46 protein-coding genes, 1 other RNA gene and 1 pseudogene (1 of these 48 cut by a window edge) are annotated in these 57,671 nt (G+C 44.5%); 21 read left to right on the top strand and 27 right to left on the bottom strand.

Going from position 1 to position 57,671, the window contains the following annotated elements; all coding sequences use genetic code 11:
* From gcvT to GTW09_RS13455, 9 genes and pseudogenes are all read right to left on the bottom strand, one after another.
* Nucleotides 1-943, bottom strand: partial view of a glycine cleavage system aminomethyltransferase GcvT gene (gene gcvT, locus GTW09_RS13495; protein WP_163112302.1) — the 5' portion only. It extends 137 nt beyond the left edge of the window; only the first 943 of its 1,080 coding nucleotides appear in the window; it begins with the start codon at nt 941-943; its stop codon lies beyond the left edge, outside the window.
* A gap of 263 nt (nt 944-1,206) precedes the next feature.
* A pseudogene (locus GTW09_RS13490) lies at nt 1,207-1,383 on the bottom strand (DUF4168 domain-containing protein); the annotation flags it as partial.
* Nucleotides 1,384-1,395: 12 nt separating this feature from the next.
* A complete protein-coding gene (locus tag GTW09_RS13485; RefSeq protein WP_163112300.1) occupies nt 1,396-1,665 on the bottom strand; it encodes a hypothetical protein in 270 nt (89 codons plus the stop codon).
* Between the two features lie 229 nt (nt 1,666-1,894).
* On the bottom strand, nt 1,895-3,256 hold the full coding sequence (locus tag GTW09_RS13480) for a sugar MFS transporter (protein WP_163112299.1): 1,362 nt from the start codon (nt 3,254-3,256) through the stop codon (nt 1,895-1,897).
* Between the two features lie 67 nt (nt 3,257-3,323).
* On the bottom strand, nt 3,324-4,487 hold the full coding sequence (nagA, locus tag GTW09_RS13475; protein ID WP_163112298.1) for an N-acetylglucosamine-6-phosphate deacetylase: 1,164 nt from the start codon (nt 4,485-4,487) through the stop codon (nt 3,324-3,326).
* Nucleotides 4,484-5,512 carry a glucosamine-6-phosphate deaminase NagB-II gene (gene nagB-II, locus GTW09_RS13470; RefSeq protein ID WP_163112297.1) on the bottom strand — a complete coding sequence of 343 codons (1,029 nt, stop codon included), beginning with the start codon at nt 5,510-5,512 and terminating at the stop codon, nt 4,484-4,486. Before nagB-II ends, nagA begins: the two co-directional genes overlap by 4 nt.
* Nucleotides 5,512-6,414, bottom strand: coding sequence for a glucosamine kinase nucleotide-binding domain-containing protein (locus GTW09_RS13465; protein WP_163112296.1), 903 nt, complete (start codon nt 6,412-6,414; stop codon nt 5,512-5,514). Before GTW09_RS13465 ends, nagB-II begins: the two co-directional genes overlap by 1 nt.
* A 100-nt stretch (nt 6,415-6,514) precedes the next feature.
* Entirely contained in the window at nt 6,515-9,199 is a 2,685-nt protein-coding gene (locus GTW09_RS13460; protein WP_338024961.1) for a family 20 glycosylhydrolase, read from the bottom strand.
* Nucleotides 9,200-9,411: 212 nt separating this feature from the next.
* Nucleotides 9,412-12,156: a TonB-dependent receptor gene (locus GTW09_RS13455; protein WP_163112295.1), complete on the bottom strand. Its 2,745-nt coding sequence runs from the start codon at nt 12,154-12,156 to the stop codon at nt 9,412-9,414.
* A gap of 217 nt (nt 12,157-12,373) precedes the next feature.
* Between GTW09_RS13455 and GTW09_RS13450 the strand changes: the two genes are divergently transcribed.
* The 3 genes from GTW09_RS13450 (at nt 12,374) to GTW09_RS13440 (ending at nt 15,872) form a co-directional block, all read left to right on the top strand.
* Complete coding sequence (locus GTW09_RS13450) at nt 12,374-13,402, top strand: LacI family DNA-binding transcriptional regulator (RefSeq protein ID WP_163112294.1); 1,029 nt, start codon at nt 12,374-12,376, stop codon at nt 13,400-13,402.
* On the top strand, nt 13,399-14,943 hold the full coding sequence (locus GTW09_RS13445) for a tryptophan halogenase family protein (RefSeq protein WP_163112293.1): 1,545 nt from the start codon (nt 13,399-13,401) through the stop codon (nt 14,941-14,943). The genes GTW09_RS13450 and GTW09_RS13445 overlap by 4 nt, the downstream gene beginning before the upstream one ends.
* Nucleotides 14,944-15,020: 77 nt before the next feature.
* On the top strand, nt 15,021-15,872 hold the full coding sequence (locus GTW09_RS13440) for a LysR family transcriptional regulator (RefSeq protein WP_163112292.1): 852 nt from the start codon (nt 15,021-15,023) through the stop codon (nt 15,870-15,872).
* Nucleotides 15,873-16,010: 138 nt separating this feature from the next.
* Here GTW09_RS13440 and GTW09_RS13435 read toward each other — a convergent pair whose 3' ends face one another.
* The 5 genes from GTW09_RS13435 to GTW09_RS13415 all read right to left on the bottom strand — a co-directional run bounded on the left by GTW09_RS13435 (nt 16,011) and on the right by GTW09_RS13415 (nt 21,963).
* On the bottom strand, nt 16,011-17,309 hold the full coding sequence (locus GTW09_RS13435; protein WP_163112291.1) for a M24 family metallopeptidase: 1,299 nt from the start codon (nt 17,307-17,309) through the stop codon (nt 16,011-16,013).
* Between the two features lie 70 nt (nt 17,310-17,379).
* Nucleotides 17,380-18,552, bottom strand: a complete 1,173-nt coding sequence (locus GTW09_RS13430; RefSeq protein ID WP_163112290.1) for an FAD-dependent monooxygenase — start codon at nt 18,550-18,552, stop codon at nt 17,380-17,382.
* Nucleotides 18,553-18,619: 67 nt separating this feature from the next.
* Nucleotides 18,620-19,900 (bottom strand): FAD-dependent oxidoreductase, encoded by a 1,281-nt coding sequence (locus tag GTW09_RS13425; protein WP_163112289.1) that lies wholly within the window; start codon nt 19,898-19,900, stop codon nt 18,620-18,622.
* 149 nt (nt 19,901-20,049) lie between these two features.
* Entirely contained in the window at nt 20,050-21,363 is a 1,314-nt protein-coding gene (pepP, locus tag GTW09_RS13420; protein WP_163112288.1) for a Xaa-Pro aminopeptidase, read from the bottom strand.
* Between the two features lie 33 nt (nt 21,364-21,396).
* A complete protein-coding gene (locus GTW09_RS13415) occupies nt 21,397-21,963 on the bottom strand; it encodes a UPF0149 family protein (RefSeq protein ID WP_163112287.1) in 567 nt (188 codons plus the stop codon).
* Between the two features lie 666 nt (nt 21,964-22,629).
* On the opposite strand from GTW09_RS13415, the gene ssrS reads away from it, so the two are divergent.
* The 7 genes from ssrS (at nt 22,630) to serA (ending at nt 29,375) form a co-directional block, all read left to right on the top strand.
* Nucleotides 22,630-22,812, top strand: a non-coding RNA gene (gene ssrS / locus GTW09_RS13410) — 6S RNA.
* A 21-nt stretch (nt 22,813-22,833) separates the two neighbouring features.
* Nucleotides 22,834-23,730, top strand: coding sequence for a ribokinase (locus GTW09_RS13405; RefSeq protein WP_163112286.1), 897 nt, complete (start codon nt 22,834-22,836; stop codon nt 23,728-23,730).
* Nucleotides 23,731-23,748: 18 nt separating this feature from the next.
* Nucleotides 23,749-24,690: a nucleoside hydrolase gene (locus GTW09_RS13400; RefSeq protein WP_163112285.1), complete on the top strand. Its 942-nt coding sequence runs from the start codon at nt 23,749-23,751 to the stop codon at nt 24,688-24,690.
* 100 nt (nt 24,691-24,790) lie between these two features.
* Nucleotides 24,791-26,410: an ATP-binding protein gene (locus GTW09_RS13395; protein WP_163112284.1), complete on the top strand. Its 1,620-nt coding sequence runs from the start codon at nt 24,791-24,793 to the stop codon at nt 26,408-26,410.
* Nucleotides 26,411-26,416: 6 nt separating this feature from the next.
* A complete protein-coding gene (locus GTW09_RS13390; protein WP_203565761.1) occupies nt 26,417-27,076 on the top strand; it encodes a 5-formyltetrahydrofolate cyclo-ligase in 660 nt (219 codons plus the stop codon).
* Between the two features lie 160 nt (nt 27,077-27,236).
* Nucleotides 27,237-27,893 (top strand): ribose-5-phosphate isomerase RpiA, encoded by a 657-nt coding sequence (gene rpiA, locus GTW09_RS13385; protein ID WP_071980344.1) that lies wholly within the window; start codon nt 27,237-27,239, stop codon nt 27,891-27,893.
* Between the two features lie 252 nt (nt 27,894-28,145).
* A complete protein-coding gene (serA, locus tag GTW09_RS13380) occupies nt 28,146-29,375 on the top strand; it encodes a phosphoglycerate dehydrogenase (RefSeq protein WP_071980345.1) in 1,230 nt (409 codons plus the stop codon).
* A gap of 92 nt (nt 29,376-29,467) precedes the next feature.
* Here serA and GTW09_RS13375 read toward each other — a convergent pair whose 3' ends face one another.
* From GTW09_RS13375 to GTW09_RS13355, 5 genes are all read right to left on the bottom strand, one after another.
* Nucleotides 29,468-30,211 carry a DUF481 domain-containing protein gene (locus GTW09_RS13375; RefSeq protein ID WP_163112283.1) on the bottom strand — a complete coding sequence of 248 codons (744 nt, stop codon included), beginning with the start codon at nt 30,209-30,211 and terminating at the stop codon, nt 29,468-29,470.
* Between the two features lie 224 nt (nt 30,212-30,435).
* The gene (locus GTW09_RS13370) at nt 30,436-31,251 is read right to left on the bottom strand and encodes a DUF481 domain-containing protein (protein WP_163112282.1); all 816 of its coding nucleotides are present in this window, start codon (nt 31,249-31,251) and stop codon (nt 30,436-30,438) included.
* Between the two features lie 108 nt (nt 31,252-31,359).
* Nucleotides 31,360-32,184, bottom strand: a complete 825-nt coding sequence (locus GTW09_RS13365; RefSeq protein ID WP_071980347.1) for an HDOD domain-containing protein — start codon at nt 32,182-32,184, stop codon at nt 31,360-31,362.
* Between the two features lie 48 nt (nt 32,185-32,232).
* Nucleotides 32,233-32,529, bottom strand: a complete 297-nt coding sequence (locus GTW09_RS13360; RefSeq protein WP_163112281.1) for a DUF1289 domain-containing protein — start codon at nt 32,527-32,529, stop codon at nt 32,233-32,235.
* A 393-nt stretch (nt 32,530-32,922) separates the two neighbouring features.
* Nucleotides 32,923-33,633, bottom strand: a complete 711-nt coding sequence (locus GTW09_RS13355) for an SIMPL domain-containing protein (RefSeq protein WP_163112280.1) — start codon at nt 33,631-33,633, stop codon at nt 32,923-32,925.
* Between the two features lie 188 nt (nt 33,634-33,821).
* Here GTW09_RS13355 and GTW09_RS13350 point away from each other — a divergent pair, with 188 nt between their 5' ends.
* Nucleotides 33,822-34,406 (top strand): hypothetical protein, encoded by a 585-nt coding sequence (locus GTW09_RS13350; protein ID WP_163112279.1) that lies wholly within the window; start codon nt 33,822-33,824, stop codon nt 34,404-34,406.
* Nucleotides 34,407-34,510: 104 nt separating this feature from the next.
* Here GTW09_RS13350 and GTW09_RS13345 read toward each other — a convergent pair whose 3' ends face one another.
* Together GTW09_RS13345 and GTW09_RS13340 are read right to left on the bottom strand one after the other, a co-directional pair.
* The gene (locus GTW09_RS13345; RefSeq protein ID WP_163112278.1) at nt 34,511-37,648 is read right to left on the bottom strand and encodes an efflux RND transporter permease subunit; all 3,138 of its coding nucleotides are present in this window, start codon (nt 37,646-37,648) and stop codon (nt 34,511-34,513) included.
* Nucleotides 37,648-38,904: an efflux RND transporter periplasmic adaptor subunit gene (locus GTW09_RS13340; RefSeq protein ID WP_163112277.1), complete on the bottom strand. Its 1,257-nt coding sequence runs from the start codon at nt 38,902-38,904 to the stop codon at nt 37,648-37,650. Before GTW09_RS13340 ends, GTW09_RS13345 begins: the two co-directional genes overlap by 1 nt.
* A 170-nt stretch (nt 38,905-39,074) precedes the next feature.
* Between GTW09_RS13340 and GTW09_RS13335 the strand changes: the two genes are divergently transcribed.
* Entirely contained in the window at nt 39,075-40,151 is a 1,077-nt protein-coding gene (locus GTW09_RS13335) for a LysR family transcriptional regulator (protein ID WP_163112276.1), read from the top strand.
* Nucleotides 40,152-40,337: 186 nt separating this feature from the next.
* Here the strand turns inward: GTW09_RS13335 and lpdA are convergent, their stop codons facing one another.
* The 6 genes from lpdA to ampD all read right to left on the bottom strand — a co-directional run bounded on the left by lpdA (nt 40,338) and on the right by ampD (nt 49,523).
* A complete protein-coding gene (gene lpdA, locus GTW09_RS13330) occupies nt 40,338-41,759 on the bottom strand; it encodes a dihydrolipoyl dehydrogenase (RefSeq protein WP_100972778.1) in 1,422 nt (473 codons plus the stop codon).
* 142 nt (nt 41,760-41,901) lie between these two features.
* Nucleotides 41,902-43,977 (bottom strand): pyruvate dehydrogenase complex dihydrolipoyllysine-residue acetyltransferase, encoded by a 2,076-nt coding sequence (gene aceF, locus GTW09_RS13325; protein WP_163112275.1) that lies wholly within the window; start codon nt 43,975-43,977, stop codon nt 41,902-41,904.
* Nucleotides 43,978-43,998: 21 nt separating this feature from the next.
* Nucleotides 43,999-46,674, bottom strand: a complete 2,676-nt coding sequence (aceE, locus tag GTW09_RS13320) for a pyruvate dehydrogenase (acetyl-transferring), homodimeric type (RefSeq protein ID WP_163112274.1) — start codon at nt 46,672-46,674, stop codon at nt 43,999-44,001.
* 188 nt (nt 46,675-46,862) lie between these two features.
* Nucleotides 46,863-47,609: a GntR family transcriptional regulator gene (locus GTW09_RS13315; protein ID WP_071980358.1), complete on the bottom strand. Its 747-nt coding sequence runs from the start codon at nt 47,607-47,609 to the stop codon at nt 46,863-46,865.
* Between the two features lie 365 nt (nt 47,610-47,974).
* Complete coding sequence (gene ampE / locus GTW09_RS13310; protein ID WP_163112273.1) at nt 47,975-48,874, bottom strand: beta-lactamase regulator AmpE; 900 nt, start codon at nt 48,872-48,874, stop codon at nt 47,975-47,977.
* Between the two features lie 109 nt (nt 48,875-48,983).
* Nucleotides 48,984-49,523, bottom strand: a complete 540-nt coding sequence (ampD, locus tag GTW09_RS13305) for a 1,6-anhydro-N-acetylmuramyl-L-alanine amidase AmpD (RefSeq protein WP_163112272.1) — start codon at nt 49,521-49,523, stop codon at nt 48,984-48,986.
* Between the two features lie 263 nt (nt 49,524-49,786).
* Between ampD and GTW09_RS13300 the strand changes: the two genes are divergently transcribed.
* The 9 genes from GTW09_RS13300 to GTW09_RS13260 all read left to right on the top strand — a co-directional run bounded on the left by GTW09_RS13300 (nt 49,787) and on the right by GTW09_RS13260 (nt 57,522).
* Nucleotides 49,787-50,305, top strand: a complete 519-nt coding sequence (locus GTW09_RS13300) for a retropepsin-like aspartic protease family protein (RefSeq protein WP_163112271.1) — start codon at nt 49,787-49,789, stop codon at nt 50,303-50,305.
* Nucleotides 50,306-50,338: 33 nt separating this feature from the next.
* Nucleotides 50,339-51,193, top strand: a complete 855-nt coding sequence (gene nadC / locus GTW09_RS13295) for a carboxylating nicotinate-nucleotide diphosphorylase (protein WP_338024962.1) — start codon at nt 50,339-50,341, stop codon at nt 51,191-51,193.
* Nucleotides 51,194-51,623: 430 nt separating this feature from the next.
* Nucleotides 51,624-52,049 carry a pilin gene (locus GTW09_RS13290; protein ID WP_275407125.1) on the top strand — a complete coding sequence of 142 codons (426 nt, stop codon included), beginning with the start codon at nt 51,624-51,626 and terminating at the stop codon, nt 52,047-52,049.
* 77 nt (nt 52,050-52,126) lie between these two features.
* Nucleotides 52,127-53,338, top strand: a complete 1,212-nt coding sequence (locus GTW09_RS13285; RefSeq protein ID WP_163112268.1) for a type II secretion system F family protein — start codon at nt 52,127-52,129, stop codon at nt 53,336-53,338.
* Nucleotides 53,339-53,501: 163 nt separating this feature from the next.
* Complete coding sequence (locus tag GTW09_RS13280) at nt 53,502-54,410, top strand: prepilin peptidase (RefSeq protein ID WP_163112267.1); 909 nt, start codon at nt 53,502-53,504, stop codon at nt 54,408-54,410.
* Complete coding sequence (gene coaE, locus GTW09_RS13275; protein WP_203565760.1) at nt 54,411-55,016, top strand: dephospho-CoA kinase; 606 nt, start codon at nt 54,411-54,413, stop codon at nt 55,014-55,016.
* A 358-nt stretch (nt 55,017-55,374) separates the two neighbouring features.
* Complete coding sequence (gene zapD, locus GTW09_RS13270; RefSeq protein WP_071980369.1) at nt 55,375-56,127, top strand: cell division protein ZapD; 753 nt, start codon at nt 55,375-55,377, stop codon at nt 56,125-56,127.
* A 249-nt stretch (nt 56,128-56,376) separates the two neighbouring features.
* Nucleotides 56,377-56,604: a DNA gyrase inhibitor YacG gene (gene yacG, locus GTW09_RS13265; protein ID WP_071980370.1), complete on the top strand. Its 228-nt coding sequence runs from the start codon at nt 56,377-56,379 to the stop codon at nt 56,602-56,604.
* A 21-nt stretch (nt 56,605-56,625) separates the two neighbouring features.
* On the top strand, nt 56,626-57,522 hold the full coding sequence (locus GTW09_RS13260) for an aspartoacylase (RefSeq protein WP_163112266.1): 897 nt from the start codon (nt 56,626-56,628) through the stop codon (nt 57,520-57,522).
* The last annotated feature ends 149 nt before the right edge of the window (nt 57,523-57,671 follow it).

Genomic DNA, 57,671 nt, shown 5'->3' with positions numbered 1-57,671 from the left:
TTGGAGAAAACGTGCCTGAAGTAATTACGCCTTCGCCGTTGTCTGTTTTTACTTTAAGACCATGACGCAATACGCCTTTTTCAGTCATTACTAAGCCAACCAGCTTGTCGGTGCCTGTTTCGCGCAGTGCCTCAAGGGCTTTTCTGCCAACGAAGTCTCTGTCTGCTGGCTCCCAAGTAATTGTCCAACCCATGTTAGCCGCCAGTGGCGATATAGTTTCATCCATATCTTGGCCGTAAAGGTTCATACCTGCTTCTAAGCGCAATGTATCTCGTGCGCCTAGACCGCACGGCTTAACGCCTGCGTCTAACAAGCTTTGCCAGAAGCTTGCTGCTTGCGCCGTTGGCACCATAATTTCGTAGCCCGCTTCACCGGTGTAGCCTGTTGTTGCAATGAAAAGGTCTTCAGCTTGTACGCCAAAGAACGGCTTCATACCGGCTACTGCTTCTTTTTGCGCCGCACTGAAAAGCGTTGCCGCTTTTTCTTTTGCATTGGGGCCTTGCACTGCAATCATCGCGAACTCAGAACGCTCGGTAATGGTTACGTCAAAACCTTCGGCTTTGCTCATTAGCCAGTTCATGTCTTTTTCACGAGTGGCTGAATTAACCACTAAGCGGTAATTAGTTTCGTCAAAGTGATACACGATAAGGTCATCAACAACCCCACCCTCTTCGTTCAACATACCGCTGTAAAGGGCTTTGCCTTTATCTTTTAGCTTAGCAACGTCGTTTGCCAATAGGTATTGAAGGTACGCTTTTGCCTGCGGGCCTGTAACATCAACAATGGTCATGTGAGATACATCAAACATACCGGCGTCTTGGCGCACAGCATGATGCTCTTCAATTTGAGAACCATAATTAATTGGCATATCCCAGCCAAAGAAGTCGACCATTTTGGCACCAGCTTCTAGGTGCTTCGCATGTAGGGCGGTGGTGTTAGACATTCCACTTTACTCTTGTTGAAAGATAGAAAACGACATTGAGTATAGTTAGGTAACAATCACGCAACAAATTGATAATTCTTATCACTACATTTAAAAAGTTAATGTAGTTACTAAGTAACATCAGAAAACGTTATGTTGAAAAGAGGGTTAGAGAGCTTGATGTTAAAGAATGGTTCATCGTTCACGCTTCATGATAGCAGCAGAATAAAAAACGCTGCATATTAACGCAGCGTTTTATTGAAAATACGTGAAAACGTTGCGACTTAGCTGTCGACGTTCTGAGCCTGCTTACGCGACTCTAGCTCTATGGTAAGCTTTTCAGAAATGCGGCCTCGTAACGATTCATTTTGATTAGCCGCAATGGAGATCTCACGATATTTCTGCATTGCTATGCCGCTGTCTGAAATGGCGGTTTGCATTTTTTCTCTCGCTTCTTGCTGAAGATCTTTGGCTTAAGCCTGATCGCCAGCAGCCTGAATTTCTGCCTGATACTTCTGGCCTATTAACTGAACCGTTAAATAGGCATCAACAAACTGGTCGACCTGCTTTTCAGAAATTTGCACCTGTTTTGTGGTGTTGGGTGTTTCTTGTGCACTGCTTGATTGTGAATTTGGGGATTGGGAATTTTGAGCTTGTGTATTTGTTTCCTGTGCTACAGCTGCACCTGTGCTTAGTCCTGCGGTTAAGGCGGCGGTGAGCAGTGTTGTCTTAATAAGCTTCATTAAAGCTCCTTGTCATTTCGTGAATGTCAACTGGCCAGGCGAGCTGTACTATTTAAATACCTGGTTAAACACCTGGTTTTAAATACAAACCACCTAACCAATTGTTGGCAACAGTGTCTTTGCCAGTTGAACTTCAACTAATTGCATTTATGACTAGTTGCACAAGCTCGGGCAATAGTGAGTTTCAAAAGTTCCAACTCCGTGGGCAAAGTTTTTGCTTCTTTTTGCCTTACCAACTTTGCTTTTTACTTCCCCAAATAGCGTAATAGCCAATAAAGCAGTAACAAGGCAACATTATAGCGTAGGCGTATTGCCCGCCAACCCACTCGCTCGCACCGCCATACACCATTGGCAATATTGCGCCACCGGCTATACCCATAATAAGTAGCGCAGAGCCTTGCGCGGTATATTTACCCAAATTATTAAGTGCCAACGGCCAAATGGCAGGCCACACTAGCGCATTAGCAAACCCAAGTAATGCGATAAGCGCAACGCTGTTTGGTAATGCTTGAATTCCAGCCCAGCCCCATAACACGTCTGCAATTGACGTACTCGTGTCTGAAGCAAACAAAATGGCGAATGTTAAAAGCACGCCGGTAACAGCAGAACCAAGCAGTGCAGCCTGCTGAGAAAATATTCGAGGAATGCACACTAAACCGATGGCATAACCAATAACCATCGCCACCATAGTGTAAGAGGTTAGCGTGGTGGCATTATCAACTCCAAGGGATGAACCGTATAAGCCGATAGTGTCGCCAGCAACCACCTCTACCCCTACGTAAAAAAACAGACTTATTGCGCCCAATACTAAATGAGGAAACTGTAAAATACGCTTGTCCGCTTGCGGTGTATTAAGGCTACTTTCTGCATTTATCGCCGAATCAGAGTTTTGCTCAGTAGTGCCTTCTCCGATAGCGGGTAAATTTATTTTTGTGAAGCCCAGCGCCAGCAATGCGAGAGCAATAGCCATACCTATGTATGGCTGTATAAGAGACACCGACATATCGCTAATTAACGCCGTGCGCTCTTGCTCTGCCATTGCAGATAGCATTTCCTGATTCACATCGGGTAAGCCATTTAGTACTAACGCGGTAAATATAATGGGCGCTAATACGCCGGCGGCTTTATTTAAAAGCCCCATAAAAGCAATGCGGGCAGCCGCGCTTTCTTCGCTACCCAGCCTCACTATGAAGGGGTTAGAGGCCGTTTGCAGTATGGTAAGGCCGCTGCCCACAACAAACTGTGCTAACAAAAACACGGGAAACCAAGCACTTAGGGCAGCGGGCACAAACAGAACACAACCAAGGGCAATAATACCTAGCCCTAAACTCATGCCTTTTTGATAACCTGTTTTTTCGAGTATTTTTGCCATTGGAAGCGCCATAACCACGTAGGCAATGTAAAAACAAAAGGCAATAAGCAGCGCTTGAATTTCAGTAAGCTCGCAAACCATCTGTAAAAATGGAATAAGCGCGCCGTTTAACCAAGTTATAAAACCAAAAATAAAGAACAGTAGCCCAATACTTATTATTGGGGTAAAGCGCGCAAGGCCACTTGGTGGTAATGCGCTTGTTTGGGCATGAAGGGTCATTGTTACGCTCTCTCTAAATATTTGTTTTTGTTTTTTCGTGATTTTAGTGATTACTTTTTATCAACACTTATTCGGCTTCATCTAGTCTCTTACCTTGCTGCCACACCTGCTTGAGGTGAAGCTGCTCATCGAGCACAACAAAATTAGCCGCGGCTCCCGGTATTAATTGGCCAATGTTATTCTGGGTGCAGGTGAAGCGAGAGGCCGTAGTGCTCGCCATTACACTTGCACTTTTAAGCGATACGCCTAAATCGTTAACACAGTGAATTAGCGCCGAATGCATATCTAAACAACTGCCTGCCAGTGTGCCATCTGGTGTGGTTAGCTTTTCGCCTGTAGGGGTTATTGTGCGTGTAATCTTAGTGTCGAAAAAAGATACGGTATCTTCAACTCCTCCAACATGAGCCATGGCATCGGTTACCAGCATAATGCCCTCTTCGCCTTTTATTTTGCAGGCAAGTTCAGCCGACTTTGTGTGGAGATGTTGGTGATCGACAATCAGACCGCAAATAGCATCAGATAAAAGTGCAGCGCCCACCATACCCGGCTCTCTAGAGGTTAATGGCGACATGGCATTAAATAAGTGGGTGAACCCAGTAGCACCAGCATAAAGGGCTTGCTGCACCACCTCATACGGCGCATTTGAATGGCCCAGCGCAACAATCACATTCTCTTTAACAAGGGCTTGTATAACCTCAGGCGACACATTTTCTGGCGCCACGGTAACAATGACTTGGCCAATGTCTTTTCGCGTATATACCGCCAACTCTTCATCTGAGATTGACCTGATATGCGCAGCTTTGTGCACTCCTTTTTTTGCTACCGACAAATGCGGCCCTTCAAAATGAACGCCCATAATAGAGGGGTGATTTAAGCGTATAGCCTGAGATATAGCATCGGCGGCGCTGCAAATGGTGGCAAGGTCATCGGTGATAAGTGTGGGAAACAAACTCGTAGTACCAAATTGAGCATGGGCATTGGCAATAGTATTTACACTCTCTAACGTGGGGGCGTGATTAAACATAACGCCCCCACCACCATTCACTTGGGTATCTACATAGCCTGGGATAACCGTTCCTTTAATATGCTCATCCGTGCTATTGGTAACATTTCGCTCTTTGTCGCTGCTATCGACGATGGCAGAAATATTGCCGTTTTCAATTGTTATGGCCTGCTGTGTTTTCCACTCGCCTTTCACCAAGACGGAATCAACGTGAATAGTTTTTTTCATTGTGTTTTCGTTACCTTGTTAAGTCCTGGTGGCGTGTCTGGATTGAGCCCCATATCTACGGCAATATGTTCAATATCCAAATAGAAACGCTGCATAATAAGCAAGGGTAGCAAACGAGGATGAAGGCCACTATCATTGTTCGCTCTGGCAGCATTGATCGCTGTGCCAGAATTTATTTCTGTGCATTGAGCGCCGCGGCTTATTACATCACCCATAATACCTCTGTGAAGCGATTCGCTTTCATCATTAACAAGCAGCGACACTATTTTTAATTGCTGCTCAACTAATGTAACTGGCCCGTGGATAAACTCGGCGCTACTAAATGCCTCGGCATGAATGCCCAACACTTCTTTCAATTTAAGCGCCACTTCCCTACCAATCGCATATCCGAAGCCGCGACCCAATATAATGCAGTTTCGCGTTGCTATTAAAAACTCAGTGGTTAGCTGCATTGGCGCGCTCACTACTGAGTCTAAGCTAGCAGGCAACAGTTGAAGCGATGCAAGTAATTTATCGTTTTTACCCCAATGGGCGCATAAATGTAGCAGCGCAGACAACGTTGCTAAATAGCTTTTAGTTGCAGCAACAGCTTTTTCTTCGCCAGCAGAAATTGGAATAACCGCATCGGCCAAATGGGCCAGCGGCGACGCTTCATCATTCACAATGGCAATTGTAAACGCCCCACCCTGTTTAGCAGATTCGGCTTGCCTTAAAATATCAGGACTTCTTCCCGACTGTGAAATAACAAAGGCTACCGCATTATTCAGTTTTAATTGCTTATTAAACACGCCAGCAATACTGAGAGCCGCGCTACACACGGGTATACCCAGCTCGGTTTCAAATAAATATTTACCGAAAACTCCTGCGTGATCAGATGATCCGCGCCCTATAATGTAGATAAGTTGAGGATTAATACTGCGAAGCTTATCGGCAATTCGCTTCACATTATCGTCATTGCTTGATAACTGATTCTCTATCACTAAAGGAGCTTCTCTGGCTTCTTTAGCCATAACTGAAAAATTCATTATTCACCTGTTAAATTTGAGGATTGAAAATCGAAAAATCGGGTCTTAGCGAAAAACAGAGCGCCTTGCTGAGGCGATGACTTGCTCGACACAGTACGTGCCCTTATCTCGCTAGGAAGATGTTGAGAATAGATGGTACTTAGCCCGCCAATCATGGCGAGGGAACAATCATTATTCGCCAGCAACACGTTTGCCACACTCTCAATGTACTTTGCACCCTCTTTGAATAGGCTCACCACACTGTCTATCGAGATGTAAAGTAGCGGCAATATTTGCTCTACCAGCGCGGCAAAATGGTGAGTGTTGAATGTGGCGCATACGCTGACAATATCGTTCGCATTTTGCGTATTTAGTGCCTCACAAATGGTTGCCGACAATTCGTCTTCTTTGCGTAAACCGTCTAAACAGAGCAAGGTATGCTGTACAGCCTTTAAGCCAAGCCAAGCACCGCTTGCCACATCACCAATAGGAAAACCATGGCCGCCAATGTCGGTAAACACACCGTTATTCCAACATGTTGCCGACGAGCCTGTTCCGGTGATAATTGCCGCGCCATCTTGCCCATTATGTGCGCCTAAACAGGCAGCATGTAAGTCGCTAAGCAAATGCATTTGACGAAAAGGGTGAGACCATTCGCCAAACTTTTCTGCCGCTTGTGCAATATTTGCACCGGCCAGGCCTGCGCCAACCACGCATTGCTCATGATGTATAGAAAGCTCAGATACAGCAATTGCTTTTTCGATAGCCTCAACTATTGAGCGCTTTGCCAACACGCTATCGCGCATGATATTGGCAGGCCCACTGATGCTCTCACCAATGAGTATGCCATCGCTGTCTTCTATACGAGCTCGGCACTTGGTACCGCCACCGTCTATTCCTACAAAAAATAAGTCAGATTTCATTCACATCTTCTCATGCGGGAGTATGTCCCTGATTTTTTAGACAGCGCTTTTTGCAATGACAGCGCTGTCATTTTTGATAATAAAAACAATGAGTTAAGGCTCACCCTTGTAACACCAAAGCTCGACTGAATGCTTGTGTGCCTGCTACTCTCGTGCGCACATGAACATTACTATTACCCTTGCTGTTGATAGAAAAAGGCTGGGTAAACTCTCGCCATGTTTGTCCGTCTAAACTGTACTCATTGATTAAGCCGGGTAGCTGTTTCATTACAAGCTGACTGTCTTTAATAGCTGCGGCAGGGGTTGGTACACGCACGTTTATCCCCTGTTTTACAAGCGCTGGTAAGTGCTGTGTATAAAGTGCGTCTCTAAAGTAGTGCCAAGCTTGCTGGCGCTGAGTATATTTTGCAGTAGCGTTATTGCTGTTAGAACTAGCACTTTGGACCAAACCGCTTGGCTGCCACTCATTTTTATGCCAAGCACGCTCAGCTAGTGCCAGCATTCGCGGAAAAACCATGTATTCGACTGCCGCCTGGTTAACCGTTACTTCGCTCCAAAGTTGGCCCTGAATACCTATTACCGTCGCGGTATTGTTTGTTTTCGATCCCTCAAAGTCGTTGCCCATTCTGTTTTGCCAAATATTACTGTGCCGCGGCAAATTCTCAGGCATAAAAGAAAAGATTTTTTCGCTAGATGTCGCCTTCGATCCCCAGTAATAGCCTGGTTCATGAGGATGACTCGCATAGGGAAAGTCGAAATACAGCACGTCTGGAAATGACAGCACTACCGGTATGTTCTCATTGGCAAAATGGGCTACGGTATCGTTTCCACCCGCCGCTAAAAGATGCCATACATTAGTATATGCTTGCTTGTTGTCTAGGGTAGAGGCAGCTTTTTCCATACCATCACTCCACCCACCTATGGCTAGCCCCGCTTTTGTAGCAAGTTGCTGCACTCGGGTAACAAATTCAGGCAAAATACTGTCGATATTTACCCCTTTAGCATGACATACCGGTGATTCAGTCCATGCTCCTGCGGTTTCATCCGCACCAATATGAAAGCGTGTCAAAGGTACGTTTGCTGCCGCATGCAACGCCTTAATCTCTTGCATAACCGTATCGATAAACGCGTACGTGCTGTCTAAACAGGGGTTTACCGTATTGTCGTTATAAAACTGCACGCTTTCGTAGCGGGTAGTGTCGCCTTTATCTACCAGCAAGTATTGCATCGCGGCCTCTTTATTGCCCTCTTTCATAAAGCGTTCGTATCGAGCGTTCATAGACACAATGGCTGCTCTCGCGTGACCTGGCATATCAAGAGATGGAATGATTTCTATGCCTCGCTGGTGTGCATAACGTACTAACTCTATGTAGTCCTCTTTAGAGAGGTAGCCGTTTCCGATGGCGTTTCTATGCGGACCACTGCCAAGCTGCGGAAGTAAGCATTGAGTTTCTGATAAATCGTGACAACGGTATGCGCCAGTATTCGTAAGCTCAGGCAATGACTCTATTTCAATACGCCAACCTTCATCGTCACTAAGGTGCAAATGCAGAGTATTTAACTTATAAGTGAACATTTGCGTGATTACGCTTTTTATAGCTTGTTTACCGGGGAAGTGTCGCGCTACGTCCATATGCATACCGCGAAAGTCATATCGCGGTGAGTCTTTAATAGAGGTAGCCGTAAACTCTTTGTCGCGTTGATTGTAAAGCTGCATAAGCGTGAGCAGGGCGTAATTTGCTGCAACGTGATTAACTGCGTTTATCTCAATGCCTGTTTCACTTACAACAAGCTCATAACTGCTATCGTTATGTTTTGCCTGTTCGGCTAAAGAAGGCTTCGCAGCCGAATTGGTAGAGGGTTTAGATGCAGCATCTAGCCTCACGCTCTGTTTTAAGGCAGCACGCTGCGTGGACTCATCACTAATGACCACCGATACCATCAGGCCGTCGGGTTGCTCTTCAAGACCAAAGAATGACATTTGTGCTCGAGCAGGGGCTAGTAGCTCGGCATCTTTTTCCGAAAACGTTACGCCTGTCGCCCTTATTGTGTTGCCCGTATTTTCTTGTACCAACACCTTGGGGATCACGCGGTATGACCTATTTAGCCTTTCTAGAGGCAAGGTGGCTGACGGCTCTTCCCGCTCCAGCTTCTCATACATATACTCGCTATCCATAAGCGGCACGTTGTCGATGTTGGCTCGCTTGTACTGATCTTCTTTTAACCAGTCACCCGTGTGCCGATTGACAAGTAACCCACTGCCAAGCTCTTTGACACGAGTGGTAGAGGCCACCACAACAGGAGATAACTCGCCCAATGTGAGATAGTAATTCGCCATCGCGTCTGAACGAGATGCATGCCAAAACGGGGCAGCAATATCAATGCTTACAGGCGTATTGGCCGGAACAGCTTCATTGAATGTTAACCGATGGAGGTCGCCATTTAGGTGTGTTATCGCAATATTGCTTTCAGAGGAAAAGCCCCGGATTGGCGCGATATGACTAAAATAAAGTGAGGTGGTTGCGGCAATACTTTGCTCTTTCGCAAGCAATTGGATGCGAGATGAAAAACAATCACCTTTTAAAATGAAGGTCTTACAAAATGTATCATCGAGATTGCTTAGCACGTTGTAATTTACATCAAGGTGCTGTCCCAACGCATTTAACGCAGCTTGCTCGGGTTTTAATGTAGGGGCAGGTTTTACTTCACCCATCTTCACCGCGGCATTGGCACTCAGTGCACAACCAGCCAATAGCGACAGCGATAAACCTAAGATACGTCTCACTCTATAATTCCTTGTTGTTTCTTTCGCTTTTTCAAGCCGTTCTTTGAACTTGCTTTCTCAAACAGTTTTTTAAGCCATTTGCCTAATCAACTGCCGGAGCAAAACTGTAGAGGCAAGGCAAATGCCCTGCCCCTCATTCTTTTAAAGTTCTAATTCACTAACGTTCTAATTCGCTAAGAGATAAAACGTTGAGATTTCAGAACTCTGAGGGATTAGAACCTCATGCTAGCGCCTACAAAGAAACGGCGTCCATTAGCACTTTGCGTTCCACCAAGTCGCTTACCATCACTTGAGCGAACATAGTAGTTCTCCCAAATTTCATTGGTTAAGTTAAGGGCTTCAGCTTTAAGCGTAATAGTTTCGGTAATATTCCAGCTAAGCTGCGCATCAAGCTGCGATTGCTCATCGCGGAACTGATCGCCTATTTCCGCTTGGGCAATAAAGTACTCCGAACGATAGTTGTAGTTTAGACGCGCGCTGTACAAGTCAGTTTCGTAGAACACCCCAACGTTGAAAGAGTCTTTGGACGTATTTGGAAAGCTAACTGTGCGAGAAGCTAGTGTTGCCCCTGTTATATTGCCGTCGGCATCAGTTACTGGCACCGCTTCGTCAACCTGTGCATCTGCTACGTCGGTATAGGTGTAGTTAGCGTAGCCACCAAACCCATTTTCAAACACGTGCTGCACTTGTACTTCAACACCGTCAATGCTGGTTGAACCGCCATTTTCAGGGGTTCTTAGCTGATTAATTTGCTGGCCATCAATTTCGCGAGACACGGTTTTAGTAAAGATAAAGTCGTTAATATCTTTCTTAAATACCGTGATTGCCGCAATAGACGATTCGCTAAAGTACCACTCGGCACCTACTTCAAACTGATTTGCGGTAAGCGGATCTAACTGCGGGTTACCGGCAGAGCCTGAACTGGTTTCGGGCGTTAAATTAACTGCAGGTGCTAATTGGAAAGGCGCAGGACGAGTTAGTACCCGTGATGCAGCCATTCTGACTAATACGTCTTCAGCTAAATCGTAAGACAAGTTAATGCTTGGCAGCCATTCATTATACCCACCGTCAAACGAAACCGCTTCACCAGAATTTAAGTCAAATCCATTCGAGGTTGAGTCGGTCTCTACATAGCGTAAACCCATGTTACCTCTAAAGCCTTCACCGCTAAACTTGGCCATGACATATAGCGCTGTAATGTCTTCTTCTACTTCAAAAGAAGACTCTGGCAAGAAGCGGTCTGTAGTGCGGCACAACGTTGTTTCATCGCCTGAACACTCGGCGACGTTATAAAATGCGTTGTACATGCTGTCTTTATCTGGGAAGAAATAGCTTGCTGCTACCGCATTGGTCTCGCTGTGAGACACGTTTAGCATATCGCCGCTCCAAAAATCAGATGCAGGCCCTAAGCTTCCCTCACCTACTGGCGCTAAATTAGCTAAGTCGGTTCTGTAACGCGACTGTGAAAAACTTCTATCGCGGCGTTTAACCCCAGTTTTCACTTCGGTAATAGCGCCCCAATCTACAGAGTGCTCGTAATCAAACTGCACATAGTTTTCAGTATCTTCTGTGCTGTTAAACTGGTCGAATATGCCGCCCAACCACATCTCGTCTGTTGGGTTAGCTAACCACGGACTTGCAGTAGTAAAGTCGATATAGGGCGAATCACCGCCTGGGTTATAAAAATCGAACGCGGCGCGAGGATCGTTAGCATCAGCCCAAAACTCGGTAAAGAAATCGCGGTTCTCGCCCTCACCCGTTGTGGTACCAATTTGGAAATGCAGCACACCATTGTCGGTAAGATAGTTACCTTCAATATCAATAATCTCCGTAGACATCTCTGAACCGTCGCGGAAAATATTGTCATACGCAATGAAGCGGGCCCAAGCTGGACGCTGCGGCAAACCAGTTACATTAAGCGATTCTACAACGCCGTCGCTCACAGTACCCGTATTGGTATCTGTACCCATATAGGCAATGCCGCGAAATGGAATACCGATAAGATTTGAGTTTACGTTGTCTGCTTTAAGCGTAGACGATAAATAGTGCACCGACATATCGAAGTTATCGGTTGGTGCCCATTGCGCGGTAACATCGAAACCAACCCGCTCACGATCTTGTTTAAATAAAGCAGAACCCATTCCCCAAGGGAGCGCTCCTTTTTCCTGCGCACCGCTTGGCGCTTCGATAAGCGGGTCGATACGTGGAATGCTAGGGCCAAACCAACCAAAGTCTTCGTTGGTCTCACGCTCTACGGTACGTTCTTGGTATGAGCCCGAAAACAAGATACCAAATGTTTCTTCTTCATTTTTCCAGCTGTATAAGCCAGATACGGAAGGGTCTAAAGCGTCGGCGATGTCGCCGTACTGGCCTTCAATAGACAATTGACCAGAGTTTGCCTCTAAGTCGAATGGCTTTCTGGTTTTTAGTATTACCGTACCGCCTAACGCGCCTTCGTCAATATCAGCTTGAGATGACTTGTATACTTCAAGTCCCGCAATCATTTCGGAGGCTAAAATTTCAAAGTTAAAGTTACGTGTGGCATCTGATAGTACAAACCATTGCCCAGTACCTACTGCTTGACCATTCACTAAGGTCAAGTTTTGATCTGGTTGCACACCACGAATGGTAACGCCTTGGCCTTCACCGAAATCTCTATCAATAGTTATACCAGGCACTCGTGCTAGCGTTTCAGCCACGTTTTTATCTGGAAACTTGCCAATATCCTCCGCTGTAATTGCGTCGACAATAGCATTGGAAAAACGCTTAGCGTTGATGTTTGCTTTTTGGCTGCCGCGAATTCCGGTAACTTCGATGACTTCCGTTTTATTGTTTTGCTCTTGTTCGTCTTGCTGCTGTTGTGCAAATGCAACCGGCATTGTCATACCGCTTAATGCGCCCATTGTAATGGCGAGGCGAATGCTTCTTGTGAGTTTGCTTTGTTGATTTCTATACATGGTCTTAACCTTCTCTCAGCCAAAATGACAACGCTGTCATTTATTATAATAATAAAATGACAGGCGCTGTTTTCTGCATATATTTAAAGATGACAACGCTGTCATTAGATGTTAAGTTACATGACTAGATGTGAACGCGCAAATAAAAATTTAACAAATACGCAATAAAAATTACTTATCTGTTGAAATTTAAAGCAATTTTTTCGTGAGGTGAAAATTGGCTGCAACTATCAAAAGTGTCGCTGAGTTGGCCGGTGTTTCAATTAAAACCGTGTCTCGTGTGGTAAACAAAGAAGGGACGGTTAAGCCCGATACACTTAAGCGAGTAGAACAGGCAATCGCAGAGCTAAAATACACGCCAAACAAGGCTGCGCGGGATCTTGCAAGCAACGTAACGTCGGTACTTGGTTACGTTTACGACAACCCCAATGCTTACTACATCATTGATATGCAGAAAGGTATTTTAGATGTCTGCCGCAAGAATAACTTCGAGCTTCTTATTCACCCCTGCGATGCAAGCTCTGAGAATATTGCACAAGAATTAGTGGATATGGTGGATTCAGCACAGCTTGCTGGTCTGGTACTTTCTCCGCCTTTATCCGAAATGCCCGATGTATTGCATCACCTCGATAATAAAAACATTAGCTACGTACGCATTTTGTCTGGCGACAGCGAATTTAGCTCTACCCTACCCTATGTGTTGGTAAACGATTTCAAGGCCGCCTTCCAAATTACCGAGCATTTAATTGCCCAAGGCCACAAACACATTGCATTTATCGCGGGTGAAGTGATTCACAAATCTACCACCGAGCGCTTAAATGGTTACAAAGCTGCGTTAGAAAAAGCCTCTATCCCCTTTGATGAATCGCTAGTTATAGAAGGTACCTATTCATTTGAAACCGGGGTAAAAAGTGCAGATGTATTGTTATCAATGCCTTCACGCCCCACCGCGGTATTTGCCTGTAACGATGAAATCGCAGCGGGTACGTTGTTTGGCGCGAGAATGAAAGGCGTAGATGTACCCAACGATTTAGCCATTGCTGGGTTTGAGGATAGCCCATTCTCACGACAAACTTTTCCGCCGCTAACAACCGCTTCCCAGCCCACTAATGAAATCGCGCAATCTGCGACCTCCTCGCTTATCCAATATTTAAGGGCAAAAAAGACCAAGACTAATTTCAATAATTTAACGCAAACCTTTACCCCTCAATTAGTGGTGAGATCCTCTACGGAGGTAACGCTATGAAGGCATTACCAAATAAAATTGTTATTGTTGGCGGAGGCAGCGCAGGCTGGATGACTGCATGCTATCTTGCAAGAGCTGCTGAGCTGACTGGCTCTTTCTCGCAACAAACGCTGCATGACCAACAAACGCGGCATTCTGCACAGGGTTGCAGTATTACATTGCTAGAGTCTTCATCAATTCCCACTGTAGGCGTGGGGGAAGGTTCCACCCCCTATTTACGACATTTTTTTGCCTATTTAGGCGTGGAAGAAAGCACTTGGATGGAAGCCTGTAACGCTACTTACAAAATGGGCATTAACTTTGAAGGGTGGAATAAAAGCGATGACTCTCCCCCATCTCGAACGCCCTCTTATTTCCATCCGTTTTTCTCAGCGCTTGATGTGCCTACTGCCGAGCATTATTTTACAGCCGTAAACCAACGGCGGCATGGTCAGCCAAGTAATATCTCTGAGTCACATTATTTTACCGCCGCCGAAATGGTAAGGCAGAACATCGCACCGAATACCATAGTAGATAGTGCTAATATTGACTACGCTTATCATTTTGACGCCGGCTTGTTAGGCGAGTTTTTAAAGCATTACGCCACCAGCAAAGGCGTTAATCATAAAGTGGGCAATGTGACAAAAGTGCCTACTTTCAATGACAATATTCAAGCAATCCAAACAGATTTACACGGCACGTTACACGCCGACTTATTTATCGACTGCTCTGGCTTTCGCGGCATTTTAGGTAAAAAAGCGCTGAATAGATCGGTTACATCCTATGCCGATACTCTTTTTAACGATGCCGCGGTAGCGATACCTACTAAACGCAGTGACATCATAAAATATCAAACACGTTCAGTAGCCCTAAGACATGGCTGGCAGTGGAATATTCCCCTTACTGCACGCACAGGCAACGGCTATGTGTATAGCTCTCGCTTTTGTTCATCCGTTCAAGCAGAGCAAGAGCTAAGAAGTGTGTTAGATGAAGGCACTAACCTTAAAAATACCCCTGCCCGTCATTTGAAGATGCAGGTAGGCAGGTTGAATACACATTGGGCGGGCAACTGTTTAAGTATCGGCCTGTCTCAAGGTTTTATAGAGCCGCTAGAAGCGACCGCTCTTATGCTAGTGCAATACGCACTGCATCATTTCATCGATTGTTGGCAGCAGCCAATACCAGATACCCGTAAACACGCTTTATACAATAACGAAATGAATCGTATGTTCGATGGCATTAGAGATTATATTGCTGCTCATTATTACCTTAATACCCGTAACGACACACCTTATTGGGTAGCGTGTAGAAACGAAATGAAGGTGCCAGATACTCTTGCTTACTTGTTAAAAGAGTGGGACAGAGGTGCAAACTTCGAAGACGCGCTAAACGAGGTAGATGCCAACTTAGTGTATTTACGCCCCTCTTGGTATTGTATTTTTGCCGGCATGAGGCGGTTTTCACCGCCAACGGGTGACAGGGTCGTGGAAACGCTGAACCCTCATCAAATGCTAAAAGACATACTGCGTAAAATGCAAAAGCCTAATACTGAGACGTGCTGATCTGTTAGTAGCGGTTTTCAATATTAACATTTATAAATATAATGTAGTTTGGTTAGGCAATTAGAAATACTTATATAATGAAACAGCTTTCGTTGGATAACTTGCGTACATTTGTGAGTGTTATAGAGCTTGGCGGCTATGCTAAAGCCGGCGACTTTCTTGGTCGCTCTCAACCGGCTATCAGCTTGCAAATTAAAAAGCTGGAGTCTCAACTCGACAGAAAGCTGTTTATTAAACTAGGCCAGCGGCATGTACCCAGTGCAGATGGAAACTGGTTGTATGCCAAAGCAAAAGAATTGCTTGAACTGAACGACAGTATATTTCGAAGTTTAACCCCGGCCCCACTGAGTGGCCGCCTTCGATTAGGCATTCCCAACGAGTTCGCCTCTACCCTGTTGCCAGGGTTAATTGGTGAATTTTCAAAGCGCTACCCCGATGTATCATTAGAAGTCACGTCCTCTCTCAGCCGCGACTTGCTGCATCCTAGCCAGCGCGATCACTTCGATCTTATTTTGGCTTTGGTGAACCCCGATGAAGACACCGAAGGCGACGTGGTGTTAGAAGATGATGTGGTGTGGGTGGGAGATAGTTCCCATCCGCTTGTAGGTAGCACTATTCCCCTTGTACTGGCCCCAGATGGCTGTATGTATAGAAGCCGAGTAATAGAGCAACTTAAACAGCAAACATTTGCATGGAAAATTACCTATACCAATGCTGATTTAGGCGGCATAACCGCAGCTATTCAACAAGGACTAGGCGTTACCGCATTGGCAAAATCGAGCTTACCTGCAAACCTAACGCTTCTTAATCACCCTCACCTACCTAAGCTGGGGAAAGTGAATATTTGCTTGTTTAACCAAGACACCCAGCACCCTGTTATTAGTAAAACCTTGGCGGAATTTTTCACTACTCGGCTTAAAAATAACTAGCGGATTAATTTGGTTTTTGAAGGTGGTCTTTGAAGGTAATCTCCAAAGGTAGTCTCTGAAGGTGTTGAATAAGCGCGCATAAGCAATGCGCGCCCCTTTGCAACATGAGTTAACTCAACGATGCTTATTTTAAAAGCACTAGGCAAGAGGCACTAAGCGACCTAGCGGTTCTTCTATCGATACAGGTGGCTCAGTAAAGTATCGTGGGCCTTTGTCTGTCATATACAAACAATCTTCCAAACGCACACCAAACTCACCGGGTATGTATAAGCCAGGCTCGTTAGAAAAACACATACCCTTTTTAAGCGGTGCTGTTTCGCCGCGCACAAAGTTCACGCTTTCGTGACCTTCCATGCCAATGCCATGCCCAGTGCGGTGACTTAGCCCAGGTAATGCGTAGTCTTTGTCGTAACCTTGAGTAACGTAGTAAGCTCGCACGGCATCATCAACCTTACCAGCAGGTGTGCCCACTTTGGCTGCGTTGAACGCTACATTTTGCCCTTCTCGCACGGTATTCCATACGTCTGTCACTTTTTGTGATGGCTTACCGAATACAAGCGTACGACTGATATCGCTTTGATATCCATGCACACTACAGCCGCTATCAAGTAATACCACTGAGCCTTGTTGAATAACTTGTTTTGCATTGGTTCCGTGAGGATAAGCGCTAGCGTCATTAAACAGAGCCAAGCACCATGTCTTGCTGCCACCCAGATTCTGCTGAGCTTGGTGCATAAGAGCTTTTACATCTGCTTGTGTCATGCCTTCTTTTAAATGGCTGAATACCACATTATAAGCCGCTAACGTTATTTCGTTTGCTTTGTGCATCAAGGTTAATTCAGCTGCGGTTTTATACATTCGGCAGCCACGAGTTATAGGCTCGGCAGGCACAATATCTATGTTGGGCATAGCGCTACCCACACCGTTCACTACAAAGTAGCGAACACTGCTTTCAACACCCAGCTTGCCGCTGGTAATGCCTCTTGATTTTAGGATATCAGCAACGACATCAAAAGGGCTTTCATGCTCTTGCCATACGCGAACGTCATCGCCCACTTTGAGAGACTCTAATACGCTTGGCTTTTCAAAAAATGGCGTAACAACGGCAACATCCCCTTTTTGAGGAATAATAAGCGCCGTTAGGCGTTCGCTACGCCACCACTGAATACCAGAGAAGTAATCCATTGCCGCGCCAGGCTCAATGAGAATGGCCGATACACCTTGTTCTTTCATCAAAGATTGCGCTTTTTCAATGCGCGCTTTTCTCTCTGAGTTTGTAATTGGCGCAACACCTTTTGTAAGAGGCTTGAGCGATGATAGCGGTTCTGCATCTTGTCTATCAGATTGAAGAATACTGTCTGAACTTGCAGCCAGAGAAAGTGCCGGCGAGAGTGCTAACCCCGCACCTGCAAATTTCAAAAAATGGCGTTTATCCATAACGTTCACCTGTCGTTTATTTTATTAATTATTGTTTTATTTATTATAGATTTTGGGTTATTTGTTACGGCTAAAGCCCCATAGCATGACTAACAAAGGCTTGCTTTATAACACTAACCTTATCTGTGGCCGCTAAGCCAATACCTCGAATCAGTTTTTTGATAGGGTCATTGCCATCAAACAACAGCTTAAACCCGTCCATAGCTGCAATCATTTTCATAGCCTCGGTTTTGCGACTACGTTCGTACGGGCGCAAGTTTTTATGAAGCCCTATATCGCTTCCTTCGCTAGACAATGTTTGCAATAACTCAGCAAGTTCTAGTGCATCTTGCATTCCCAAGTTTGCCCCCTGCCCCGCTAGAGGATGAATGGTATGGGCAGCATCTCCCACTAGGGCAATGCCGTCTTTCGCCCATTCTCTGGCGTATCTCATAGTTAATGGAAATGCAGAACGCTTGGTTTCAAGCTCTACGGTGCCAAGAATGCTGTTGCTTACCGCTGCAAGTGCGTGGCAAAACGCTGTGTCATCCATTGCCATAAGCTCGTTGGCTTTATCAGGGCTTTGCGACCACACAATAGAGCATATGTTGGGTTCAGACATGGGCAATAATGCAAGAGGACCTGTAGGAGTGAAAGCTTGCCTCGCCACACTTTCATGGGACATTTCAGTTTTTATATTGGCTACAATGGCCGTGTGCTCATAATCTTTAAATGTAATGGGAAACCCGGCTTGCTGACGAACAAATGAGTTAGCGCCATCCGCACCAATAAGAAGCCGGCAGCTTAAAACATCGCTATTATCAAACATCACCATATTTTGATTAGGGCCAGACAATACGCGCTCTATGCTTGTCTCAAATACTTGAACGTTATTTTGTTTTTCAACGGTGTGAGCAAGTGCATTTACTAAAGCTTGATTCTCAACAATAACCCCTAGCGTGTCACTGCCCATTTCGTGGCAATGAAAGTGAATATCACCGAAGCTGTCTTTGTCCCACACGTGCATAGCCACATAGGGGTTGGCGCGGTTAGGCTGTACATGAGGCCAAACGTTTAAGTTTTGCAATGCCGTAATATTTGCCTGATTGATGGCGCTTACACGGGATGTGGCTTTATCACCTGATGCAGTAGACAACGGATGCTTATCAATAACTCCAACGGAAAGCGAGCTATCTTTAAGCGCGGCTGCGAGAGTTAAACCAACAATACCTCCGCCAACAATACCAATATCAACGTGCTGCATAAATCTCTCTTTCTGTTAGCGTGATAAAATTTAACGTCATGGTTTTATTATGCCCCTGCTCTGTTTTTTACCGTGCACCTAAGCCATAGCCTGTAGTTTGTTTCACAAACTGCTTTTTAGCAAAAGGCACCATACTCAGGGCCATTAATGATACGTTTCTGCCAACTACTAGGGGAAAGTGCTGGTTTGAGAACGTGTGAACCAAGGTATCGGTTAAGGTAATGGTGGCCGCTCTGTCTTTTTTACGTTTCTTTGCATAAGTATTGAGCACGTTAAACTGTCCCGGATCGAACTCACCGTCTTTATCTATAGAGCTTTTATTTAACCGTTCGCTTTGCAAGGTGGAAATAAGCGTATAAATATCTCGAAGCCCTAAGTTAAAACCTTGTCCAGCAATAGGGTGAAGGCTTTGAGCCGCATTTCCCACTACCACTGTTCTATGAGATGTTACCTCATCAACTAACTTTAAAGAAAGCGGATAACTTGCCTTATCACTTACACGTATAATCTTACCTTGGCGAAACCCGAAAGCGTCTTGTAGCGCGTCGACAAACGCTTTATTAGTCCTAGAAAGTAGTGCTTCCGCTTTGTCAGCTTTCACTGTCCACACAACGGAAAAGCCACAGCCTGTCGACTTTTGATTATCTATATCACTGTCGAAGGGTAAAAATGCCAGTGGCCCAGACTCTGTAAAACGCTCATATGCTTTATTATTGTGAGGCTGCTGAGTGTGTACATTAAACACTATCGCCGTTTGCTCATAATCGTTTGCTGTGCGCGTAAGCCCTACTTGCTGTGCAAGAGCAGAGCGTCCGCCATCGGCCAGTACAACAAGCTTTGCGCGACGAGTTTCACCATTATCAAGCGCCACCTCAGTGTAATTTTGATGCTGAGTCACACTCTGCACCGTCGCCGGTGCAATATGTTCATAGTCATTACTTGATGAAGCAACAAGGCGTGTTAAAGCACTTAGCGATACAACCTGCCCAAAGGAGGGAATGCGGTAGTCTTCGGCCGCTAGGTTAACTAAACCTAAGTGGCCGCGATCACTTACTTCAATGGAGTCTATGGAAGGTGGGGGTTCACCGTGATAAATATCTGCAAGTTTTTCCAGTGGAACATTGAGCGCTTTTAGCTCATCAACGGTACGACGAGCTAGCGCAATAACCCGAGTGTCGGTGAAAGGGTTAAAATCGAGAGCGTTGGCCTTTGAGACTTCGGCGACGCTTTGGATAACGGGCGCCGCATCAATGAGTGCCACACTTAACCCTGCGCGTTCGGCTAAACCTTTGGCCAATACACTGCCAACAATGCCTCCCCCTACTACTGCAACATCGACACTCTTCACTATTACGCTTTCCCTTATCTTTCACGTTTGCATCGCGCTTTGCATTTACATAGCACTGCTCTTTTCACTGCGCTGCTCTTTAACACTGCGCTTTTCTTTTACATAACGCTGCGCTTCTGCATAGATTCGAAGCTGTTGTGTAGCTCTTTCTACGCTTTTGCCATCAACTCTTCTATTTCATCAATTTCTTTGGGCACATCGGCGGTAAGCACATCAACACCGGTGGCAGTAATAGCAACATCGTCTTCTATTCTTACGCCAATACCTTTAAAACGCGCTGGCGCGTCGGTGTCTTCGCCAATATAGATACCAGGCTCTACGGTGATAACCATTCCAGGCGCTAGCGGACGGTCTTGATCATTTTGTTTGTAATCGCCCACATCGTGAACATCTAACCCTAAAAAGTGCCCTAGCCCATGCATATAGTACTGTCGCCAGCTCTCGTTTTCTAAATGCTCGGCTACGCTACCTTTTAAAATACCCAGTTCCACCAAGCCTTCGGTAATAATTTCAACGCTATGCCTCATTGCCTCGGGCAAAGTAACACCTGGTGCCAGCATATCTAAAACGCTTTTTTGCGCTTTTAAGACCACATTGTAAATGGCTTTTTGTTCATCGCTAAAAACGCCGTTAACAGGAAATGTGCGCGTAATATCTGCAGCATAACCTTGGTACTCCGCGCCTGCATCGATAAGAATTAAGTCGCCATCGTTAATTTGCGCACTGTTTTCTGTGTAGTGCAATATGCAGGCATTGTGACCACTTCCAACAATCGTGCCGTAAGCAGGACTACGGGCACCTGCCATGGCAAACTCATGATGAAGTTCTGCTTCAAGTTGGTATTCATAACAATTTGGGTGAGCAAACTGCATAGCACGCTTATGCGCTCTGGCAGTTATTTCAGCAGCCGCTTTCATCACCGCTACTTCGCTCGCCGATTTATACACGCGCATTTCATGAAGTGTGGGCTGCACATCGTGAACCGCGCTAGGTGCAAGTGATGATTTTGGCGCCCCTTTCAAAGTTTTTAGTGCAGTGAACAATATTTTATCATGTTGTTCATTTGCGCCTATTGGCGCATACAAATGATCTTGTCCCTGCATAGCCTCAAGCAACGCTTCTTCTAACTCTTGCTCTTCGAACGCTTCGTCTAAACTGAATCGAGATAACGCCGCATCGGCACCAAGCCGCTTTCCTTGCCATATTTCGGCCTGCTTGTCTTTTGCTTGTACAACCATGGCACGGTAACGCTCACCATACCTAGGGTTGTTCGACATAATTAGCCACGCATTCGGCTCTTCAAAGCCGGTCAAATACCAAAAGTCGCTGTCTTGTCTAAAAAGGTACTCGGTGTCTCGGCTTCGTGTTACCAACGAGGCCGCAGGAATAATACACACGCTGTTTGGTTGGCATTGTGCTAATAGTCTGTCTTGGCGAGAAATGAACTCTTGCGCACTAATCATAAATTCGCGGCCCCTGTGATAATTATTATTTTTTTAGTGAAGTGAAGGCTTGTCTTTTTGGTCGTCTAGTAATGATTGGCCTAGCTCGCTAAAGCACAGAATTGCTGATATTTTCACATATTCTTCTACTTCAAAAAGCGCCTTTTCCGACTCTTCATCAGCTTCCATAGGTTCTTCCATTCGAGAGATATCTGAAAAGTCTTCAAGCGCTTCCTTAACATCGTCTGAACACTGCACCAAATCTTGTTGATGTAGCCCAAAACCCAACATAAAACCCTGCACCCAATTAATTAGTGCTGCGCCGCGATCGTTAATAGGCGCCTGATCCTCTGGCAGCAGTAAAGACAAAGCAAATTCAGGTTCAAGCAATTGCTGGCATGTTTGATTAAACAATGTAGTTAATGTAAATACGACCGATTCGGAAAAGTCATCGCCCTGATTAACAGTTTCGCTTAACGCTTCAAGCCATTTCTGGTCGGTAAGTGACATACCACCGCACAACATTCCACATAGAATTCCGTGTATTTCGGCGCCATCCACTATTACGCCGTGCTGTGATAATTTATTGGTAACGCTGTCGTAATCGAGCTGCTTTTCCACTGATAACTCTCTTTTATTTCGTGTTTGATTGTATTTTTGAGGTGTTGCACTCAGTACCGGACTAATAACCGGAGAAGGCACCGACAAGTAAGTTCAAGAGAAATGATGTCTTTACCTTACATAAATAACGCGCTCGCTAAGAGTGCAAGTATCGGTTGGCGCTTCTTCAATCATAGTGACCTTCATGATGTCATATTCAAACGAGCATAGTAGCAAAATCGCATTATAAAACCCACTTTTGCCATATTGATTACTCACTGCGCAAACAGAAGTTAAAAAGCAAGGAAACGTTGAACTTCACTGGTAACGACAACACATTTCTACTACCATCTTGTTGTGGACAAGGACTTCCCCTAGCAACGGGTAAAAGCAATCAAGCATTTTAAAAGACAGAATGCTTTAAAGTGATATCACTTTTACTGTAGATCCGTTCTTGTTGATAGCGCACTAGTTCTATTGATTGAGTTCTATTGATTGAGTTCTGTTTCTTGAGCTTGAAACTTATGCGTGTATACTTAGCAACCAATAGATGCTGACCATTTGGTCAAGAATTAACTATTCTAGAGGCAGCTATATTCAACAATGCAACGTTTTACATCGCATTAGAGTGATCCTCTTCACTGGGATACGCGTTTGGTATACCCTGTTGCGTTAATACAATAACAATGTTTCCTGGGATGTTTGCAAGTTCATTCATGTCCCTGGCCGATGCTTTAAACCTAGGAAGTTGAAACCGTGACTATTGTGCAAGCTCGGCTCGTATCGAGACGCCTACGGTCACAGTGATTCTTCCGCCCTGAACTTTTCGGTTCACGGGCGAAAATGGACACGCGGCATTCTGGGAGACGCCCTCTTTCGACGGAAGAAGAAATGGCAATAATAAATTTTGGCTCCATAAATATCGATCACGTTTATCAGGTAGACCACTTTGTTCAGCCTGGTGAAACCATAGCCTCCACTCACTATCAAACCTTGTTAGGTGGTAAAGGAGCGAACCAGTCTATCGCCCTTGCACAAGCAGGAGCAGATGTCAGACACGTTGGCAGTATTCACGAGAATGACGCATCGTTCAAACAAGCGCTAATTAAGAAAGGCGTCGATTGTCGCGGTGTTAAATGCTCTGAAACCCCTTCAGGCCACGCCATTATACAAGTAACCCCAAGCGGTGAGAATGCCATCGTACTTTTTGGCGGCGCTAATCAAACCATTACAGCCAAAACAGTAATGGCCGCGCTAGACGATACCAAACCGTCAGATTGGGTACTTACGCAAAACGAAACCAGCAGTATTGACGAAGTCTTACGTCAGGCAAAAGAGAATAACCTTAAGGTTGCCTTTAATCCCGCCCCGATGAGTGAGTCTGTGAAGGCTCTCTCTCACGATTGTATTGACTTGCTTATTGTGAATGAAACCGAAGCTGCGGCATTAACGGGTAAAGATGAGCTTGACGACATCGTTGCTGAATTCAAACAGCATTGGTCTCATTGTGAAGTCATTATTACGCTTGGAAAAGCCGGCGTAATGATGCTGCGCGGTGATGATGTTATTAATGTCAGCGCATTCAGCGTAGACGCCGTGGATACTACCGCCGCGGGTGACACCTTTATTGGTTACTTCTTATCAGCCTACAGCAATCATACCGACGCCAAGCAAGCGCTTAAGCGAGGGTGTGCTGCGTCTGCTATTGCCGTTACACGTGAAGGCGCAGCGCAAAGTATCCCTACGCAGAAAGAAGTCGACCGATTCTTGGCTAAACACGCCAACTAAAAATTCAGAGAGTATTTCATGGCACATAAAATAATTTTAGACACGGATCCGGGCATCGACGATGCAATGGCCATCTTTTTTGCATTTCAGTCACCCGACATCGAGCTGCTAGGTTTAACCACGGTTTACGGAAACGTTCCCGTAACAATGGCAGCGCAAAATGCGCTTACATTGTGTGAAGTAGCTGGAAAAGACGTTCCGGTAACAAAAGGCGTAGGTATGCCATGGGTTGGACCTGAATCTACCTATGCTCATTTTGTTCACGGTGAACACGGTTTTGGCCATATGAAACCAGAGCCTCCAAAAGGTGAACTAGACCCACGCAGCTCGGCTCAATTTATTGTAGATATGGCTCGCAAATACCCAGGCGAAATAACATTAGTAGCAATTGGTCCGTTGGGTAATTTAGCGCTAGCACTTCGTTTAGAACCAGAATTACCTAAATTGGTGAAAGGGGTGAGCATTATGGGCGGTGCAGCGTTTGTACCAGGTAATGTAACCCCGGTTGCCGAAGCCAACATATGGAACGACGCTCATGCTGCAGAAATTGTTTTCGCCGCAGACTGGGAATTGACGATGTTTGGCCTAGATGTCACCAACGACGTGCCTTTCGCACCAACGTTTGTCGACGTATTAGCAGAGAAAAACCCAACTTTGGGCGGCTTTGTGCAAGAAAGCGCACAATTCTACATGGACTTCTACTCGCAAAACCGCGAAGACAGAGTATGTTTCTTCCACGATGCGTTTCCAATTGCGCACTTGCGTCACCCTGAGCTATTTGAATTAACAGAAGGGCACGCAAGAGTTGGAACAGGACCGCTCGACAGAGGCCAAACAGTGGTGGCTCCAAAGGGTACAACACCAAGCCCGCTTTGGAATGAGGCAAATATTATAAAAGTTGCAACTAAAGTCGACCACGGCAAGCTTGAGAAATTGTTCATAGACACCTACGCTCTTTAAACGCTATGCTCACTAATAGCAACGCTTTAAAGTAAGATAGTATTGGGGAGCACTACGCTCCCCTATTAGTGTGTCATTCTGAGGTTAATACATAAGTTCTATGAAACGTGCCCCTATTCCAGAAAACGAAAAAGAACGGTTAGCTGAACTGCTCAGCTACGATGTATTAGATTCAGAAGCAGAACAGCTGTTTGATGATTTAACCACTCTGGCATCCCAAATCTGCGGAACACCAATCGCTTTAATCAGTTTGGTAGACCCAGACCGTCAATGGTTTAAATCCCGGGTTGGACTGGATGCGACAGAAACATCACGCGATATAGCGTTTTGTTCTCACGCAATTTTACAAAAAGAAATTTTTGAGGTTCCTGATGCCACGAAAGACGAGCGCTTTCGCGATAACCCGTTAGTAACAGGCTCTCCAGATATTCGGTTTTATGCCGGAACCCCGCTCACCACGCCTGCAGGCTACGCTATTGGTACATTATGCGCCATCGATAAAAAACCGAACAAGCTGACCGATGAGCAAAGAACCGCACTGAAAACTTTAGGGCAGTCTGTGGTAGCGCACTTAGAACTAAAGCGTAAAAACAGAGAGTTAGAGCGTACAAGTCAGTTTAAATCGGACTTTCTTTCTTATATCAGCCATGAAATTCGCACGCCCTTAAACGCAATTAACACTTTTAGTAATTTGCTTGAAAGTGAGGCTCGCAAACTCGAATTACCTACTCAGTTCACTTCATCGCTTTCACACATAAGCAAAAGCGGAGAGCGTTTACTTGAAATAGTAAACTCTGTGCTAGATATCAAACAGATAGAAGCAGGTAAAATGCGCGTTTTGCCAAGGGCTGTGAATACCAAAGACTTTTTCACTCATTTGTTTTCGGTTTCGCGGGTGCGCGCAGAGCAAAGTGATATCACCTTTAGCGCTACAATAGACTCTACTGTGCCAGTTTCAATTCAACTAGATGACACAAAGTTCGGGCAAATTGCGCTTAATATCTTGTCGAATGCGATTAAGTTTACTCAAAAAAATAACGCTGTGACTTGCTCGGTAAAGTACAAAAAAGGGGCGTTAATTTTTATCGTGACCGATGAAGGCATTGGAATAAGCGACGAAGATCAAGAGCGTCTTTTCACTCGCTTTGAACGCATGGACAATGCGCAGACCATTCCCGGTTCGGGGTTAGGGCTTAGCATTTCCAAACAACTTGTCGAGCTGATGAGTGGTACATTAAAACTAACCAGTAAATTGCACGAAGGCACTCGAGTTAGCATATCTATTCCATGTTCTCAAACAGAGTCAACGTCATCAATTAAAGCCTCTCCCCAAAGCGCAGCGGCCCAGCTTACGGTAAGTAAACCCGTAAACGTTCTTATTGTAGAAGACCATCAAATTAACCAAGCGGTTATTGTGGCTTTATTCGAAAAGTTAGGGCTTGGCTTTAGCGTTGTTGCTACTGCAGAAGAAGGCATAGAATTTACCTCGTCCAATAACGTAGATCTAATTTTAATGGACTTAAACTTACCCGGTATCCAAGGCGACCAAGCCTCTGCATTAATTAAGAAAGACCACCCCAACCTTCCCATTATCGCATTAACAGCTGATGTCATTACCGGGGCAAAAGAGCTTAAAGAAAGAGGTTTAGACGATGTGCTGACTAAACCAATTAATGCGGCGGCGTTGGTAAAAATATTAAACCATTATCTAGGCGACTAATAAGCTATGCCTAGCCCCGTTACATCGAGTCATCAGCAACTAGAGAACCCAATCAATTTGCGCAATGATTTACGTAAAAATTTGCGCCATCAATTACGCACTGTAAGAAACTCTATCTCTTTTGAGCAGCACGCTGAATCTGCCTTTCTAGTGAAAAAACAACTTAATTCATTAGCTTGTATATCAAATGCATCATCTATCGCCGCATACTTGGTAAACGATGGCGAACTAGACTTAAGTAAGTTTATACAACAGAAGTGGGAATCAAAACCATCTCCCACGTTTTCAATACCTGTTTTACACCCCGTTTGTAAAGGCCACCTGCTATTTCTGCAGTATGCTAAAAGTACACCCTTGGTAAAAAATAAGTACCAGATAGACGAGCCCGAATTAGCTTGCCAAAACGTTATTCCAACCCACGCGTTAGATATTATATTAATGCCTTTAGTGGGTTTTGATAACAAAGGCAACCGACTAGGTATGGGAGGGGGCTATTATGATCGAACGCTAGCCTTTACCCGCTCCAGCGATCAAAAACCACTGCTTATTGGCATTGCGCACGATGAGCAAGAGGTAGACACCCTGCCCTTCGCCTCTTGGGATATCCCGGTTGACGCTATAGTTACACCTACCAGAATACTGACTTTTTCTTCTCTTATAGCCTAGGGCGTGTTTTAGGTTTTCTCATAGCATGAGAAGCTCAAATTTACATGCCTCTGCTTCTTATCTTTGCTCATAAACCGACGCTTGTCTTTTTAGAGACTGTATTAGTGGGTAATAAACGATATATCGGTTACACTTTACTCAACCGAAAAGGAGACTAATTATGGATCAAAACGCAAAAAAACAGGCAGTAGCAAAAGCCGCCATTGAGTATGTTGAGCGAGACAGTATTGTTGGTGTTGGAACTGGCTCAACCGTTAACTTCTTTATTGAAGAACTAGGTAAAATCAAAAACGATATAGAGGGAGCTGTATCAAGCTCAGAGGCCTCTACCGCCAAGCTTGAGGCATTGGGTATTGAAGTTTTTGAACTCAACGATGTAAGTAATTTATCCGTTTACATAGACGGTGCGGATGAAGTTACTGAACACAAGCACATGATTAAAGGCGGCGGTGCAGCTCTTACTCGCGAGAAAATTGTCGCAGGCGTAGCGAAAACCTTCGTATGTATTGTGGACGACAGTAAGCGCGTTCCTGTTTTAGGAAACTTTCCTCTGCCAGTTGAAGTGATTCCTATGGCTCGCTCGTTTGTAGCAAGAGAGCTAGTAAAACTTGGTGGAGATCCTGAGTACCGTCAAGGTGTTGTTACCGACAACGGCAACGTTATTTTAGATGTTCACAACCTAGAAATTCTAAACCCAAGAGAATTAGAGCAAAAAATCAATAATATTCCTGGTGTTGTAACTAACGGTATTTTTGCTCTGCGTGGTGCGGATATCGTGTTGTCAGCAACAGAAGATGGCGTTAAAACCTTTAAGTAAAATACTACTTTTAACTGAACGCATTTTCTGTTAACTTCCATTTAGACGTCTAGATGGCTTTTAAATATAGTAATAGCCGCTTCAAGCGGCTTTTCGAAAGTAAAAGCAGCAGCAAGTTACAGCGGTAATCGACTTAAACAAACATATAGCGACTCAACAGGCCGCTAATACGTTTTAACCAGTCATTTTACTGATCTATGGGTCTTTATTGTATTTTCGAACCGAAACACAACAGCGAGAGATAGCGAGTTCATGAGTAAAGTTTCACTTGAGAAGGACAAAATCCGGATTTTATTGTTAGAGGGTGTTCACCAGAGCGCGCTAGAAACGTTAAAAAGCAACGGTTATACAAACATTGAGTATCTGAAGACATCGCTTCCTGAAGATGAACTGATTGAAAAAATAAAAGATGCTCACTTCGTTGGACTTCGTTCTCGTACTCAAATTACTGAGAAAGTGGTAGATGCCGCCAAAAAGCTCGTGGCTATAGGCTGTTTTTGTATTGGAACCAATCAAGTCGATTTGAGCGCTACTCAACGCCGCGGAATTCCCGTTTTTAACGCTCCTTTTTCAAATACTCGCTCAGTAGCAGAGCTAGTACTTGGCCAAATTATTCTGTTACTTCGTCAAGTGCCTAGCAAGAATGCAAAAGCACACCGCGGTGAATGGGAAAAAACAGCAGCAGGCTCTTACGAAGCGAGAGGCAAAACCTTAGGTATCATTGGTTATGGCCATATTGGTACACAGCTAAGTATACTTGCTGAGCATTTGGGTATGCGCGTTCAATTTTTTGATATTGAAGATAAGCTTGTATTGGGTAACTCGGCGCAAGTGAAGTCGCTAGAAAAGCTTTTGAACACCGCTGACGTCGTTACCCTTCATGTACCAGAGACTCCGCAAACTCAGAATATGATAGGCGAAAAGGAACTCTCTCAAATGAAGCCAGGCAGTATTCTTATCAACGCCTCACGAGGCACGGTAGTAGACATTGATGCCCTTGCCGGCGCGCTTAAAAGCGGTCATCTAAATGGGGCTGCTATCGACGTATTCCCCGTTGAGCCAAAATCTAATACCGAAGAGTTTCAGTCTCCTTTGCGAGAGTTTGATAACGTTATTCTTACCCCACACGTTGGAGGAAGTACGCAAGAAGCTCAAGAAAACATTGGTATTGAAGTGGCTGGAAAGTTAGCAAAATACAGCGATAACGGCTCTACGCTATCTGCGGTTAATTTCCCAGAGGTGTCGCTGCCCGAGCATACAGAACGTTCTCGCTTGCTTCATATTCATAAAAATCAGCCAGGTGTACTTACTCAAATTAACCGGGCGTTCGCTGAAAAAGGCATTAACATTGAAGCACAATACCTTCAAACCAATGCGGATATTGGGTATGTAGTGGTTGATGTGAAAGAAGACAGGGGCTACGAAGCACTGGCCGAACTACAGCAAATTGACGGGACTATTAAAACTCGTATTTTGCACTAAAACAAAAGTTTACAAGCACTTTAAACAAAAACGCTGCCTTGATGATTATCGTCTTGGCAGCGTTTTTTTACGTCTTTAGAAACTGAAAGTGTTTAGAAAAAATTGTACACCAAGCTTACCGCAGTTTCTGTATCTAGGTTATCTCGGTTTGCTGCTACGTCTGAGTTATGATCCATCTTGAAAGACAAACGCATTGAAAGGTTCCCCGTAATAACTGCAGTAAGCGCAGATTCGGCACGAGATTTGGTGTTCTCAGAACCTACTTCCGTACTTAGCGTTTGGGTAAACTTAGATGTATCTGAAATTAACCACGTGTATGCCGTTGAAGCACGAACAATCACACTGTCTTGCTCTTCACCTGCTTGTGTTTCTACAAACGAGTAACCAGGACCAATTGAATACTCTAACGTATGCTTTTCGTTTTGCAGTACTTTTTGGTTCCAACCTAGTGCTAATGTGGCCTGGTAGTTAAAGTTGCTCAAGCGGTCATCTTCGTAGGAAGCAAAGCCGAATAAACGATTATCAGGGTTGTCTAACTTATAGTTACCCTGAGCTGAAGCGAAAAACTTCTGCGCAGAAGTAAACTCAACGTCTTCGCCGTCTTCACCTTCTACGGTTTCTTCTTTATAAAGGCCTTCAATAAGATAATCATTACTCCACATTTCAAGCTCTTGGTGAGCCGTAATGCCAGCGTTAATTGAGGTGGTTTCAGTGTTACCGGTAGTTGAAATAAATCCTAACTCTCCTTCCATAGTGAAAGGCTTAGGCTTATCTTGCGCAAAAGCGCTTGGAGCAAAAGAGAGTGCAATTATCGATACCAGAACTTGCTTATTCATTGAATATTCCTATTTGATGTTTTTTCCATTTATTGTGCTGCGGTCACGGCTTGAAGAAGCAGCCCATCTAGATAAAGAGGATTTGCGAAGGATTTAAACCAGCGCGGGTTATATAATGCCGCGCAGTTTACCGTTAAAATATTGACAGTCAACGGGTGAAGGTCAAAATATCGACAAAAGACTAAGGCAAAAGACTGATGTGTGTTGGTCTTTACGTCTTAGGTTTAAAAAAATTGATAAACCAAGGCCACGGAAGTTTCGGTACTGAGCGGTGCAATATTTTCTGCCGTGTCAGTTTCGTGGTTGAGAATAAATGATAATTTCATAGCAAGAGAGCCAAAAACATTGGCCGAAAGTGAGGTTTCGCTGCGAGATTTGGTGTTTTCCTCACCGGCTTCAGTACTCACAAATTGACGGAGCTTTGCGCCTGAACTCCAGCGGTACTTATACTCTGCTGACGCTCTCACAATGACCCCATCATTTATCATAGTATTGTTATCGTCAGCTGCATCGATAAACGTGTACCCTGGACCAATACTATAGCGAAATTCACTGTCTTCGTTGCGCCAAAGACGTTCTGAATAACCTGCTGCAATAGACGCTCGGTGCTCGTAGCCCGTAAATCTATCGTCTTCGTAATCCCCGTACATAAAAACACGACGGCCATTAGCCACTAGCTTGTAGTCAAACTGCGCGCTGCTGAAAAAACGCTGGGCACTTATGTCTCGTTTGGCGCCAATAGGCGCACTCTCTTTATAAAGCAGTTCAGCAAAATACACACTGCTCCACTCTTGCGTTTCATGATCTGCGTTAATAGCCGCTTTAACACTCGCGGCAGAGGTATTGCCGGTGTTGACTAAGATCCCTAATTCACCATCAAGATTAAAATGAGGAATGTCATCGTCTGCATCAGCTACAGGCTCAGCGTGATAGAGAGTTTGGATGAGATCGTTAGCTTGTGCGAAGGTGGCTGCGCTTGAAAAGATACTCAAAAATAGAGCACATAGCACGTTGCCGAGCTTGTTGAAATTTGTAGGCATAATTCGGTTTACGTTGGGCTTTTATATTTATTATTCACGCCCTATCTTGGCGCTTGCTAGCATCCATTCTTTAACCGAGCCTTAAAATACCGCGTAAAACGCAGAGGCTCATTTGATTAGCGCGGCAACCTTCACTGTTTCTCGTTCAGCGTAGTCAGTGGCGTTACCCACCATTTCCATATCAACCGTTACCGTATTGGCTATTTCTGGCGTAAAAAGTTCAATATTTGCGTAGTTTTCTTGCTCAAGTTGACTAACCGCAATGCGATTAGCCAGTGCCAGTAAACCCACTTCACGGTCTGATGCTTGTCTTGATACATCGTTAACGTTGGTAATGGGATAGAACAAGCCAATAGGAAGGTTCCAATTTTCAAGTATGATACCGCTACAATGAGCAAACGTAAAACCGAAAAGCTGTTTTTGATGCTCGAAAGGCAATTGTGATTTATCGCTATTCATATACTCTTGATACAACTCTGGTGAGCGCTTTGCCACCACCAGTTCGCTCAAGTTTTGTAAAATACCCATAACAAAGAAACGCTCAGCCACTTTAACGCCTGCACTTAGGGCGATGTGCTTAGCTAACATGCCCGAGTAAACAGAGCCATGCCAATGCTTTTTCAAATCGATTAATTCTGAGTCAAAGCAAGTAAATGCTGTGCTTGCCGTTTCCGATACTACAAGGTTATAGAGAGCTTCTCCGCCTATAACATTAATTGCCTTAGGCACAGATTCTATTTGCGAGGGAAATCGAAACAGCGAGCTATTCGCTAAGCGCAATACCTTCGCCGTTAAAGAAGTATCTATACTTATTAGGTTGCCAATATCCTCAGCTGTCGATCGTGGGTTGTCGAGTAATTCACGTAACCTAACGCACACATTTGGAAGTGCAAAGGATTTAGTGGCAAATTTTACGTACTTCTGTATCGACATTAACACATTCTCAATTGATAGTAGTGATAGACATTTTGTAGACAGGGACTATTTTTCATTGCTGGTTTCGCTTTCAAATAAACCAATTTGGCTATTTGCATCGAGTGTTTTCTCTGCCTGTTGTTGTTTTCGTGCTCTAGCAATTATCGCGCGCTTGCGACGTGCACAGGCTGCCAATATTTGACGTTTGGTCGTATCATTAACTTGAAGCCAGTAAAGACGCTCGTCTCTACTGCGTAAGCATCCTTTACAAAAACCACGAGGCCCAGATTCACACACACCTATGCATGGGCTGGGGATCTCAAAGAACTCTAACTGTTCAGATTGTGCTTTTTGCTCTGACATCACTGCTCAAAATATATCGCTATTCGGCCTGTAGTAAAATTAGTCATAGTGAAATTTAGCATAGTGGTGTTCATTATAGTGAACTTTGGCTGTTGATTGAAAACTGCAAGGGCAATATTTAGCCCTATTTTGCTTTATTTACAATCAGGTACGCACGGCCTATTACTTTTATTTCAGCTAATGATTCAGCTAACTTTACATCTAAGTAAGCACAGCGTAATTAAACCCCAACTTGCTTTGAATCGCTACTAGACATTAGCATCAATTCTCCTATCAGTTATAAGCCCTACTTTGTAGGTTGCCCTAATTTGACAAGAACACAATAAGGGCACGACAAGAACACGATAAGAATACGGCGAGCTAGCTTTTCTCAGTGCTTAAACAGTCAACACGTTAGTCGATTAACGTATAGTCTATGGTGGATACCACGCGCACCTTTTTTATGTGCGGATGGTAACTGTCGCGACTACTTATGCTAAACCTACCCTGATTTGCCCGTTTGATTTTACCTAACGTACTATTAGAATCTTTGGCGAATTTCTCAGCCACTTCCCGTGCGTTGAGCGTTGCCTCTTCAATCATAGCGGGTTTTACGTCGTTTAAACGAGTAAATACATAGTCGGGCTGCACGTCGTAGCGGTTTTCAGAAAGTACGATGCCCTGCTTTATCAAATTGCCTACCTTCTGCATTGCGCCTCGCACCGTCTCAACTTGTGTCGAAAATACGGTGATGGTTTGTATGCTGCTGTACCTTAACGGTGCTTGCTGTCCACCGCCGTATTGTTGCGCCAACTTGTCAGTTATTTGTGGTTTACCTATGGTGATGCTGTCTGTAGCAATACCGACTTGTTCTAAAAAGGATTTCACCTTCTTGCTATTTTCTTCGATACGCTTATACAGCTCAGGTAAATCATTTCCGGCGTCGACAAACTGAATAGGCCAAATCACCTGGTCTGCAACATATTCTCTTTCTGATAATCCTTTCACCGTTACCACGCGATTCCATGTTTGCATATCACTTAACGAAGAAGATATGATTGTGCCGAGAAACACGACAGCCAGGATCATACCCAGTGCAATAACAATGGCCGCACCTACTTTCATGTGATTGATCTCCCCGATTTTTTGTATTCAGTATGTATGAGTTAGATTACTGTTATTGCGCATTAATCACTAGTGCTCAGTCATTTGCACAATTTAGATTATAGTAAATACTCGGGCGTGCCCCCCTTTTTTTGATTTCTACCTTCACTCGTCTATGATTGTAATGAATTCATAAAAAGGACGAAATGATGAGTAAGAATAAGACGTTTATTGTAAAAGGCCAATCCACTGCTTTGATGCTTTTATTGGTGACCTGTCATGTGCAGGCAGATTCTATTTTTCAGACAGGGGCTTATCAAAAAGAGGGCCGGCAAGCAGAAAAAGAAATAACGGCTGCTAAAGAAATAGAGAAAATTGATGTAATAGGAAAGCAGCCCCCCAACCTTCTGCGAAAAGCTTTCTATCGCCATGAAGATAATTTTTTTGACCTTTACAACGAACTTGTGGATGAAAATCAATTTCGCATGGATTGTGAAATGCGTTTAAGGCACCTTCAGTCAAAGGTAAAATACCGCGCCTGCATACCCCGTTATGTTGGAATTGAGAATGCTAAAGAGCTAGAAGATGCCGCTTTAAGAAGTGGCAGGCTTTCCGCCAGCTCGATTTTAAACGCAACACCAGACAAAGCAGCCTTGCGTTTAACTTACGCAAAAAAGAAAAAAGAAATGGCCACTAAAATGGCTGAGCTTATCAACTCACACCCTGAACTTGCCAAGCGCTATACTCAATACGTAGAGGCGAAGACAAAATTTGAAGATGCGAAAAACCGTTAGCTAAAAAAAGGCCACTCAATTGAGTGGCCTAAAAGTGCTCCTTGAGAGAGCAACGCTTGGGTAGACGGGAGAGTCTGAATAGATAGAAACGATAGCCAGAAATACTAGTGAGTGCTGGCCTTTTCATTACGTTTCAATAGATAATAAAATATGGGAGTAAGAATAAGCCCAAAAAAGGTGACGCCTATCATGCCGGAAAATACCGCCACGCCCATGGCCTGACGCATTTCGGCACCCGCCCCTGTGGACAACACCATAGGCAACACTCCCATGATGAAAGCGATTGATGTCATCAGAATGGGGCGAAGACGCAATCGACTTGCTTCTTTTATGGCCGCGAGCGCATCCATGCCGCTGTCTTGCAACTCTTTAGCAAACTCCACAATAAGAATGGCGTTTTTCGTTGCTAACCCCACCAGCACAATCAAACCAATTTGGGTAAAGATGTTGTTGTCTCCACCATAAATCTGCACGCCGATTAAGGCACTGAGCAGAGTCATTGGCACGATAAGGATAATGGCTAACGGTAAACGTAAGCTTTCATATTGAGCCGCCAATACTAAGAACACCAACAGCACAACCAGTGGGAATATATATGCCGATGCGTTTCCAGCAAGTATTTGCTGATAGGTCAGCTCTGTCCATTCGTAGGTCATCCCCCTAGGCAGTGTTTCTACCAATATTTCTTCAATAGCCGCTTTAGCTTGATCTGATGAATATCCAGGTGCGGGAGCGCCATTAATTTCCGCCGTGATATACCCGTTGTAATGCATAACGCGATCTGGCCCTGCACTGTGCTCAATATCTAAAAACGAGCCTAGAGGAATCATCTCTCCCTGGGCATTGCGTATTTTAAACTGAGTTATGTCCTCTATGTCTTGACGATACTGGGCGTCGGCTTGCACGTTAACTTGATAAGTTCGACCAAACAGGTTGATATCGTTGACATACAAAGAGCCTAAATACGCCTGCATGGAGGTAAATAAGGTATCAATATTTACGCCCTGGCTAACCGCTTTTTCACGATCTACATCAACATCTAGCTGAGGCACTGCAACGGTAAAGCTAGTAAAGGCATCGGTAAGCGCTGGGTGCTGCCATGCTTTTCCTATTACTTCTTGCGTTACTCGCTCAAGCGTTTCAAAACCTAGATTTCCTCTGTCTTCTACTTGCAGCCTAAAGCCACCAATTGTGCCCAAACCCATCACCGGAGGTGGTGGAAAAATAGCGACATAAGCCCCTTTTATTGACGCAAACTGCTGATTCAGTTTGGCGGCAATAGCACCTGCCGATAGCTCGGGAGACTGACGCTCGTCGAAGGGTTTAAGCGGCGTAAATAAAATGCCTGAGCTAGGGCTGTTGGTAAATCCGTTTATATTAAGGCCAGGGAACGCAACAGCATCGGATACACCAGGGTGTTCCATGGCAATGCGCGACATTTCACGAACCACTTCTTCAGTTCTGTCTAGGCTTGCAGCGTTTGGCAACTGTGCAAACGCAACCAAGTACTGTTTATCCTGAGGAGGCACGTAACCTGTTGGCGTTGTTGAAAACTGATTGTAGGTAAGCGCAATTAGCCCAGCATAAAGCACCAGAACGATACCGCTTTTACGAATCAAACCACCTACGGCATTGGTATACCCTTTGGCACTGCGCTCGAACAGACGGTTAAATGGCGCAAATACCCATCTGCCAAACACTTTGTCCATGCCACGGGTAAGCCAATCATTTGCTTTACCATGAGGTCTAAGTAAAAGCGCAGATAAAGCAGGGCTTAGCGTAAGTGAATTAATAGCCGAAATTACAGTTGAAATAGTTATTGTTAACGCAAACTGCTTATAGAACTGACCGGTTAAGCCGCTCATAAAGGCAGTTGGCACAAAAACCGCCGCCAATACCAGTGTAGTAGCGATGATGGGCCCGGTTACCTCTTTCATGGCTTGTACAGTGGCATCGAAAGGAGTTTTGCCCTCTGCGATATTACGCTCTACGTTTTCGACAACAACAATGGCATCGTCGACAACAATACCTATTGCGAGTACTAAACCAAACAGAGACAGCGCATTCAACGAGAAACCCATAAGCTGCATAAATGCAAAGGTACCGACTAGCGAAATAGGAACCGCCACCAAAGGAATAATAGAAGCGCGCCATGTTTGCAAAAACAGCACCACTACCACTACAACCAACAGCACGGCTTCAAAAAGCGTATCCACTACAGCTTCAATAGAACCTCTTACAAAAACCGTTGGGTCGTAAACAATGTCGTACTCTAACCCCTGTGGAAATAGCTTCGACAACTCGGCCATGCGGTTTCTTACATCATCAGATATTTGAATCGCATTAGAGCCGGGCGCTTGAAAAATAGGAATAGCAGCTGCCGGTTTATTATTTAATAACGAGCGCAAGGCGTAGTTGTCAGCACCAAGCTCAATTCGAGCAATATCTTTCAGGCGAGTAATTTCACCATCATCGCCCGTTTTGACAATAATATTTTCAAATTCAGATTCATTTTTTAAGCGCCCACGTACGTTTATTAAAAGCTGAAACTCGCTTGAACCTGTAGGTTGCGCTCCTAAACTACCCGCCGCAGCCTGTTGATTTTGATCTGCAATGGCAGCTACCACGTCGCCGGGGTTTAACTGCAATGCAGCAAGTTTGCTAGGGTTTAACCACACTCGCATGCTAAATTCACCAGCACCAAATAGCCTTACTTGACCAACGCCGTCGATACGCGCCAGCTCGTCTTTGACATTTTGGTCTGCGTAATTTGATAGATATAGCATGTCATAGCGGTTGTCTGGGGAGGTTAAGTGCACCACCATGGTTAAGTTGGGTGATGACTTTTCGGTAACCACACCCAAACGCTGCACTTCCTGAGGTAAGCGAGGCGTTGCGCGGTTAACCCGGTTTTGTACCAATGTGGTGGCGTCATCGGGATCGGTGCCAATCGCAAAGGTAACGGTCAACGTCATACGGCCGTCGCTGGTAGCTTGCGAAGACATGTAGAGCATGTTTTCAACGCCGTTGATTTCCTGCTCTAACGGCGTAGCAACGGTTTCGGCAATAACCTCAGGATTAGCGCCAGGATAATTCGCTGTAACCACCACGGTTGGCGGAACCACTTCAGGGTATTCTGTGATAGGCAATTGCCAAACAGCAATGGCACCGCCAATGAAAATAAGTACTGAAAGAACGCCAGCAAAAATAGGCCGGCTTATAAAAAATTGCGACACATTCATTACTTAAGGCCTGCTGTAGCTGCACCTGAGGTAAACGAACCGCCAGAGAGTACGCTTTCTAGCTGCGCCATGTTAGTCACGCCGTCAACTTTTGACTGCCAGTTCTGTAAGTTCGCCAAAGCTTCTTCATCACCCATGGGCACTTCATTTTTTTGCACTGATACACCAGGTCGAACGCGCTGAAGGCCATCGACAATAATGGTGTCATTTGCAGACAATCCTTGCTTGATAATACGCAAGCTACCCACTTTGTCGCCTAGCGTCACTGGGCGATACTGGGCTTTATTGTCGTCATTAACAGTGAGAACGTATTTGTTGTTAAGATCTGTGCCTATGGCCTTTTCTTTAATAAGAATACCTTCATCACGGGTATCGCCGGCAAGCTTGAGGTGCGCAAAGAGACCCGGAATTAAACGTCCTTCTTCATTGTCAAAAACCGCGCGAACTCTCAAAGTACCGGTATTCGCATTGACTTGATTGTCAATAAAGTCAATTTTTCCCCAGTGCATGTAATCATCTTCGTTTGCAAGACGCATGGCCACTGGCTGCTCGCTAACCGCAGTGGCAGTTTGCGTATTGTCTGAAAGGTAGTTGAGATATGTTTGCTCATCGATATCGAAATAAGCATACAGTTGCTCAGTAGATACAATACGTGTGAGCGTGGTTTGCCCTGCGGTGACAAAATTTCCTTCCGTGATGTTTGCCCGTGAAACACGACCGGATATTGGAGCCTCTACACGTGCAAACCCTCGATTTAACCTTGCCACATCAAGCGAAGCTTTCGTTTGATTTAAGCTTGCTAGCGCTTGGTTCTTTTCCGCTAAACGAGCATCGAGTACTTCTTCTGACACGGCTTGTGTCTCACGAAGTTTAAACGCGCGATCGTAGTTTTGCTTAGCCAATGATAATCGGCTTTTCGCTTCTTCAAGCTGAGCGGTTAAACGAGTAACTTCTGCTTTAAACATGCGATTATCGATAAGAAACAAGGTTTGTCCCTGCTCAACATACTCACCCTCTTCAAATGCTACAAAGTCTATGTAGCCTGAAACTCGAGGGCGAAGGGCGACAATTTGAGGAGACTCTAAACGGCCCGTAAAGTTGTCCCATTCAGTTAAACGTTGCGACAGCACAGTAGCTACATCAACGGGAACGCCACTATTAGCTTGCATCATCTGATCGGGCTCCTGCTTATCACCACAGGCAGCGATGAGTGCAGTGAGACCTACGATTGCCATTAAACGAGGTAAACTTTTCATTGCAAGATACTCTTCTGAAATTTGCTATAGGATCAATGGCGCGCATTATGCTAAAGTCTAATCAATAAAAATAATTATCTTTTTATATGCAACACATCATGCAATATGATGTGTTTAGCAGTACGTAAACACAGTGTTAAAAACTATGAACACGCTTCTCGGAGACGGCTATGCGACCGCATGATTTAAACTTGTTAATGATTTTTGATGCCATCATGACTGAGGGAGCAATCACTCGTGCGGCTGACAGACTATCAATGACGCAGCCTGCAGTATCAAACGCATTATCGAGAATGCGTACCGCATGGAACGACGAACTGTTTGTTAAAGACGGAAGAGGTATACAGCCCACTTCTTATGCCAAAAACTTATGGAGTCAAATTCAGGGGCCGCTAGGTGAACTTGAAGTGGCAGTTAACCCAACTGATTTCGACCCCGCCACTGCTAAACGTACCTTTCGTATTGCTGCAACTGACAGCATTGTGTCTATGGTGTGGGGACCATTGCGCAAAGTTATTGAGAACGAAGCGCCGGGAATTAATATTCACGCTATTCCAAATTACGACATGGAAACAGACAAAATATTAAAAGACGCAGAAGCTGAGTTAACGTTTTCAAAGCATCAAGAGCCCGATTCGGTGATACGAGCGGAACATGTGCTAGATCCGAGTTGGGTAGTAGTTATGCGCCCGGATCACCCCCTTGCCAGCTCACAGCTAACCCTTGATGATTTTGTCGCAGCCGATCATTTACTGGTGTCGGTAACCGGCGATGTAACTGGCCCAACAGACCAAGTGCTGGCAAATTTAGGACTTAAAAGACGAGTTGCCATGTCGGTAAACCAGTTCTATAACGCAACGCCACTTCTAAAAGAAAGCAATCTTATTTGCGTAGCACCTTCGTTAGTTTTAGAAAAAGAAATATTTTCTGGTGAGTTAGCGGTATTCGAAACCCCTGTGGATATAGTGAGCTCTCCGCTTTCAGTGATGTGGCATAAACGCCAAGATCAAGACGCGGGTCTGCAGTGGTTAAGGGGGCTGGTTGTGAAGTTTATACGAGAACGCGTGCAGCGCCACGATATGCTGCTATCACAATGCTGTAGAAAAGCATATTGCGCAGATACAGTAAAACGCTTAATGAAACAGCGTAATATGGACAGCAATGAATTTACACCAGCGCATTTGCAAAAGGCAAATAACGACGTGTTAGCAGCCGATTCAGACTATGAAAACAAAATAATTGCTTAGCTCTTTTAGCAATTACCTTTTTTAGTAATTAACGGCTTTGCTATTCGTGCCATGCCCTTTTCGCTTCACTCGTCTGATTGATAACATATATGGTATTAAGCAAAATAAGTGAAAAGACGAATATAGAAATAGAAAATAAAAAACCCGCTAGAGAGCGGGTTTTCAAGATTCTTTCAGAAAAGAGGTTTATTTCTTTTTCTTAGCCTTTGGGTTAGGCAAGTCGGTAATGCTTCCTTCGAATATTTCAGATGCAAGACCAATTGATTCGTTTAACGTTGGGTGTGCGTGAATAGTAAGCGCAACGTCTTCGCCGTCTGCCCCCATTTCAATGGCAAGGCCAATTTCACCAAGCATTTCACCGGCGTTTGTACCTACCATTGCACCACCAATAACGCGACCAGAATCTTTATCAAAGATCATCTTAGTCAAACCGTTTGTAGAATCTTGAGCAATTGCGCGGCCTGATGCAGCCCACGGGAACGACGCCACTTCGTAGTTTACGCCCTGCTCTTTTGCTTCTTTCTCAGTTAAACCAACCCAGGCAACTTCTGGCTCTGTGTAGGCAACTGATGGAATTGCACGTGGGTCGAAGTAGTGCTTCTGACCAGCAACCACTTCTGCAGCAACATGGCCTTCATGAACTGCTTTGTGCGCAAGCATAGGTTGACCTACAAGATCGCCAATAGCAAAGATGTGGTCTACGTTAGTGCGCATTTGCTTATCGACATTGATGAAACCACGCTCATCAACATTTACGCCGGCTTTGTCAGCACTTACTAGGTTACCATTTGGCTTACGACCAACGGCTACAAGTACTTTGTCGTAACGAACTGGCTCAGCAGGTGCTTTTTTACCTTCAAAAGTAACGTACAAACCATCGTCTTTTGCTTCAACCGCAGTTACTTTGGTTTCTAGCATGATGTTGAACTTTTCTTTGTAGTCTTTCATGAATACTTTCATGATGTCTTTATCGGCAGCTGGAATTAGCTGGTCTAAAAACTCTACTACATCAACCTTTGAGCCAAGTGCTTCATACACTGTACCCATTTCAAGACCGATGATACCGCCGCCTAGTACTAGCATTTTCTCTGGAATATCTTTCATTTCCAAAGCGCCAGTTGAGTCGATTACGCGATCGTCTTCTGGAATAAATGGCAAGCTGATTGGCTCAGAACCTGCAGCAATAATCGCTTTTTCAAATGTAATAGTAGTAACGCCGTCGTCGCCTTGCACTTCAAGAGTGTTGCTGCCTGTAAACTTACCATAGCCTTTAACGTGCTTGGTTTTGCGCATTTTAGACATGCCAGCAAGACCGTTGGTAAGCTGCTTAACAACGCCGTCTTTGTAATCACGAATTTTATCTAGATCAATTTTTGGCTCACCAAAGCTCACGCCATGACTTGCCAAATGCTTTGCTTCTTTCATTACTTTCGCAACGTGAAGAAGAGCTTTTGAAGGAATACAGCCAACATTAAGACATACACCGCCTAATGAATCGCGCGAATCTACGATAACTGTTTCAACGCCTAGATCAGCTGCACGGAATGCAGCAGAATAACCGCCAGGGCCGCCGCCCAGTACCACTAATTGCGTTTTAATTTCGCTCATTGTGAACCTCAATCCTCTTTTTTGATTATGCTAACACACGATGCTTACGCACATAGGTGCTAGCATAACCTAAATACTGCCCTAAGGGCTTATAAAATCGTCGAAAATGTTAATCATATTGTAAACACTTTACGATTTTTTTTTAAAGTATAATTCTACGTAAGTCAGTAAGATTGGCAGCAACTTCTGCAGCAAACCTTGCACCTACCGCACCATCAATTACACGGTGGTCGTATGACAAGCTTAGCGGAACCATTAAACGAGGTTCAAATTCACTGCCATTCCACTTAGGTTTCATCTCTGATTTAGAGACACCTAAAATACCTACCTCTGGCGCGTTCACGATTGGTGTAAAGGCCGTACCGCCAATACCGCCTAGGCTTGAAATTGTAAATGTGCCGCCCTGCATGTCTGCAGCTTTCAACTTACCTTCACGGGCTTTCTTAGATGTTTCGATAAGCTCGCGAGAAAGTTCTTCAATGCCCTTCTTATTGACGTCGCGAATAACGGGAACAACAAGGCCTCCTGGTGTTTCCACCGCGATACCAATATTGATGAACTTCTTGATAATTAAGCTTTCGCCATCGTCAGACAGTGAAGAATTAAATACTTCGTATTTTTCAAGTGCTTTAGCTACCGCTTTCATTACGAATACAAGTGGCGTGATCTTAAGACCAGACTTAACTTTCGCATGGTAAGCATTCTGCTCTTTACGGAAGTCTTCAACTTCAGTGATATCTGCTTCGTCGAACTGGGTAACGTGTGGGATAGTTGCCCAGTTACGATGTAAGAACGGACCAGAGATTTTCTGAATACGCGATAGCTTTTGCTCTTCAATTTCACCAAACTTGCTGTGATCGACAGGTTTAACCGGCACAATTTGAAGCACGTTGTCACCCACATGCGCATTACCTGACGCGGCAGCAGTTTTAGGCTTAGCCAGTTCAGCTTTGACGTATTCTTGAACATCTTCTTTCAAAATACGGTTCTTGCGACCAGAACCTTTAACCCGGGTAAGATCGACACCAAACTCGCGCGCAATACGACGTACTGATGGAGAGGCATGGGCTTTTCCACCGTTGTCTTGAGCCGACTCTTGTATAGCTGGCACAGACTTTTGCTCTGATGCACTCACAGTTGATGCATTAGCAGTTGCAGCCTTTTTAGGCGCTTCTGACTTGCTTTCAGCTTTACTTTCATTCGCGTTGCTAGCTTCTTTGCCTGAAGACTGCTTGTCAGCAGATTCGGCGCTTGCCGAAGAGCCGCCACTAGTTTCTAATTTAACGACTAGTGTGCCTTGCTTAACCTTATCGCCCGTTTTGATAAAGACTTCTTTGATGGTACCCGCATGTGTTGAAGGTACATCCATAGTGGCTTTGTCGGTTTCTAGCGTTATTAGGCCGTCTTCTTTTTCAACAGTATCGCCGGCAGATACAAGCACATCGATAACGTCAACTTCACCGTCTTCACCAATATCAGGTACTGCAACTTCGATAGTCTCGCTGCTTGCTTCTGCTTGAGGTGCTGATTCTTGTTGGCTCGACTCTTCGCTAGAAGACGCTTCTGATTTTTCAGCTTTCTCAGTTGAAGACGACTCGCTTGAACCGCCTTCACCAGCAATTTCAAGCTTAATCACTACCGTGCCTTCTTTTACCTTATCACCATTACTGATAAGAACTTCTTTCACTGTACCTGCGTGCGTTGAAGGAACGTCCATCGTCGCTTTATCAGTTTCAAGGGTAATAAGACCATCTTCTTTATCGATGGTGTCGCCCACTGAAACCAATACATCGATTACGTCAACTTCATCGTCAGAACCGATATCCGGAACGGCAACTTCAATCACTTCGCTGCCGCCAGACGCAGCGGGCGCTGCATCTGACTTGCTTTCTTCTTTCGGTGCTTCTTCTTGCTTAGGCGCTTCTTCTTGTGACGCGTTGTCTGAAGATGACTCTTCAGCAGCGCTGTCACTATCACCGTTGGCAACTTTCATCTCACCAATCACATCGCCTTCTTTGATTTTATCGCCTACTGATACAGACAGGCTTACAATCTCACCTTCAAACGGTGCTGGGATGTCCATAGACGCTTTGTCACTTTCAACAGTAACAACGCCTTCCTCTGCCTCAATGTTGTCGCCTACGGCAACACATAGCTCGATAACTTCAACTTCGTCACCGCCTACGTCGGGTACGATAATCTTTTGAATATCTGACATATGTAAAATACCTTATCTGGCTTACGCGTAAAGTGGGTTAAGTTTTTCAGCGTTTATATCAAAACGCTTAATGGCTTCTGCTACCACTTTCTTCTCAACGTCACCGCGCTGAGCTAATTCGTAAAGTGATGCCACCACAATGTACGACGCATTAACTTCAAAGTGTGTACGCAAGTTTTCACGGCTATCGCTTCGACCAAAACCATCTGTACCTAGGCAGCGATATTCAGTATCGATAAACGCGCGTACTTGATCAGAGTAGTTCTTCACATAGTCAGTGGCAGAAATTGCTGGACCTGCATCTTTCGTAATCACCTGACCGATGTAAGGGACTTTTTGCTCGGCTTCTGGGTTTAGCATGTTCCAACGTGCTATGTCTTGACCTTCGCGGGCTAGCTCGTTGAATGAGGTTACCGAGTAAACGTCAGACGATACGTTGTAGTCTTCACAAAGAATCTGCGCTGCTTTACGTACTTCGTTCAAGATAGTACCTGAGCCCATTAACTGAACGTTAAGCTTAGACTTGTCGTTTTCAACGCGCTCTAGCTTGTAGATACCTTTAATGATTTTCTCTGCAATATCATCTTCTTCTGGCATTGCAGGGTGCTGATAGTTCTCGTTCATCAGCGTTAGGTAGTAGAAGATATTTTCGTTGTTACCGTACATACGACGCAGACCGTCTTGAATGATAACCGCCACTTCGTAACCATACGTTGGGTCGTAAGTAATACAGTTTGGAATTAGGTTCGCCTGAACATGTGAGTGGCCATCTTGATGCTGTAGACCTTCACCATTTAGTGTTGTTCTACCTGCTGTTGCACCCAAAAGGAAACCACGTGCTTGGCTATCGCCAGCCGCCCATGCTAAGTCGCCAACGCGTTGGAAACCAAACATCGAATAGTAAATGTAGAACGGAATAGTGGTAGCGTTACAGGTTGAGTAAGACGTACCTGACGCAACCCACGATGCCATTGCACCTAACTCGTTAATACCTTCTTGTAGTACCTGACCTTTCTTATCTTCGCGATAGTAAGCCACTTGGTCGGCATCTTGTGGAACGTATTTTTGGCCTTCGTTAGCGTAAATACCAACCTGACGGAACAAGCCTTCCATACCGAACGTACGAGCTTCATCAGGAATAATGGGTACAATGCGCTTGCCAATTTTCTTGTCTTTAAGCAAAGCGTTTAGTACGCGTACAAATGTCATGGTAGACGACACCTGACGATCGCCAGATCCTTTCAGAATGGCGTCAAAAGCTTTAAGTTCTGGCACTTCAAGCTGCTCTTCAGCCTGCTCTCTGCGCGCAGGTAAATAACCGCCAAGCGCTTCACGACGCTCTTTAAGGTACTTAAGCTCTTCGCTGTCTTCTGGGAAGCGGTAGTAAGGAAGGTCGGCAATTTTGTCGTCTTCCACAGGAATGTTGAAACGATCGCGGAATTTCTTAATTGATTCCACGTCCATTTTCTTCACGTTGTGCGCAACGTTTTGTGCTTCACCTGAAGAGCCAAGACCAAAACCTTTTACAGTTTTCGCTAGTATTACCGTTGGACGACCTTTGGTGTCGATAGCTTTTTGATACGCAGCAAATACTTTAACCGGATCGTGTCCACCACGGTTCAAGCGCCAGATATCTTCATCTGAATAGTTAGCTACAAGCGCTTTGGTTTCTGGGTACTTGTTGAAGAAGTTTTCACGGGTGTATTTTCCGCCCTTCGCTTTACAGTTTTGGTATTCACCATCCACTGTTTCACCCATAAGCTGAATTAGCTTACCAGACTTATCGCGCGCAAGAAGTTCATCCCAGTAACTTCCCCAAATGACTTTAACCACTTCCCAGCCTGCGCCGCGGAATGTGCCTTCAAGTTCTTGGATAATCTTACCGTTACCACGTACAGGGCCGTCTAGGCGCTGTAAGTTACAGTTGATAACAAATGTTAGGTTGTCTAGGCCTTCGCGAGATGCCAAGCCAATTGCACCCAATGATTCTGGCTCATCACACTCACCATCACCCATGTAGCAGTACACGCGCTGATCTGAACAGTCTTTTATACCACGATTGGTTAGGTACTTAAGGAAGCGAGCAGTATAAATAGCTTGAAGTGGACCTAAGCCCATAGAAACCGTTGGGAACTGCCAATAATCTTTCATCAAGTGAGGATGAGGGTACGATGATAAGCCATCGCCAGCACACTCTTGACGGAAATTGTTTAGCTGCTCTTCAGTTAAATTACCTTCAATGAAAGAACGAGCGTAGATCCCCGGAGAAATATGCCCTTGAGCAAAAATAAAATCGCCGCCCTTGCCATCTTTTGGCGCTTTAAAGAAGTGGTTAAAACCCACATCGTACAGCATGGCTGAAGAGGCAAAGCTACCAATGTGACCACCAAGTTCTAGATCTTTCTTAGACGCTCGCAATACTATCATTAGTGCGTTCCAACGAATTGCTGCACGAATACGCGCTTCAATCGTTAGGTCGCCAGGCATGTTAGGTTCTTGCGCCGCAGGGATAGTGTTGATGTACGCAGTTGTTGCGTCATACGGTAAGTGTGCTCCGCTACGACGAGCTTTATCAACTAGCTTCTCAAGTAAGTAATGAGCGCGTTCTACACCTTCCTCTTCGAATACAGACTCGAGGGCATCTAGCCACTCTTTAGTTTCTTGAGGATCCACATCTTGGTGCATCATATCAGTCATGGTGCCATCCTATTTTTGCTTATATAGAAAATCCTCCTTGTGCATGGCTAAACCCTTGCATTGAAGGAGGAAAACTAAACTACGTTGTACTCACAGTGACCCGTTCTGGCTCACCTGCTGTTGCAGTGGCACGGGAATACTCCCGACCGGCCTCTGCGAATAATTAACCGTGTGCTCGGTGCGCGCGGCTAAATTTCTAAACGGCGCAACGCTCGCTGAACACGAGTGTCGCGCTGATTAATGGTTAATAGCGTTTTTTCAATAAACGCCAAATGTGTATTGCATGCCTGTCGCGCTGCTTCTGGATCTTGTGAAGCAATGGCTTCAACAATTTCGCGACGCTGCTTTGCAATATCTGCAACCGCATCGCTATGCACAGCAAGCATGTCTAAATTTCGTTCTATGTTGTCTACCAACATACTTTGCATGGTGCTCATCACATGTAGCAGAACCATGTTATGAGAAGCCCTGGCCATGATGATATAAAATCGGCCTAGCGCTTCCGCTTGTTCTCGCTTGCTCTCATTGGCTTTTGGTGCTGGAAGATTGTTAAGCGCTTGCTTGAGCGCGTTGTAATCTTCGGGCTGACCTCGAAGCGCCGCGTAATACGCAGACATACCTTCTAACGCATGTCTAAATTCGAGCAAATCGAACTGTGTTTCTGGTCGCGCACTCACTAAGTCCATCAGTGGGTCTGTCATAGCAGAATTGAGATTGCGATTAACGAATGTGCCGCCACCCTGCTTTCTTTCTACTAAACCGCGGGCTTGCAGGTTACCAATGGCTTCACGTAAAGAGGGACGAGACACATCAAACTGCTGCGCTAATTCGCGCTCAGGCGGTAACTTTTGCCCGGCTAAAAGCGAACCATCAAGAATCATAGATTCAAGCTGCTCGGTAATAACATCTGCTAGTTTTTTTCGCTGCTGACGCATGCGGCCTTGTCTTCCTTTGTTGAAGTCCTATTGTGAAGTCCTTTGCTGAAGTCCTTTGGTATCAATAAGAGTTGTGAATGCACTGAATACATCAGTGAAATATTCTCACAACGAAAATTGGTAATACCATTTTACCTATACAGTTTAAGGCAGATCGATTTAGAGGTAAATACTCTCAAGCATAGCAAACCTCGCTCAGTTTGCAGCGTGTAAAGCTTTATAATTGAATTTGTTAAGAAAAGTTTTCTCATCATTACTGGTCTGATGAGAAAGAAAAGAAGGAAATAGCGACGAAAAGGTCTGATATAGCGGCAGTTTTTTATTAGACCAACTATTCCCCAACAGGTAAATGTAAAAAATAATCGCTATGCCAAGCTGCCAATAACCGTAAGTGCAGACGTAACAACCAGTAAAAAAATAACATTACGTTTTGCTAATTTTACTAAAACCTTGGGTTCAACAGCCGCATTTTCAGCCTGCAATGCCTGTTCTTCAGGTGTGAGCATTTCCGCTTTTGCTGAAATAATCGTCAATACATCGTAAGCGGATATATCAAGTTGCAACGCGTGCTTTATCCACTCGGGCAATGCCCTCGAAAAATGCCCCATCATTAGCATTCCAAATGTGGTGATACGCACTGGTACGTAATCTAGTGCGAACATAAGACGACCAGCAGTTTCTCGCAAAGGATGTTGCGCCGTGCAGAGGGCTTCCGTTGTGCTTCTACTTAAACTGTAAAACAGTGCACCGGGCGCACCAAATGCCATAAACCACAGCATAACGGCTGCGTAATGCTGATAATTAAGCCAGGTTAAGTGTTGCCCAAAGCTTTTTCCCTGTACTTGAGCACTTCCTTGATTCTTTTCTTCGTATTCACCGTCTTCACTTTCACTCTGTGTATTCGCGCAATGACCAAGCTGGTCTGTATACATGCTGCAGGCTTGCAAGTCGTTACGCTCAGCTGCGTTTAAAAAGCATTTGTAAGTTGCTCTTAAGGCTGGGCAGCCAATACACAGGAATAGAACAATACTTTGTTCAATAAAGGTAAGAAAAGCACCCAGCAGAAAATACTCAACAGCGGCTAAAATGACAGCCGGAGCCAGCAAACTACTATACAAAACTGCAGAATTGCTTTTCTTTCCTATCCATCCTTTACCTGTAAGCCATTCTCTGTATTGACTAGCATATTTTTCAATGTGCCAATTCGGTTCTTTACTAATCAGCCGTTCCAAGCTTAAAACTAATAGCAAACTCATTAAAATCATGTGGTAGGTCGCTTCTTCTTTATTGGTTTATTTGTTTGTACGTTTGTTCATTTTTTGCATCATATTTCGCTGTGAGCTCGCATACTTTATAAATAGCTTGAAGCAATGCTTATATCAAATGAGTCAGGCTTTTTCTGTAACGCGCCCAATCGAAAGCTTGGCCAGGATCGGTTTTTCTCCCCGTAGCGATATCGTTGTGACCTACAATACGCCCTAACGTAATGTCTGGGTAGTGCTTAACGATAAACTCGGTAAGCTCTGTTAATGCAGCGTACTGCTCGTTGGTGTATGCCAGCGTATCTGTGCCTTCAAGCTCAATACCAATTGAGAAGTCATTACACCTGCTTTTCCCCTGAAAAGTGGACAGACCTGCATGCCATGCACGTTCATTAAATGGCACAAACTGTTCTACATTACCCGTGCGGTAAATAACGCAGTGGGCAGATACCCTCAATCCGGCAATTTCTTGATAAAATGGATGCGCAGTAGGGTCGAGCTCACCCATAAACAAATCTCTTATCCCCGACGTACCAAACTGTGAGGGTGGCAGAGAGATATTGTGAATAACTAATACGTTCACCACGGCTCCATCAGGACGTGCATCGCAGTGCGGAGAAGGCAAAAGAGTGGCGTTGTGGTAAATTGTCATGTCGCAAATCTTCTTATCGTAACGTGGTGCAAATGATGAGTATAAAAGTTATTCGGTAATTGGTTGAGACATGTTTTTAATCTCTTTTACAAAAAACCGATTACATATAGAAGTGTTACATTGCTACCTTACTAATAGCAATCAGAATTAAAACAAGGAATTAACACAGTATCTATAAGAGGCAATGATGTCTTATCATAGTGCACTATTACAGTGCCATGCAGTGTCATTCGTTTACATAAGCAAAAAGAGGTTAGAGAATAATGTCTCAGGAACAACACGAAACAAGTGCTGCTGGCAAATGGATGGTGGTTCTTGCCTGGGTCTGCGGTCTGGGACTGCTGGTTTTTGTATTCTCAGACCTATTGGAAAAACAGGTAAACCCCAACAGTGACCCAATTTCTGAGCGAATGGGTGCACAAACCGAGGTGCGTCTAAAGCAAAATCGTCAGGGGCATTATGTAACCAGTGGCTTCATTAATGGTGAAGAAGTTATTTTCTTAGTTGATACCGGAGCTACCGACGTTGCCGTTCCCGCCCATTTAGCTAACAAGTTACAATTACAGGCTGGACGCCAAGGGCTAGCGCGAACCGCCAATGGCACTGTTAGAATTGCCGAATCGACAATAGATACCCTTCGCATTGGCGATATTGAGCTACGAAACGTAAAGGCAAACTTAAATCCTGGTATGCAAGATAACCATATTTTGCTTGGAATGAGCGTTCTTCGCCAATTAGAGTTTACTCAGCGTGGCGATTGGTTAATATTGCGTACCCTGTAAAAAAGACAACCTGAAAAGACAATAGCGATGAAGATAACATCACCCGATATAGACGCCATACGCGAGCAAGTTTCTTTAGCATTAATAGAAGATTTGGGCGGAGAGCTTAATGCCGATAATGATATTACCGCCAACCTTATCGACAAAGATGTAACGGCTAGTGCGACAATTATCACCAGAGAACCTTGCGTTATTTGCGGCGTGGCATGGGTAAATCAGGCATTTGCACTTATTGACGAATCGGTAACGGTAACCTGGCATGTTGAAGATGGTGACAGCGTAGCTGCTGATACCGTGCTGGTGAGTTTGTCTGGCTCTGCACGCGCTATTCTTACCGCTGAGCGCACCGCACTTAACTTCTTGCAGACTTTATCAGCCAACGCAACCGTCACTGCTTTTTACACAAAGTTTTTGCAAGGTACGAAAACGAAAATTCTAGATACCAGAAAAACGCTTCCTGGCCTGCGATATGCGCAAAAATACGCTGTTCGCTGTGGCGGCGGACAAAATCACCGCGTTGGGCTATTCGATGCATTTCTAATAAAAGAGAATCATATATTCTCTTGCGGCGGCATTGAAAAAGCGATGAGCCGGGCTAAAGAAACTATGCCGGGTAAAACAGTAGAAGTAGAAGTGGAAAGTATCGACGAGTTCAAGCTAGCGCTTGAGGCCGGTGCAGACATAGTGATGTTGGATAACTTTACTAACGAACAGATCCAACAGGCAGTGGCGCTTAATAACGGTAAGTGTAAGCTTGAAGTGTCTGGCAATATTACCGACGAGAGACTGTCTTCTTTATCTAAGCTGGGCGTGGATTACATATCTTCTGGTGCCTTAACCAAGCATGTGCAGGCGATAGATTTATCGCTGCGTATAAATTTGGACTAATATATAGTGCAGGCTTAAGTAATATTTCGTTAGTGTTTAAGAGTACCTGGGCTTGATGTAGTGTGCTTAAATTGTGTTTTGAGGAATACGCTGGTTAATTACTTGCAAAAATTCGCAAAAAAAATGAAGGCGGGAACAGCGATAGCGGTCAACACTTAAAACATTAAATCTTGAGTATTGTATTGCCCGATATACGTCGAAAGCAAAAAGAGTTTTATACGAAAGTTCAATGACATAGACCTGCAAAGGTACAGGTGAACGTGTCATACTTGTTGAGTCAGACATAGGTATAGTTCTAGATACTTGTCAGTGACAAATAAAATTCTATACTGAGTAACAAGTACCAGGGGCGTTTAAGGACGACTCGGGTATAAACGTCAATTTGAATTTATTTAAACTTAGCGTGTTATACACGTCCCGGAGATAGACCATGATGAAAATGAATAAAACAAACCAAAAAGGTTTCACCCTAATCGAACTAATGATTGTTGTTGCGATCATCGGCATTCTTGCAGCGATTGCGTTGCCTGCTTATCAGAACTACACGCAAAAAGCGAAGTTTACTGAAGTGACTAATGCTACTGCCGCAGCGAAAACAGCTGTAGAGATTTGTGCACAGACCCTTGGAACACTAACAGGATGCTCTGGTGGAGCCAATGGTATTCCTGCAAACATAGCTGCTGGTGACACTGGTGTTACTAACAACACTGTACTGATTACAACAACTGACGGCGACATTACGGCAACAGCCTCAGTAGCTTCTGGATTAGACGGAGCGACTTATCTGCTTGATTCAACTCTCGAAGGTAACAGGGTTGTTTGGACCGCAACATGTACTCCTGCAACAATTTGTTAATGACAGGGATCATATTTTAGGCCCAGCATAACTGGGCCTTTTTAGTTTATATTGTTTAAGATGAAGAGAGTGGAATTATGTCCAGAGCTATCGCCACTTTTACTTGGCAAGGAAAGGACAGGAGCGGTAATAACCGTAAAGGAGAAATTTCTGCATCTTCTCTTTCTGAGGCAAAAAACCTATTAAGACGCCAAGGTGTCTCTGCCAACAAAGTCAAAAAACTTAGCAAGCCACTTTTCGGCTCTGGCGCTGCAAAAATAACTGCCGCGGATATTTCAGTCATCTCTCGTCAAATAGCGACCATGCTAAGCGCCGGTGTTACTCTTATTCAATCTCTTGAAATGATTGCCCAAGGTCACGCTAAAGTAAGCATGCGAAAGTTACTGGGCGAAATAACCGAGGAGGTTAAAGCGGGTAACCCTCTATCTTCAGCATTGAGAAAACACCCCAACTATTTCGATGATTTGTACTGCGACCTTGTGTATACCGGTGAGCAGTCTGGAGCCCTCGAGCTTATTTACGACCGAATAGCCACATACAAGGAAAAAGCCGAAGCCTTAAAATCTAAAATCAAAAAGGCGATGTTTTATCCTATAGCTGTGGTCGTAGTTGCGTTTATTGTAACTACTATTCTTCTTGTTTTCGTTGTTCCACAGTTTGAAGAGATATTCAGCAGTTTTGGCGCTGAACTACCGGCCTTCACGCAGTTTGTTCTAGGTATTTCTCGCTTCGTTCAAGATTACGGTATTTTTATCGCAATCGCTGTGGGTATCGCCGGCTTCTTATTTGGCCGTGCTTACAAGAAAAGCCCAAAGCTGCGAGATTCCTGCGATAAGTTCGTGTTGAAAATTCCTGTGATTGGGGAAATTCTCAGAAAAGCCAGTATTGCTCGCTTTACCCGTACCCTTGCAACAACATTCGCCGCTGGTGTACCTCTGATAGGCGCACTTGAATCTGCAGCCGGAGCCTCGGGTAATGCAGTATATCGTGATGCTATCTTATTTATGCGTAAAGAAGTAGCAGGCGGTATTCCCATGCATGTGGCTATGCGTGCGACTAACGTATTCCCCGATATGGTGACGCAGATGATTGCTATTGGCGAGGAGTCTGGTGCGGTTGATGAAATGCTAAGCAAGATTGCCACAATTTATGAAGCGGAAGTAGATGACATGGTTGATGGCTTAACCAGCTTACTCGAGCCAATGATTATGGCGGTACTTGGTGTTGTTATTGGTGGTCTAATTATTGCCATGTACCTACCTATATTTGATATGGGTAACGTGGTATAAATTGCGTTGGGAGAAAGCTTAGGCAAGATATTAATGGTTAGCATTTACGCTTAAGCTTACAAATTACCTGCCCGAAAAAACCTGATTAAACAAGCTCGCTAACCAGCGAGCTTTTTACATAACCATATATCTATATAATAATGCTGTTTATGGAAGCAACTTAATGGATGCAATGATCACCCTTAGCCAACTTCACCCAGAGTTCTTCTATCTACTCGTGTTTTTAGTCAGCTTAATGGTTGGCAGCTTTTTGAATGTGGTTATTTATCGCCTACCCATTATGATGGAGCGTAGCTGGCAAGAGGAATACGATAGTTATTTTGCCGACACTGGTGAAGGGACCAATTCTACACATGGTTCTAAGAGTGACTCCGAGAGCAGTTCAGCCCCTTTCAACCTCGTTAAACCAGACAGCACCTGCCCTAAATGTGGCCACACTATTCGCGCTTGGGAAAATATTCCGGTAATAAGCTATGTGCTGTTAAAAGGTAAATGTGCCAGTTGTAAAACAGGTATATCTCCTCGATATCCACTGGTAGAACTGTTTACAGCCATTGCATGTACCTTTACCGCTTTTCATTTTGGACCTACCCCTCAGGCGCTTTGGGCAGTTTTATTTACCTATATACTTATAGCGCTTATTTTTATCGACCTCGATAAAATGTTGCTACCCGACCAACTCACCCTGCCCCTGCTATGGCTTGGCTTACTGCTAAGTACTAATAGCATTTTTGTGAGCACCACCGACGCTATTGTAGGCGCTGCTGCTGGGTATCTTAGTTTATGGTCTGTGTATTGGCTGTTTAAGCTTGTTACTGGCAAAGAAGGAATGGGCTATGGCGATTTTAAATTACTTGCAGCGCTTGGTGCCTACACGGGCTGGCAAGGTTTGCCAGTAATAATATTATTATCATCTTTCGTTGGTGCGGTGGTAGGTATCGCCATAATGGTGGCGCAAAATAAAGGCAAGTCACTGGCTATCCCCTTTGGCCCGTATTTGGCAGTGGCAGGTTGGCTTACCCTTTTATACAAAGACACTATTATTTCTACCTATCTCGAGCTTGTATTATAAATGATCAATACTCCTTACGTTATTGGCCTAACAGGCGGTATTGGAAGCGGTAAGTCTGCTGCTACTGAGCGCTTTAAAACCCACAATATCGATGTTGTTGATGCAGATGAAGTGGCAAGAGACGTTGTAACTCCAGGGACCCTCGGGTTACACAGTATTGTGCAGCGCTTTGGGAAAAGCGTATTACTCGATGACGGCACTCTCGACAGAGCCCAACTGCGCAAGCATGTATTCGCAGGCCCCGAAGCCAAAGCATGGCTAAACAAGTTATTACATCCGCTTATTCGTGAGCGTATGCTAGAGCTAATTGCAGCCTCATCTAGCCCTTACTGCATATTATCAGTGCCCTTGCTGGTAGAAAATAAGCTTTATGAAATGTGTAGTAAGGTAGTTGTGGTGGATTGTGAAGAGGATATTCAGCTCAAGCGCGCTATGCAAAGAGATAGTAGTGACAAGCAAACCATTAAAAATATCATGGCGGCACAGGCAAGCAGAGAGGAACGCTTAAAGGCTGCAGACTACGTACTTGATAACAGCACTACGCTTACATCGTTGCACCAGCAAGTTGACGAGTTACATACTAAGCTGCTAATGCAGGTGTCTTAACGGAAAGCTCTTTATGGAGAGCTATTTTCGAAGGGCACTTAACGGAGAGTACTTAACAAAGGGCTCTCTACTTAAGTTGAAAGAATTGTGCCCTAGTTTTCTACAAGTAATTTGTTTGGAAATAATCTTGGTACAAGTAATCTGTCTATATGTCTTCCGTCTAAACGTACTCTGTCTGCGAGCACTCCGCCTGCAAGTTTTAATTAACTTGTTTTCGCTGGTTTTTGTTTGATTTTGAAACTTTTTTACTCAATTAGCATCAAAAGAAGAGTTTGATTGAGAAGTATACTTGGCTTAACCGCCTCTATGCTTTAGGCTTTAGACTTTCGCCTAACGTAAGTGTGTTTTAAGGATTTCCATGAGCGACGCTGTATTCGAATTTCCCCTTAAGGAAAAAGTGCGCAACTATCTGCGCGTAGAGCAGCTGCTTGGCCAACTTAAAATCACAGCGAAAGCAGAACAAAGTAGCTTACAACTGGTATTTTTCGAGCAGCTTTTTGAACTGCTTGACTTGATAGAACGCATCGATCTTCGTTCAGATTTAACTAAAGATTTAGAAGCCCACGAAAAAAATCTCGTGTATTGGTCTAAGCACCCCAAAATTGATACTACTGCTTTAGAACATGCACTCAAAACAGTGCTACGCCTTCGTCAAAAGATTAAAACCGACGGCCGGTTTGGCAATGCGTTAAAAGAAGATAAGCTTTTAAGCTCCATTAGGCAGCGTTTCGCCATACCCGGTGGGGCATGCAGCTTTGACCTACCTAATTTACATTTTTGGCTTCACCAGCCTCTAGAACGTCGTCTAAATGAAATAACACAATGGTTAGAAACCCTTGCTTTGCTAGACGATGCCATTACAGTAAGCCTATCGTTTATTCGCGAACGAGGTCAGTTCAAAACCACAGTTGCTGAAAGTGGTTTCTTCCAAGGTGCCGCCGAAGATAAAAATGAACTTATTCGCGTAAAATGTCGTGTAGATGAAGGCTACTACCCTACTCTGAGTGGTAATAAGTATCGCTACGCGCTGCGCTTTATGCTGTTTTCAACTGAAGACAGTAAAAGTGGTTCAGTGGAAGAAAACGTTCAATTCCTTCTGGCAGCCTGCTAACCTATAACACGCTTACATTTAATGTTACTTAACGTATTTTAGCACTGGTGAACTCTTTTTTAGGGCTCCTTATTTGTGCTGCTTTTGATTTATTTTATACGCTGCTTTTTCAATATGCTGACTCGAAGACGTAACTTAAAGACTTGATTTGATAGCTTGGATGGAAGCTTATTTTAAGAGCTCAGCTTGAGTACTTAGTTTATAGTCTTATTTTCATCCTTGATATAAATTCTTTTATTGGAGAGATAGATGGAAGTCAAATGCCCCATATGTACCAAACCCGTAGTTTGGTCACCCGAAAGTGAATATCGCCCTTTTTGTAGTAAAAAATGTCAGCTAATTGACTTAGGTGAGTGGGCTGGAGAAGACAGAAAAATAGCGGGCAAGCCTGCCGATGATGCAACGCCGCAATCTATCGATATAGAAGAGATTGAAGCAATGCTAGCCGAGCAGCCAGACGACTTTTTTAAACACTAATTTTTCTTTTAAAGGAACATCATGATTAATTCTATCGCATTAGTCGGTGGCACTCACGGTAACGAAATGAGCGGTATTCAGCTCGTTCAAAACTGGGAAGATAATGGCGTACCGTCTCAGTTTAGCAGCCTAGATATTACGCTCTACAAAGCTAACCCCGCCGCTATTGCTGCAAACGTGAGATTTTTAGAGGAAGATCTCAATCGCCAATTTACTAACCAAGCACTTTCGAGTAGTCGGCACACCAAGACGCCAAACTCTTTAGGCAGCATCTCGCAAGAACAAGAGCTTGCAGCAGCGATCAATGCTCAACTAGGTCCCAAAGGTGCTTCAACAACCGATTTAGTGATTGATATTCACAATACCACCAGCAATATGGGTGCAACCCTTATCATTCTTGATACCAGCGATGTATATATAAAAATGGCTCGCTACGTAAAACAACACATGCCCGAAGCCAATATTCTGGTAGAAGATGAGAAGCCCTATCATGAGCACGGCTATTTATGCACTACCGGAAAGCTGGGGGTAATGATAGAAGTAGGCGCACAGCCACAAGGCGTGCTGAGAGAAGATGTATTTTTGTCTACACAAAAAATGGCAGAAGTGCTGTTGAGTTTTTGTATCGCACTAAATAACAATGAGTGCGATAATTTGCCACCGTGTGAGGCATTTCGTTTAGGAGAAAATGTGTCATTTCCGCTCAACGAAGAAGGAAATCGCACGGCAATGATTCATCATTCTATTCAAGATAATGATTTTGTGCCGTTAATGCCCGGTAACCCTATGTTTAGAGGGTTTGATGGTAAAGATATCGTGTGGCATGGCGATGAGCCTACCTACCCTCACTTTATTAATGAGGCCGCCTATCACAAGTTAGACGTGGCGTTTGCCACATCTGAACGCATAGAAATCTAACTTTTCTCTGCTATTGATATCAAGCTTAAAACTGTCCACAGAAATAGCGTGGAAGTAGCATAGGAATACCGCACATAAAAAAACAGCTACATCGCGTAGCTGTTTCTTTATTTCTGCGTTAGCTGCTTTTTTAATTCAGCGTTAGCTGC

This window comes from Alteromonas hispanica, assembly GCF_010500915.1.
Lineage (GTDB): Bacteria > Pseudomonadota > Gammaproteobacteria > Enterobacterales > Alteromonadaceae > Alteromonas > Alteromonas hispanica.
Note: the sequence above shows the minus strand (reverse complement) of the source record. Positions and strands in the feature narration are given on the sequence as shown.

What these genes read in the sequence shown, in the direction of transcription:
- GTW09_RS13360 (WP_163112281.1), bottom strand. Translation starts at nt 32,529, where the DNA reads ATGTCAGAGCAAAAAGCACAATCTGAACAGTTAGAGTTCTTTGAGATC.
- GTW09_RS13400 (WP_163112285.1), top strand. Translation starts at nt 23,749, where the DNA reads ATGGCACATAAAATAATTTTAGACACGGATCCGGGCATCGACGATGCA.
- GTW09_RS13430 (WP_163112290.1), bottom strand. Translation starts at nt 18,552, where the DNA reads ATGCAGCACGTTGATATTGGTATTGTTGGCGGAGGTATTGTTGGTTTA.
- ampE (WP_163112273.1), bottom strand. Translation starts at nt 48,874, where the DNA reads ATGATTTTAATGAGTTTGCTATTAGTTTTAAGCTTGGAACGGCTGATT.
- GTW09_RS13345 (WP_163112278.1), bottom strand. Translation starts at nt 37,648, where the DNA reads ATGAATGTGTCGCAATTTTTTATAAGCCGGCCTATTTTTGCTGGCGTT.
- GTW09_RS13335 (WP_163112276.1), top strand. Translation starts at nt 39,075, where the DNA reads ATGCGACCGCATGATTTAAACTTGTTAATGATTTTTGATGCCATCATG.
- GTW09_RS13355 (WP_163112280.1), bottom strand. Translation starts at nt 33,633, where the DNA reads ATGAAAGTAGGTGCGGCCATTGTTATTGCACTGGGTATGATCCTGGCT.
- aceF (WP_163112275.1), bottom strand. Translation starts at nt 43,977, where the DNA reads ATGTCAGATATTCAAAAGATTATCGTACCCGACGTAGGCGGTGACGAA.
- GTW09_RS13315 (WP_071980358.1), bottom strand. Translation starts at nt 47,609, where the DNA reads ATGCGTCAGCAGCGAAAAAAACTAGCAGATGTTATTACCGAGCAGCTT.
- GTW09_RS13405 (WP_163112286.1), top strand. Translation starts at nt 22,834, where the DNA reads ATGGCAATAATAAATTTTGGCTCCATAAATATCGATCACGTTTATCAG.
- GTW09_RS13285 (WP_163112268.1), top strand. Translation starts at nt 52,127, where the DNA reads ATGTCCAGAGCTATCGCCACTTTTACTTGGCAAGGAAAGGACAGGAGC.
- GTW09_RS13455 (WP_163112295.1), bottom strand. Translation starts at nt 12,156, where the DNA reads ATGTATAGAAATCAACAAAGCAAACTCACAAGAAGCATTCGCCTCGCC.
- GTW09_RS13280 (WP_163112267.1), top strand. Translation starts at nt 53,502, where the DNA reads ATGGATGCAATGATCACCCTTAGCCAACTTCACCCAGAGTTCTTCTAT.
- GTW09_RS13375 (WP_163112283.1), bottom strand. Translation starts at nt 30,211, where the DNA reads ATGAATAAGCAAGTTCTGGTATCGATAATTGCACTCTCTTTTGCTCCA.
- GTW09_RS13485 (WP_163112300.1), bottom strand. Translation starts at nt 1,665, where the DNA reads ATGAAGCTTATTAAGACAACACTGCTCACCGCCGCCTTAACCGCAGGA.
- GTW09_RS13290 (WP_275407125.1), top strand. Translation starts at nt 51,624, where the DNA reads ATGATGAAAATGAATAAAACAAACCAAAAAGGTTTCACCCTAATCGAA.
- GTW09_RS13260 (WP_163112266.1), top strand. Translation starts at nt 56,626, where the DNA reads ATGATTAATTCTATCGCATTAGTCGGTGGCACTCACGGTAACGAAATG.
- GTW09_RS13390 (WP_203565761.1), top strand. Translation starts at nt 26,417, where the DNA reads ATGCCTAGCCCCGTTACATCGAGTCATCAGCAACTAGAGAACCCAATC.
- serA (WP_071980345.1), top strand. Translation starts at nt 28,146, where the DNA reads ATGAGTAAAGTTTCACTTGAGAAGGACAAAATCCGGATTTTATTGTTA.
- GTW09_RS13395 (WP_163112284.1), top strand. Translation starts at nt 24,791, where the DNA reads ATGAAACGTGCCCCTATTCCAGAAAACGAAAAAGAACGGTTAGCTGAA.
- nagB-II (WP_163112297.1), bottom strand. Translation starts at nt 5,512, where the DNA reads ATGAATTTTTCAGTTATGGCTAAAGAAGCCAGAGAAGCTCCTTTAGTG.
- nagA (WP_163112298.1), bottom strand. Translation starts at nt 4,487, where the DNA reads ATGAAAAAAACTATTCACGTTGATTCCGTCTTGGTGAAAGGCGAGTGG.
- aceE (WP_163112274.1), bottom strand. Translation starts at nt 46,674, where the DNA reads ATGACTGATATGATGCACCAAGATGTGGATCCTCAAGAAACTAAAGAG.
- GTW09_RS13300 (WP_163112271.1), top strand. Translation starts at nt 49,787, where the DNA reads ATGTCTCAGGAACAACACGAAACAAGTGCTGCTGGCAAATGGATGGTG.
- GTW09_RS13350 (WP_163112279.1), top strand. Translation starts at nt 33,822, where the DNA reads ATGAGTAAGAATAAGACGTTTATTGTAAAAGGCCAATCCACTGCTTTG.
- ampD (WP_163112272.1), bottom strand. Translation starts at nt 49,523, where the DNA reads ATGACAATTTACCACAACGCCACTCTTTTGCCTTCTCCGCACTGCGAT.
- GTW09_RS13370 (WP_163112282.1), bottom strand. Translation starts at nt 31,251, where the DNA reads ATGCCTACAAATTTCAACAAGCTCGGCAACGTGCTATGTGCTCTATTT.
- lpdA (WP_100972778.1), bottom strand. Translation starts at nt 41,759, where the DNA reads ATGAGCGAAATTAAAACGCAATTAGTGGTACTGGGCGGCGGCCCTGGC.
- rpiA (WP_071980344.1), top strand. Translation starts at nt 27,237, where the DNA reads ATGGATCAAAACGCAAAAAAACAGGCAGTAGCAAAAGCCGCCATTGAG.
- GTW09_RS13435 (WP_163112291.1), bottom strand. Translation starts at nt 17,309, where the DNA reads ATGGATAAACGCCATTTTTTGAAATTTGCAGGTGCGGGGTTAGCACTC.
- coaE (WP_203565760.1), top strand. Translation starts at nt 54,411, where the DNA reads ATGATCAATACTCCTTACGTTATTGGCCTAACAGGCGGTATTGGAAGC.
- GTW09_RS13465 (WP_163112296.1), bottom strand. Translation starts at nt 6,414, where the DNA reads ATGAAATCTGACTTATTTTTTGTAGGAATAGACGGTGGCGGTACCAAG.
- GTW09_RS13365 (WP_071980347.1), bottom strand. Translation starts at nt 32,184, where the DNA reads ATGTCGATACAGAAGTACGTAAAATTTGCCACTAAATCCTTTGCACTT.
- GTW09_RS13440 (WP_163112292.1), top strand. Translation starts at nt 15,021, where the DNA reads ATGAAACAGCTTTCGTTGGATAACTTGCGTACATTTGTGAGTGTTATA.
- GTW09_RS13445 (WP_163112293.1), top strand. Translation starts at nt 13,399, where the DNA reads ATGAAGGCATTACCAAATAAAATTGTTATTGTTGGCGGAGGCAGCGCA.
- zapD (WP_071980369.1), top strand. Translation starts at nt 55,375, where the DNA reads ATGAGCGACGCTGTATTCGAATTTCCCCTTAAGGAAAAAGTGCGCAAC.
- pepP (WP_163112288.1), bottom strand. Translation starts at nt 21,363, where the DNA reads ATGATTAGTGCGCAAGAGTTCATTTCTCGCCAAGACAGACTATTAGCA.
- GTW09_RS13480 (WP_163112299.1), bottom strand. Translation starts at nt 3,256, where the DNA reads ATGACCCTTCATGCCCAAACAAGCGCATTACCACCAAGTGGCCTTGCG.
- GTW09_RS13340 (WP_163112277.1), bottom strand. Translation starts at nt 38,904, where the DNA reads ATGAAAAGTTTACCTCGTTTAATGGCAATCGTAGGTCTCACTGCACTC.
- yacG (WP_071980370.1), top strand. Translation starts at nt 56,377, where the DNA reads ATGGAAGTCAAATGCCCCATATGTACCAAACCCGTAGTTTGGTCACCC.